General features: G+C 38.2%; 45 protein-coding genes, 1 pseudogene and 2 riboswitches (1 of these 48 running past the window's edge). Of the genes and pseudogenes, 6 read left to right on the top strand and 40 right to left on the bottom strand.

Annotation, left to right across the window (positions count from 1 at the left end; all coding sequences use genetic code 11):
- Positions 1-202: 202 nt before the first annotated feature.
- The 13 genes from atzF to RI196_RS02980 all read right to left on the bottom strand — a co-directional run bounded on the left by atzF (position 203) and on the right by RI196_RS02980 (position 19,873).
- Positions 203-1,975 carry an allophanate hydrolase gene (atzF, locus tag RI196_RS03040; RefSeq protein ID WP_144598064.1) on the bottom strand — a complete coding sequence of 591 codons (1,773 nt, stop codon included), beginning with the start codon at positions 1,973-1,975 and terminating at the stop codon, positions 203-205.
- Positions 1,972-5,610 (bottom strand): urea carboxylase, encoded by a 3,639-nt coding sequence (gene uca, locus RI196_RS03035; RefSeq protein ID WP_311066877.1) that lies wholly within the window; start codon positions 5,608-5,610, stop codon positions 1,972-1,974. The genes atzF and uca overlap by 4 nt, the downstream gene beginning before the upstream one ends.
- A gap of 43 nt (positions 5,611-5,653) precedes the next feature.
- Positions 5,654-6,304, bottom strand: a complete 651-nt coding sequence (locus RI196_RS03030) for an urea amidolyase associated protein UAAP2 (RefSeq protein WP_094245131.1) — start codon at positions 6,302-6,304, stop codon at positions 5,654-5,656.
- A gap of 100 nt (positions 6,305-6,404) precedes the next feature.
- Positions 6,405-7,118, bottom strand: coding sequence for an urea amidolyase associated protein UAAP1 (locus RI196_RS03025; RefSeq protein WP_311066876.1), 714 nt, complete (start codon positions 7,116-7,118; stop codon positions 6,405-6,407).
- A 62-nt stretch (positions 7,119-7,180) separates the two neighbouring features.
- Positions 7,181-7,303: riboswitch (guanidine-I (ykkC/yxkD leader) on the bottom strand.
- A gap of 136 nt (positions 7,304-7,439) precedes the next feature.
- Positions 7,440-9,131: a methyl-accepting chemotaxis protein gene (locus RI196_RS03020; RefSeq protein WP_144598066.1), complete on the bottom strand. Its 1,692-nt coding sequence runs from the start codon at positions 9,129-9,131 to the stop codon at positions 7,440-7,442.
- A 34-nt stretch (positions 9,132-9,165) separates the two neighbouring features.
- Positions 9,166-9,960 (bottom strand): ABC transporter ATP-binding protein, encoded by a 795-nt coding sequence (locus RI196_RS03015; protein WP_186439255.1) that lies wholly within the window; start codon positions 9,958-9,960, stop codon positions 9,166-9,168.
- Positions 9,961-10,779, bottom strand: coding sequence for an ABC transporter permease (locus RI196_RS03010; protein WP_130156694.1), 819 nt, complete (start codon positions 10,777-10,779; stop codon positions 9,961-9,963).
- Between the two features lie 13 nt (positions 10,780-10,792).
- The gene (locus RI196_RS03005; RefSeq protein WP_130156692.1) at positions 10,793-11,818 is read right to left on the bottom strand and encodes an ABC transporter substrate-binding protein; all 1,026 of its coding nucleotides are present in this window, start codon (positions 11,816-11,818) and stop codon (positions 10,793-10,795) included.
- Between the two features lie 140 nt (positions 11,819-11,958).
- Positions 11,959-12,089: riboswitch (guanidine-I (ykkC/yxkD leader) on the bottom strand.
- Between the two features lie 349 nt (positions 12,090-12,438).
- The gene (locus RI196_RS03000) at positions 12,439-14,376 is read right to left on the bottom strand and encodes a beta-glucoside-specific PTS transporter subunit IIABC (RefSeq protein ID WP_311066875.1); all 1,938 of its coding nucleotides are present in this window, start codon (positions 14,374-14,376) and stop codon (positions 12,439-12,441) included.
- 175 nt (positions 14,377-14,551) lie between these two features.
- Positions 14,552-15,964, bottom strand: coding sequence for a glycoside hydrolase family 1 protein (locus RI196_RS02995; protein WP_063389268.1), 1,413 nt, complete (start codon positions 15,962-15,964; stop codon positions 14,552-14,554).
- Positions 15,965-16,020: 56 nt separating this feature from the next.
- Positions 16,021-17,484 (bottom strand): glycoside hydrolase family 1 protein, encoded by a 1,464-nt coding sequence (locus tag RI196_RS02990; RefSeq protein WP_063389269.1) that lies wholly within the window; start codon positions 17,482-17,484, stop codon positions 16,021-16,023.
- A gap of 256 nt (positions 17,485-17,740) precedes the next feature.
- Positions 17,741-18,571, bottom strand: coding sequence for a BglG family transcription antiterminator LicT (gene licT, locus RI196_RS02985; RefSeq protein ID WP_063389270.1), 831 nt, complete (start codon positions 18,569-18,571; stop codon positions 17,741-17,743).
- A gap of 309 nt (positions 18,572-18,880) precedes the next feature.
- Positions 18,881-19,873, bottom strand: a complete 993-nt coding sequence (locus RI196_RS02980) for a Gfo/Idh/MocA family protein (protein WP_130156686.1) — start codon at positions 19,871-19,873, stop codon at positions 18,881-18,883.
- 603 nt (positions 19,874-20,476) lie between these two features.
- Between RI196_RS02980 and RI196_RS02975 the strand changes: the two genes are divergently transcribed.
- A complete protein-coding gene (locus RI196_RS02975) occupies positions 20,477-21,655 on the top strand; it encodes an MFS transporter (RefSeq protein WP_261308702.1) in 1,179 nt (392 codons plus the stop codon).
- Between the two features lie 731 nt (positions 21,656-22,386).
- Here the strand turns inward: RI196_RS02975 and RI196_RS02970 are convergent.
- The 4 genes from RI196_RS02970 to RI196_RS02955 all read right to left on the bottom strand — a co-directional run bounded on the left by RI196_RS02970 (position 22,387) and on the right by RI196_RS02955 (position 28,219).
- Positions 22,387-23,826: an NAD-dependent succinate-semialdehyde dehydrogenase gene (locus RI196_RS02970; RefSeq protein ID WP_066246827.1), complete on the bottom strand. Its 1,440-nt coding sequence runs from the start codon at positions 23,824-23,826 to the stop codon at positions 22,387-22,389.
- Positions 23,823-25,223 carry a hypothetical protein gene (locus RI196_RS02965; protein WP_063389297.1) on the bottom strand — a complete coding sequence of 467 codons (1,401 nt, stop codon included), beginning with the start codon at positions 25,221-25,223 and terminating at the stop codon, positions 23,823-23,825. The genes RI196_RS02970 and RI196_RS02965 overlap by 4 nt, the downstream gene beginning before the upstream one ends.
- 20 nt (positions 25,224-25,243) lie before the next feature.
- On the bottom strand, positions 25,244-26,389 hold the full coding sequence (locus RI196_RS02960; RefSeq protein ID WP_144598074.1) for an iron-containing alcohol dehydrogenase: 1,146 nt from the start codon (positions 26,387-26,389) through the stop codon (positions 25,244-25,246).
- A gap of 237 nt (positions 26,390-26,626) precedes the next feature.
- The gene (locus RI196_RS02955; protein ID WP_311066874.1) at positions 26,627-28,219 is read right to left on the bottom strand and encodes a sigma-54 interaction domain-containing protein; all 1,593 of its coding nucleotides are present in this window, start codon (positions 28,217-28,219) and stop codon (positions 26,627-26,629) included.
- 683 nt (positions 28,220-28,902) lie between these two features.
- Here RI196_RS02955 and RI196_RS02950 point away from each other — a divergent pair.
- Complete coding sequence (locus RI196_RS02950; protein WP_311066873.1) at positions 28,903-29,541, top strand: Bax inhibitor-1/YccA family protein; 639 nt, start codon at positions 28,903-28,905, stop codon at positions 29,539-29,541.
- 417 nt (positions 29,542-29,958) lie between these two features.
- On the top strand, positions 29,959-30,306 hold the full coding sequence (locus tag RI196_RS02945) for a coiled-coil domain-containing protein (RefSeq protein ID WP_063389277.1): 348 nt from the start codon (positions 29,959-29,961) through the stop codon (positions 30,304-30,306).
- A gap of 150 nt (positions 30,307-30,456) precedes the next feature.
- Here RI196_RS02945 and RI196_RS02940 read toward each other — a convergent pair whose 3' ends face one another.
- The 4 genes from RI196_RS02940 to RI196_RS02925 form a co-directional block, all read right to left on the bottom strand.
- Positions 30,457-31,338, bottom strand: coding sequence for a LysM peptidoglycan-binding domain-containing protein (locus tag RI196_RS02940; protein WP_311066872.1), 882 nt, complete (start codon positions 31,336-31,338; stop codon positions 30,457-30,459).
- A gap of 627 nt (positions 31,339-31,965) precedes the next feature.
- The gene (locus RI196_RS02935; protein WP_133309083.1) at positions 31,966-32,493 is read right to left on the bottom strand and encodes a TetR/AcrR family transcriptional regulator; all 528 of its coding nucleotides are present in this window, start codon (positions 32,491-32,493) and stop codon (positions 31,966-31,968) included.
- A 391-nt stretch (positions 32,494-32,884) separates the two neighbouring features.
- Positions 32,885-33,631 (bottom strand): YkgJ family cysteine cluster protein, encoded by a 747-nt coding sequence (locus tag RI196_RS02930; RefSeq protein ID WP_311066871.1) that lies wholly within the window; start codon positions 33,629-33,631, stop codon positions 32,885-32,887.
- Between the two features lie 255 nt (positions 33,632-33,886).
- Complete coding sequence (locus RI196_RS02925) at positions 33,887-34,474, bottom strand: TetR/AcrR family transcriptional regulator (RefSeq protein ID WP_311066870.1); 588 nt, start codon at positions 34,472-34,474, stop codon at positions 33,887-33,889.
- A 131-nt stretch (positions 34,475-34,605) separates the two neighbouring features.
- On the opposite strand from RI196_RS02925, the gene RI196_RS02920 reads away from it, so the two are divergent.
- Both RI196_RS02920 and RI196_RS02915 read left to right on the top strand, forming a co-directional pair.
- The gene (locus RI196_RS02920; protein ID WP_311066869.1) at positions 34,606-35,598 is read left to right on the top strand and encodes an NADPH:quinone oxidoreductase family protein; all 993 of its coding nucleotides are present in this window, start codon (positions 34,606-34,608) and stop codon (positions 35,596-35,598) included.
- A gap of 316 nt (positions 35,599-35,914) precedes the next feature.
- A pseudogene (locus tag RI196_RS02915) lies at positions 35,915-37,101 on the top strand (transposase); the annotation flags it as partial.
- A 274-nt stretch (positions 37,102-37,375) separates the two neighbouring features.
- Here the strand turns inward: RI196_RS02915 and RI196_RS02910 are convergent.
- Together RI196_RS02910 and RI196_RS02905 are read right to left on the bottom strand one after the other, a co-directional pair.
- On the bottom strand, positions 37,376-38,467 hold the full coding sequence (locus RI196_RS02910) for an NAD(P)-dependent alcohol dehydrogenase (protein ID WP_027725901.1): 1,092 nt from the start codon (positions 38,465-38,467) through the stop codon (positions 37,376-37,378).
- Positions 38,468-39,271: 804 nt separating this feature from the next.
- Positions 39,272-39,463, bottom strand: a complete 192-nt coding sequence (locus tag RI196_RS02905; RefSeq protein WP_311066868.1) for a YjfB family protein — start codon at positions 39,461-39,463, stop codon at positions 39,272-39,274.
- Positions 39,464-39,604: 141 nt separating this feature from the next.
- On the opposite strand from RI196_RS02905, the gene RI196_RS02900 reads away from it, so the two are divergent.
- Positions 39,605-39,856 carry a hypothetical protein gene (locus tag RI196_RS02900; RefSeq protein ID WP_311066867.1) on the top strand — a complete coding sequence of 84 codons (252 nt, stop codon included), beginning with the start codon at positions 39,605-39,607 and terminating at the stop codon, positions 39,854-39,856.
- Positions 39,857-40,193: 337 nt separating this feature from the next.
- Here the strand turns inward: RI196_RS02900 and RI196_RS02895 are convergent, their stop codons facing one another.
- The 17 genes from RI196_RS02895 to RI196_RS02815 all read right to left on the bottom strand — a co-directional run.
- Entirely contained in the window at positions 40,194-41,294 is a 1,101-nt protein-coding gene (locus RI196_RS02895) for a DUF2920 family protein (protein ID WP_311066866.1), read from the bottom strand.
- A 21-nt stretch (positions 41,295-41,315) separates the two neighbouring features.
- A complete protein-coding gene (gene pseC / locus RI196_RS02890; protein ID WP_311066865.1) occupies positions 41,316-42,461 on the bottom strand; it encodes a UDP-4-amino-4,6-dideoxy-N-acetyl-beta-L-altrosamine transaminase in 1,146 nt (381 codons plus the stop codon).
- 14 nt (positions 42,462-42,475) lie between these two features.
- Positions 42,476-43,462 (bottom strand): pseudaminic acid synthase, encoded by a 987-nt coding sequence (gene pseI, locus RI196_RS02885; protein ID WP_311067321.1) that lies wholly within the window; start codon positions 43,460-43,462, stop codon positions 42,476-42,478.
- Positions 43,463-43,535: 73 nt separating this feature from the next.
- Positions 43,536-44,585, bottom strand: coding sequence for a UDP-2,4-diacetamido-2,4,6-trideoxy-beta-L-altropyranose hydrolase (pseG, locus tag RI196_RS02880; protein ID WP_311066864.1), 1,050 nt, complete (start codon positions 44,583-44,585; stop codon positions 43,536-43,538).
- Between the two features lie 47 nt (positions 44,586-44,632).
- The gene (locus RI196_RS02875) at positions 44,633-45,436 is read right to left on the bottom strand and encodes a formyl transferase (protein ID WP_311066863.1); all 804 of its coding nucleotides are present in this window, start codon (positions 45,434-45,436) and stop codon (positions 44,633-44,635) included.
- Positions 45,433-46,779, bottom strand: coding sequence for a DUF4910 domain-containing protein (locus tag RI196_RS02870; protein ID WP_311066862.1), 1,347 nt, complete (start codon positions 46,777-46,779; stop codon positions 45,433-45,435). Before RI196_RS02870 ends, RI196_RS02875 begins: the two co-directional genes overlap by 4 nt.
- A 78-nt stretch (positions 46,780-46,857) precedes the next feature.
- The gene (locus RI196_RS02865; protein WP_311066861.1) at positions 46,858-47,580 is read right to left on the bottom strand and encodes a cytidylyltransferase domain-containing protein; all 723 of its coding nucleotides are present in this window, start codon (positions 47,578-47,580) and stop codon (positions 46,858-46,860) included.
- A gap of 60 nt (positions 47,581-47,640) precedes the next feature.
- A complete protein-coding gene (locus tag RI196_RS02860) occupies positions 47,641-48,303 on the bottom strand; it encodes an HAD family hydrolase (RefSeq protein ID WP_311066860.1) in 663 nt (220 codons plus the stop codon).
- A complete protein-coding gene (locus RI196_RS02855; RefSeq protein WP_311066859.1) occupies positions 48,300-49,241 on the bottom strand; it encodes an ATP-grasp domain-containing protein in 942 nt (313 codons plus the stop codon). Before RI196_RS02855 ends, RI196_RS02860 begins: the two co-directional genes overlap by 4 nt.
- 104 nt (positions 49,242-49,345) lie before the next feature.
- Positions 49,346-50,509: a glycosyltransferase gene (locus RI196_RS02850; protein ID WP_311066858.1), complete on the bottom strand. Its 1,164-nt coding sequence runs from the start codon at positions 50,507-50,509 to the stop codon at positions 49,346-49,348.
- A 65-nt stretch (positions 50,510-50,574) separates the two neighbouring features.
- Positions 50,575-51,792: a glycosyltransferase gene (locus RI196_RS02845; protein ID WP_311066857.1), complete on the bottom strand. Its 1,218-nt coding sequence runs from the start codon at positions 51,790-51,792 to the stop codon at positions 50,575-50,577.
- Between the two features lie 753 nt (positions 51,793-52,545).
- Positions 52,546-53,718, bottom strand: coding sequence for an FkbM family methyltransferase (locus RI196_RS02840; RefSeq protein ID WP_311066856.1), 1,173 nt, complete (start codon positions 53,716-53,718; stop codon positions 52,546-52,548).
- A 39-nt stretch (positions 53,719-53,757) separates the two neighbouring features.
- Positions 53,758-54,813, bottom strand: coding sequence for a glycosyltransferase family protein (locus RI196_RS02835; RefSeq protein WP_311066855.1), 1,056 nt, complete (start codon positions 54,811-54,813; stop codon positions 53,758-53,760).
- A gap of 37 nt (positions 54,814-54,850) precedes the next feature.
- A complete protein-coding gene (pseB, locus tag RI196_RS02830) occupies positions 54,851-55,825 on the bottom strand; it encodes a UDP-N-acetylglucosamine 4,6-dehydratase (inverting) (protein WP_311066854.1) in 975 nt (324 codons plus the stop codon).
- Positions 55,826-55,860: 35 nt separating this feature from the next.
- The gene (locus RI196_RS02825) at positions 55,861-57,231 is read right to left on the bottom strand and encodes a motility associated factor glycosyltransferase family protein (protein WP_311066853.1); all 1,371 of its coding nucleotides are present in this window, start codon (positions 57,229-57,231) and stop codon (positions 55,861-55,863) included.
- Positions 57,228-57,590, bottom strand: a complete 363-nt coding sequence (locus RI196_RS02820; protein WP_311066852.1) for a DUF8042 domain-containing protein — start codon at positions 57,588-57,590, stop codon at positions 57,228-57,230. The genes RI196_RS02825 and RI196_RS02820 overlap by 4 nt, the downstream gene beginning before the upstream one ends.
- A gap of 2 nt (positions 57,591-57,592) precedes the next feature.
- On the bottom strand, positions 57,593-57,671 hold the end of the coding sequence (locus RI196_RS02815) for a motility associated factor glycosyltransferase family protein (RefSeq protein WP_311066851.1). The gene runs 1,658 nt beyond the window's last position; 79 of the gene's 1,737 nt are visible here — the last part of the coding sequence; the start codon falls outside the window, past its right edge; the stop codon is at positions 57,593-57,595.

Raw genomic sequence — 57,671 nt, 5'->3', positions numbered from 1 at the left:
CCAGCAGAGGCAAAAGTCGTATTTTACAGTTTAAAAAATAAACAAAACAGAAGTATGCAGCTAACTTTCTGTCTCCTAATACACTGTACGTACACGTCGATTTTATCTAAATAGTTCAGTCACTCCATCCTGTCAATCTCTTAAAATTAGAATTTTGCGCTTGAACGTGAAAAAGCCGCCAACATGTTTGACGGCTTTTGTATTATGAATTGAGTTCTTTCAGGCAATAGGAACGCCATCCTCCAAAAGCTGTAATATCCTCCGCTTGATTGGCTATATACGCTTCACAAAGAAAGCCCGGCACTTTGTTTCCGTTGATCAGTTCTACTGTTCCTATACTTAAAGGTTCTGGAATAGATGCTGTAAAAGCACCAAATGAAGCTAATGGCATTTCCCATATCTCCAATTGAATGGAGGCGCCATTGTGGTTTGTTTTGATAAGCCCAGGTTTGGCAGGATCCGTAGGCAGCTTATACAGCCGGTAATTAGGAGCAGTTGTTGCTTCACATACGAATTTGCCGCCGAATTGATGCATTTCATTTTCGAGCGGAAACCCTCTCATATGCAAACCGCAGACGGCAACAAAAGTCGTATTTTTTTGCGGTTGAAAATTTTCTGTTAGAATCTCTCCTAAAAATTGAGAAGCAAGTCCGAATATCAATCCTTCCTGTTCTGCCAGCGAAAACATCGTCATGCCAAAAGGAACATTTGCTTCCGCATCCTCTGCCGGAATGGCGATTGCCGACAGATCCAAAAGATTACAGTGATTGGTGTATTTTCCCATTTCGTTATTTGTGCGAATCGGATCGAGCCTAACTTGTTCGCGCGTCCAAGTACCGCCACAAGTAGGCAAAACTAATACTGCATCTTTTAACAATTTTTTCACTTTATGCTTGATTGATTGGATCCTGTGCATCGCTTGAAAAGCTGATGCTGCCGTATGATCAGGAGAAGCTCCGGAAGAAAGGACTTTTTCCGTAACGGAAAACACATCTTCTGTATTTGCTTTCACAAAATCACCTAAATCCGCCCATCTTTCCGCCACCCAAGGACCTTCATAAAGAAGAGATGCCGCTTCGGAAAACAAATCATAATCGATATACTCAATCGGAAGACGCAAACGTTCCAATCTTTTCATCGTTTTCATCCATGCATTCCTATATCCTTCACGAAATGGGCCAAAAAACGAAAGCGGTTGTTTCGGCAAACAAATTTTGCTCGGACTTTTCGGCGATACGTTCGGGAAATAGCGTGACCAAGGATCTGTTTCATCCTCGCCGCGCACAATTCGATCAACTTCCAATGCATCCTGCAAATTGTGCGCAAAAACTGTCACACAATCAAGGCTTGCGCAAGCCGGAACTACTCCAGCGGTCGGCCAGGCTCCCCTGCTCGGCTTAAATCCGACTAAGCGATTTAAGGCTGCCGGCACTCGTCCGGACCCAGCAGTGTCCGTTCCGAGTGCAAACGCTGCATGGCCTCGTGCAACGGCCACCGCAGATCCAGAGCTTGATCCCCCGCTGATCAGTTCTTCTTTTAAGGCATTTTTCGTTTCTCCATAAGGACTTCTTGTACCGACAAGCCCAGTGGCAAACTGATCTAAATTTGTTTTTCCTAATGGGATTGCACCTGCTGCAATTAACCGCTCAACCACTGTTGCGCTTTTTTCTGGTATATAAGCATATTGGGGGCAAGCTGCAGTTGTCGGAACCCCGGCTAAATCAATGTTGTCTTTAATAGCAAATGGAATTCCCCATAATGGCAAGCTTTTCCGATCCAGTGAAGCAAGCCTGTCTAGATAAGGCTGAATTCTTTCCATTGCCGGAGGGGTAATCCATATATTCATATCCTCATCTTGTTTAACTCGATGAATGATTTCAACGACTACTTCTTCGGGAGTCAATTCATTGTTAAGGTACATCTCTCTCAACCGCGCAATCGTCAAAGGTTGAGGAAAATGTTTGACCGATTTCATTTGAGAACCTCCTCTCGTTCTTTCTGCTTTAAAATGCTGACAATCAATTGTCCTGATTGCACCTCGTCCCCTGGTTTCACGTAAACATTTACTATTTGTCCATCGCACGGGGCCAGCTGCGGAAACTCCATTTTCATGCTTTCTTCAATCATCAGAACATCGCCTTTCTTAACTTGCTGTCCAGGAGACACAAGAACTTTCCATACACTTCCAGGCATGGAAGAACGAACAACCTCAGCACCTGGAGGGATATTTTCCTCTTGCCCTTCTTTCATTGGTTCATGCTCTGATATATATTCCGCCAATCCTAGCTGCTTCCACCGTTCTCGCTCTGCTTGAAAAGCTTCCTGCTGCCGCATGCGGAAAGTTTCGGCACTATCTTTGATCGAATCCAAGAATTTTAAATATTCGCCAAGATCAAACGCTGTTTCTGTTATTTCCACTTCAAACCTTCCTCTAAGAAAATCTTCCCGCAATTGCAGCAACTGTTCCGCATCTACTGGGTAAAACTGAATTTGATCGAAAAACCGCAATAGCCAAGGTTTTCCTTGTTCAAAACTCTTCGTTGTCCGGAATTTATTCCACATTTGAATCGTCCGGCCGACAAATTGATAGCCTCCAGGACCTTCCATTCCATATACACATAAATACGAACCGCCAATTCCTACCGCATTTTCAGGCGTCCAAGTCCGGGCAGGGTTATATTTTGTTGTGACTAAACGGTGCCGAGGATCAATTGGAATGGCTACTGGAGCGCCAAGATAGACGTCACCTAATCCTAAAACAAGATATTTTGCATCAAATACAATTTTCTTTACATCATCAATGCTTTTTAAGCCATTTATGCGCCTGATGAATTCCAAATTACTCGGACACCACGGAGCATCGGAACGGACGTTTTTCTGGTAGCGTTCAATGGCCAATTGAGTAGCCGGATCATCCCAGGAAAGAGGCAGCCGAACAATACGTGAAGGGACTTTTATCGATTCCAGCGGCGGAAGCTCGCGATCAATTTCTAAAATTTTTTGACAAGCCTCGCGAACGGACATTTTCGATGGGTCAATGTGCACTTGCAAAGACCGAATGCCCGGCGTTAAATCAAGGAAAGGGATGTTGCCTTTTTGTTGTATCGCTTGCATTAAAGCATGTACTTGAAACCGATACAGCAGGTCTAAATCCATTGAACCGTACTCAATCAGCAAATTTTCGTCGCCGCTTGAACGAATCGTAATTGGAATGTTTCGAGATGTTTGTTCTTGAGCCAAAATTGAATCGTCGGCTGTAATTTTTGGATTAATGGCAGGAAGTTGAGAAGGTTGAAATCCGTACAAACTGCCATTTTCAATTTTTTGCATAAACATTTCTTGTTTTTTTCGAAGTTCCGCCGCTTCTTCCAATGACAACAAATGAAACTTGACGATATCGCCCGGATGCAATTGCCCAATTTTCCAAAACTCAGCTGAAGCCGTCGTAACTGGGCAGACAAATCCTCCTAAACTAGGTCCATCAGGTCCCAGTAAAATCGGCATATCGCCTGTTAGATCAAGCGATCCCACTGCATAAGCGTTATCATGAATATTTGATGGATGCAAACCTGCATCTCCGCCGTCTTCTCTTGCCCATTTCGGCGCTGGGCCCATTAACCGGACGCCTGTGCGCGAACTGTTAAAATGCACTTCCCATTCTGTTTCAGTTAATTGCTGCAAATAATCCGGCTGCAAAAATTCGCTTGTACAATGAGGGCCCGGAATGACGCCTATCGTCCATTTATTCGTCATGATCGGTCTATATTCAGCTGGAAGCCCCTTCGTTTTTTTGACAACAGCCCCCCGGTTGACCAAAAGCACATCGCCAGTGCGCAAGGCGCGTCCGCCATGGCCGCCGAATCCGCCGAGCGTAAATGTGGAGGAGCTTCCTAAAACTTCAGGCATGTCAAAACCGCCTGCTACTAATAAATAAGTCCGCATTCCCCTTTTCGCTTCACCAAATGATAATACTTGGTTCTTTTTTGCCAAAACAGGTTCATACATCGGCACGGGCTGATCGTCAAGCTTAGCCTGCATATCGGCACCTGTAATACAAAACCATATATCATCTCGAAAACGATAAGATCCCCCGAGCAATGTCATTTCAAGACCAGGGGCGCCTTCTCTGTTCCCGAGAAGTTTATTTCCAATCCGGAACGAGAGCTGGTCCATTGGACCGGAAGGCGGCACACCTACGCTCCAATATTTAATGCGTCCGGGCCAATCCTGAACAGTTGTTTGAATTCCTCCGTCCAATACTTCCAGTGCATGTTCTCTAGGTTGAAAATGGTTTAATAAACGGGTGTATACATTTCCTTTTATAAAATCCTTTTCCTTCAATAAAGCTTTCAAGTAGTGGAGATTGGTTGTAATACCGTACAATTTCGTTTCGTTTAGCGCTTGTATGAGTTTTCCGATCGCCTCTTCCCTGTTTTTTCCACGAACAATCACTTTCGCCAGCATTGGATCATAAAGAGTCGTAACCGTGATTCCGTTTCTTACCCACGTTTCCGTTCGAGCTGTTTTAGGAAATTTTGCCTCATCAATCTGTCCGGCGCTCGGCCGAAACTCATGCAAACAATCTTCCGCATAAATACGCGCTTGAATGCTATGCCCTTTCGGCTCTTTAACCAAGGAATGCAATTCATGCAGATCATCTGCTGCTTCACGTATCATCCATTCAACAAGATCGATGCCAAAGACCTCTTCTGTTACACCATGCTCCACTTGAAGTCTTGTATTCACTTCAAGAAAGTAAAAGGAGCTTGTTTCAGGATCATATAAAAACTCAACGGTGCCTGCACTCCGGTATCCAACTTCTTCCGCCAATCGGATGGCGGCTGCGAACATTCCTTTTCTGACTTCCTGGGACAAAAGAGGGGCCGGACTTTCTTCCACAACTTTTTGATTGCGGCGCTGAATAGAGCAGTCTCGTTCGCCTAAAGCTACCACTTCACCAAATCGATTTCCAAAAATTTGAACTTCTATATGGCGTGCTCTAGCGATATATTTCTCCAGGAAAACGCCTTTATTTTTAAAATTTGTTTCAGCAAGACGACGTACCGCCTCAAATGCCGAGCGCAAATGCTGTTCATTTTCGCAAACGCGCATTCCGATGCCTCCGCCTCCTGCCGTGCTTTTTAAAATAATTGGATAACCAATATGTTCAGCTTGTTTTACCGCCTCATCCAAATCGGTGATGAGGTCCGTTCCCGGCAATAAAGGAACATTGGCTTTTTTTGCAATTTCTCTGGCAGAATGCTTTAATCCGAATATCTCCATCTGTTCAGGTGAAGGTCCGATAAACGTAATTCCATTTTGTTCGCACAAGCGGGCAAAATCTGCGTTTTCACTTAAAAATCCATATCCGGGATGAATGGCATCGGCTCCTGACTCAATGGCAGCTTTTATGATTAAATTTCCATTCAAATAGCTGTCTTTGACCGGGCCTTCTCCTATTAAAATAGCTTCATCTGCTTCGTCTACATGTAAACTGTCTTGATCCGCCTTTGTATATATAGCAACCGATAGAATTCCAAGCTTGCGAAGCGTCCGTTCAATCCGGACGGCTATTGCCCCGCGATTGGCAATCAGAATTTTTTTAAACATTTTGTTCTCCCCCCTGACGCATCCGTATCCTAGTTGATTCTGTTTATTTATCCCAAATCAGCACTTGTATTTTTGTTGGATTGTAAGCATTGCAAGGATTGTTTAATTGCGGGCAGTTGCTGATCAGCACCAATGTCCGCCGAAGGGATAATAATTCCACATAACTTCCGGCATAAGAGATTCCATCAGCAAATTCTAAATGACCATCTTCTGTAACCGGAACATTCATGAAGAAGTTAATATTTGGAGCCAGATCCCTTTTTGTAAAACGCTCCCCATATTTCGACAACTGCAGCATAAACGTGTCGCGGCAATTGTGCATATGCAATTTATCATGTGCATATCGGACGGTATTGCTTTGTGCTGAGCAAGCACCGCCTAATGTATCGTGCCGCCCGCATGTATCCGCTACAATCTTCAGCAATTCATTTCCTGATTCAGAACGAAGCACCGAACCTGTTGTTAAGTAAATATTTTTCTGTCCTGTAATGGTGGCTGTTACACTGTAATGATCCTCCGGATTATCTGCATCGTAAAACAATGTATCTACTGCTTGGTTTCCTTCCAAGTCGACAATTCTTAGAACTTGCCCTGGCTTTAGTTCATGCATCCAGCCTTCACCGGCAGGGATGATTTTGTTATAGATTGCATTTTCTTCTTTTCGAGGACTTTCTACTTTTTTAATATTTTCCATGTTCCTTTCCTCCCCATATCGTATTTTTAAATCGGTATTTTCTATAATGTTGATCTTTAAAGGCATCAGCCTGGGTACTCAAACAATTTCCTGCCCAATGCTATAAAAGCGCATAATATTCCCAAGTATTTTCAAATGCCCGGCGGTTTTCAGGACGATAATTTACACAATAATCGTTCAAATCGACAGGCTCTGCCGGAAGCATTTCCATTGCCACCGGAACGGACGGATAGTTGGTTCTTGGATCAAGCGGATTTGGTGTATTAGATACAATCAGCAAAATATCCATTTCTGTTCTTAATGTTACTGTGTCATTTTTTTTGCAATGATCCAAACAATAGGTAAGGTTGCCTTTGTCGTCGGTTTTCACTTTTGAAAACAGATTGACGACAGGAGCCATGTCGCGCAGGCTGAGCCCGTTTCTTACAAGTTCCATGGCAAAGTTCTCTTCTCCGCTTCTGAGCCAGTCATTTCTTAATTCTTGATAGCTTGTTTTTCCATATTTCTCATCTGTTCCTTCCCTTGTGGTATAGCCTGAAACAGTGTCGTGCCAGCCAAGGCTGTCGCTAGTGATGCTGGCCAATACTCGGCCGTTATCGCTCATCAATACGTTTCCCTTTGTCAAGTGAAATGTGTGCTGGGCTTTTAATGTATCCGGCATGTTATACCGCTCTGAAAGATCATGTACATGATACATCATAAGCGAAAGATTGGCTCCAGCCTCCAAGGCTGTAAAACGAATAAGCTTTCCTTTTCCGATTTTTCCTGACCATTTTCCTCCAGGTACGATCGTTTTGCTGAAAATTTTAGTCATCCAAAATACCTCCCTTGAGACTTTTCTTAATGATCGTTGTAAAAAAATAAAAGCCTAGGGAAATCTCCCAGGCTTTTATCCTTCCGTGTTTATAGAAAGACATCTTTTGATGCTTTCTATACGCTCTCTCTCGGACCAGACCTGCTGCAAACTTAAGCAGCAGCGGAACCCTAGACAGCTTTTTTGTTCCTATCGATCAGGAACCTTTATGAAATTTTTATTTAAGATTAATATAGAAAGGAGTGCAGCATTGTTCAATGATTTTGTTAGATAATATAACATGAAACTTACAATGAATGCTGGAAATAGATAAAAACAATGTTAAACATTAAATTCCCCGATCATGTTTCTCAGTTTTTTTGCTACATTTGAGAGATTTTCTGCCGTTGCTGTAAATTCTTCAATTGCAGCCAGTTGTTCTTCCGTTGAGGCTGCCACATTTTGTGAATGAGCTGATGACTTTTTGGCGATGTCAGCCAATTGTCCGATAGAAACAGCAACTTGATCAGCTCCTGTTGACATTTGCTGGACAGATGAGGAAACCTCTTGTATTTGACATGTTACTTTTTCAACTGATGTTAAAATTTTATGGAAAGCACGCCCAGCATCATCAACAACCCTTTTACCCTCTTTTAGATCGCTTCTTCCTTTATCGATATTCTCCACGGCAGCAGCAGCAATGGAGAGGACATGCTGTATCATTTCATTTATTTGAATCGCAGATTGTTTTGACTCTTCCGCCAAGTTTCGAACTTCCGTTGCTACAACAGTAAAACCCTTGCCTTGTTCCCCTGCACGCGCCGCCTCAATGGCAGCATTTAGAGCCAATAAATTCGTCTGCTCCGCTATATTTGCCATGACATCTGATATTTTTTTTATCTCGTCGGTAAGCTTGCCAAGTTCCTCAATCTTAATAAACGCTTCATCAACGGATTTTTGTAAAAATTCCATCTGCTTGACTGCTTTGACAATTGATTTGTTTCCTTCTTCTGCGATTTTCGATGTGGTCAAGGCCGATTCTGCTGCGAAAGAAGATGACGATGCAATTTTTTGAACTTCATTGGCAATATTATTCACCGCATGTGAGCTTTCATCCGCCATGTCACCTTGATCACCGGCTCCGGAAGCAATGTCTTGAACTGCCATCGTGATCTGTTCTGTACTTTCCGCAAAGTTTTTAGTACCTTCAGAAAGCTCGAGTGCTGAAGCGGAAACTTCATCTGTCGTTTCCTTTATTTTTAGCATCATTTTTTGCAGGTTCTCCAGCATTCTATTAAATGCCGTCGCCAGCTTTCCAATTTCATCTTTATTCGTGATATGGATTCTAGCTGTTAAATCTCCTTTATTTCGCGCCAATTCCTCTAATTTATTTGCAATTTTCCACAATGGCCGGGTGGTTCTTTTAGAAATAAATATTGCAATTAAAATTCCTGCAAACAGTGCTGTGATAAATACCGCTGCACCCGCCATGATTTTTTTTCTTATTAATTTTTCATCTTCCTCAATTTTCTTGGTTATCCGTTCTGTCTCAATTTGTTTGAATTCTTCCAGTTTGGAACTAAAAATAGCGCGAATATCCGCATATTCTCCATGAAAAATAGCAAGTGTTTTTTGGCGGTCTTCCCCGGCCAATTCCATCATCTGCGTTTCTAATTCAACTAATTTTTGATTGTTTATATTTAGATCGTGGAAAATTTTTTTCGTCCTGGAATCATCCAGCATCGGAGTCACTTCTTTAATATGTTGATCAATTTGCTTTGCAAACTGATTGTACTTTTCCCTTTCGGCCGTATTATCCGGTTCGATAATCACCCCTCTGACCGCATCTGTTAACGCAAGGTCTTCAAATTGAATCTGGTGGGCAAGCTGCAATTTTTTCATATCGGTATTTGCTAAATTAAAATAGGATTTGGAAACGTCCTGCAAAGTAGAGTAAACAATAAGAAAGGCGAGCAGGACAATTAGCAAAACGGTTCCAAAGCTAAGGAGCAGTTTGTTTCGTATCTTCATCATCAACAGCCCTTCCGATCCTTCTGTAAGTTTTTTACTAATGCTTTAATAAAGAAATGATATGTTTTTTTACGTTCATAAATTTCTCTACATCCACAAGCTCCCCATCTTGAAATAATTGCAAATCCGCATCAATCTCTTCGAGAATTCTCCCCGGTCTTGCTTCCATGACATATATTCGCTGGGATAAGAATAAGGCTTCATCGATGTCGTGCGTTATAAACACAATGGTTGTTTTTTCCTTCTTCCAAATATCCAACAATAATTGCTGCATGGATTGCTTTGTTTGTGCATCAAGCGCTCCAAAAGGTTCATCCATTAATAACACTTCCGGATTATTGGCCAACGATCTTGCAATAGCCACACGTTGTTTCATGCCGCCGGACAATTCTTTGCCGTAGGAATCCGCAAATCTTTCCAGTCCTACCAGCTCTAAATATCGATCGGAAATTTCTTTACGCTCTTTTTGTTTCATTCCTTTTAGCTTGAGGCCAAACTCTATGTTTTCTCTTACTGTCAACCAAGGAAACAACGTATAAGACTGAAAGACCATACCTCGTTTCGCACTTGGTCCTTTCACTTCTTCACCGGATACTTGCACACTGCCTGATGTCGGCTCCTCCAAACCTGCCAAAATTCTCAAAATGGTCGACTTACCGCATCCCGACGGTCCAAGAATGGAAACAAATTCTTCATTTTTTACGTACAAAGAAACATTCTCCAGCGCTTGAAAGGAGCCATTATTCGTTTTATACACTTTCGACAAATTTTGAATGTTTATTTCAATCTTCTCTTGACGAAGATTTTTTTCAGCTTTGATAGCATTCAACATTTAATTTCCTCCTTCCGCCCATGGAAATAATTTTTTATTAATGTAGGCAAAGCATCTGTCAATAATAAGTCCCAACAGCCCGATAACAATGATTCCGACAAAGATGGACTCGGTATCCATGAAACGCTGCGCTTTCATAATCGAATATCCAAGACCGTTGTTTGCCGCCACCAGCTCTGCTACAACTAAATACGTCCAAGCCCATCCCATAATCAGCCGCATAGTTGTCATTAATTTCGGAAGCATTGCAGGGATGATAACCTTTGAGATGACTTGCCAGCGGTTTGCTCCAAGAGTATAGGAGGCATAAAGTAGGTCTTTATGAATCCGGTTTGTGTCATCTGCCACCATTAAAACGAGCTGAAAAAAGCTTCCGATAAAAATCACTAAAATTTTTGCTGTTTCCCCAATTCCTGCCCAAACCATAATAAGTGGAATAAAAGCGGCTGCCGGCATATACCTGATAAACTCAGAGACGGGCAAAATAACCGATTCTGCAAGCTTAAAAGTGCCAGCCAATATTCCGAGCGGAATCCCTAACAGACATGCCAGTAAAAACCCCATAAAAACTCTGTAGACGCTAATCCCGATTTCTCCCCAATACTCCGGACTTGAAAGTGCAGCAAAGAAAGAGCCCACAACAGCTGCGGGAGTCGGAAGAAATACTTCATCCACAAGTTTTAAATTGCTCAGCAAAATCCAAATGAGCAATAACAAGATAAAAGCAGTTGATACCCCAGTAAAATACCATTTTTTCGGAATATCCTCGCGTATTTTGAATAATGTCCATTGATGCCTTTTTCCTTTTTGAAGCTCCATCCATTAATCCTCCTTACTTTGCCCGTTCAATTTCCGCTTTTATAAATGAGGTGTCAACGAAGCTGCTAAAATCAGGAATGTCTTTAATAAACCCTAACTCTTTTAAAAATTCAGCATTTTTTTCAGCTGTGTAATAAAAAGATTGATAGTTATCTCCCTCTTTAAAAGCGTTCAAGCTTTCTTCAGGAGAAAACAGCTTGAATCCTTTCATTCCTACATCCAGCTCTTCTTTTGAAATTCCCGCCTCGTCCGCTATTAGTTGAATCGATTGATCGTAATTTTGCGAAAGATAGTCAACCGCATCAAACCATGCTGCTACGATTTTTTGCACGTCCTCTTTCCTCTCTTTCGCAACATCTCCCCTTACAACGAATAAGTCGGAAATCAAGCCCGGAAAATCAGCGGATGTCACCAACTTATGTCCTTTTCCCTTATTCACTGCCATGCTTAAAAAAGGCTCCCACAAACCGGCTGCATCCAATTTTCCAGCTATAAATGAATTTCCCGCATCTTGAACAGATAAGTTTGTAAATTTCACATCGGACTCCTTTAATCCCGCTTCATGCAATGCCGTGAGCAGAAAAAAGTGTTCAATCGTACCTATTTCCGTACCAACTTTCTTCCCTTTTAAGTCTTTAACCGAGCGAATATCATTTGAAGCAACAAGCCCATCGCCGCCAAGTGAATTGTCTGTAATAAATACCGCTTTTAAATCAATTCCTTTTTCTAAAGGGGAGATCGAATCAAGCAAAGCTTGGCTGTTTCCATCAATTTCTCCCGTATTTAATGCAGAAAGGGAATCAGCATATACTGGAAACCAAACCAATTCGACATCCACTCCATGTTTTTCGAAAAAACCCTTTTTTTCTACGAGATGCCATAAATACCAGCTCGGCAAGGCGCTGAAACCAATCTTAATCGGTTCTTTCTTGCTTTTATTGCCGTCAGAAGTTTCATTTGCAGATTTACTTCCGCAAGCAGCCAACAACAAGCAAAAAATGATAGAAAGAACAAGTAGTAGAAGCTTCTTTTTCTTCATGTCTTTCACCTCGGCTTTATATTTTTCATCTCTTTTTGAAATTAGGTATTTCAAAATAGTGCTTAAAGAAATTCTGTTATATCCCCCTCCCCAGATTTTTAAATTTTCAGCTTTAAAAAAATAAAAGCCAGAGAGAATAGATCTCCCAGGCTTTTATCCTTCCGTGTATATAGAAGTTGCAATCAAACGCAGCTTCTATACGCTCTCTCTCGGACCAGACTTACCGGCGGTGATACAGCCTGCCAGCAACGGAACCCTAGACAGCTTTGATTTCCCACTTATTTCGGGGAACGATATTCACTTTTCATCATTCCAAGATACGCTGGCAAATGTCAGCTTTTCACCTTCTTTTTCCGTTTGACAGAGAATGAGAGATCACTACAAACTCTTTAGGGGGATTTTTTATTTATTAAGAATTATAGTTTATATGACTATATCTGCAATAAATATGTAATATTTTCTAACATAATTTCTCGAAATATTCGCATATTACGGAAACTATTATTACATAAAAGAATTATATTTTTTCAAAAAAACAGCATGAAAAGCTGCAAAACGTTCAAAATCTTCTTAAAAAAAGCATCTGCCCTTAATCAGCAGATGCTTTTTTCTTGTGAAAATCATTCCGAGTCATTTATAAGCGTCAATAAAGGTTCGCCAATTTTGATTTGTTTTTCTTTCGTTTCATTTATTTCTTTGTAGTGACTAGTATTGGTTATAACAACCGGTGTCGCCAAATCAAAGCCCGCCGACTGAATTCCATTTATGTCAAATTCAATGAGCAGCTGTCCTTTCTCTACACGGGCGCCTTGAGTTGTATGAGCATTGAAAAATTTACCTTCCAATTGAACGGTATTCATGCCAATATGAATCAAAATTTCCGCACCTTGATCAGATGTTATTCCAATTGCATGTTTCGTAGGAAAAAGAGTCGTTACTGTGCCGGATACAGGCGCTACTAATTTTCCTTCCGAAGGCTCAATAGCTACGCCCGCGCCGAGGGCCCCGGATGAAAATGCTGCATCCTTGATGTCTGATAACGGCTTTACTTCGCCGTTAAACGGGCTGAAAATAATTTCTTTTTTACCTAATAATTCTTCTTCCGCGTCAGCCTCAGCTGTTGCTTGTTGGGATTGCCGATCTGCTTCTGCTGCCGATTTTTGACTGAATCCAAAAAGGAAAGTGAGGATAAAACCAAGGATAAAGGCAACGGTAATGGCAATTAAAGTGCCCCATAAACCAAACGTAATGCCTTCAGTCGGACTGATAAAGGATGGAATACCAAAAATTCCGAGACCTCCCAGCATATACATTTTTGAATCAAATACTCCTATGAGTCCTCCGCCAATTGCCGCAGCAATACAGCTGATAATAAACGGTTTTTTGAGCGGAAGCGTAACACCATAAATCGCCGGTTCTGTAACCCCGAAAACTCCGGAAATAAATGCAGGAACACTAAGCGTTTTCAATTTTTGCTGTTTCGTTTTCACCATTACGGCAAGTACAGCACCTATTTGTGCAAAAGAAGGAGCAAATGCCATCGCTAAAATAGGATCCGCTCCCATTGTGCTCATATTGTTGATGGCAATCGATACAAGCCCCCAATGAAGACCGAAAATAACAAATACTTGCCAGAACCCGCCAAGAAGCAGCCCTGCGATAATTGGCGATAAATCATTGATGGCAACTGTTAGTTGACCTAGAAGCTTTCCTGCCCAAGTTGCAATTGGCCCAATCAATAAAAATGTTAAAGGAACTATGATAATCAGTGTAAAAAAAGGAACTAAAAATGTTTTCACGACATCAGGAATAACTTTCTTAAACCAATTTTCCACCTTCGCACTAAAATAAGCAGCCAAAATAATCGGAATAACGGAAGATGAATACGTCATTAAAATGACCGGAATGCCAAGAAATGTAATATAAATAGGCGACTCAAACATCGTGCCTGAAAACAAAGTGTAAAGCGCTTTTCCGCTAGTAAGATTAGATAGTGCCGGATAAACCAATGACGCCCCGATCGCCATACCGATGAATGTGTTGCCGCCGAATTTTTTGCTGGCCGTATAACCAAGAAAGATCGGGAAGAAGTAAAATAACGAATCGCCAATTGCATATAAAATTTGATAAGTTCCTGATTTATCTGTTATCCAGCCTAGTGATGCGAAAAGAGCGGCAAAACCTTTAATCATTCCTGTTGCAGCTAGAACGCCGAGAGTTGGTGCAAAAATTCCCGAAATAATGTCAATAAAGTTGTTGAATAAATTTTTATCCTTTTTTCCCGCTTCCGTATCGACAGGCTTTGCAGCTTCAAACCCGCCAATAGCAACGACCGCCTTATATACATCAGGCACATGATTGCCGATGACAACTTGATATTGTCCGCCGCTTTTCATAACGGTGACGACTCCGTCCATGTTTTTTAACACTTCTGTGTTCGCTTTCCCTTCGTCCTTTAATTGAAAGCGCAATCTTGTAATACAGTGAACAACACTTATAACGTTTTCTTTACCGCCGACATTTTCGATAATGTCTTTAGCCAATTGCTCATATTTCATGATTGACCCTCCCAAAAATATATTTGATATATAAAAAACCTGAACCAATTTGAACGCGCACGAATAAACGCACTGTATTGTTCAAATCAGTTCAGGTTATGCCCGGATGGTAACATTCCTTCCTGATTTTTGACAGCTTCCCGAAAAAATTATGCAATTGTCGAATTTACTCTTTCTAATCTAAATTGGCTCCATTCGATGAGATGACTTGCTTATACCAATAAAAGCTTTGTTTTCGAATTCGGCGCAAATCTTTTAAATCAAACTCATCACGGTTAACGTAAATAAAACCGTAGCGTTTGCTTATACCTTGATGCGTGCTGACGAGATCAATAGCTGACCAAGGACAAAAACCGAACACTTCAACACCGTCACTAATCGCTAATTGCATTTGTTCGATATGGTTTCTTAAAAATTCAATTCGGTATGTGTCGTTTATAACATCGCCTTCTTCCAATTGATCGATGGCGCCTAATCCATTTTCAGTGACAATCAATGGCAAATGATAGCGGTCATATATTTCTCTTAATGTTGTCCGAAACCCGACTGGATCAATTTCCCAGCCAAATTCATTTTTCTTTAAATGCGGATTGGAGGCTCCTTTATAAACTCCCGGTTCCCCAACCGTAATATGCTGATCTCCTGTTTGGTTCACATCTTCTTCATTTCCTTCGCTTGCTGCTACTGTTTGCGAAGTATAATAGTTAAAAGCAATAAAATCCGGCTTGGCATTTTGTAAAATTTCCATATCGCCTTCAAGAATTGTTGGAGTATATCCCTTTTCCTCCAAGTAAGCCCAGGCAATATTGTTATAGCGCCCATATACAGCCATATCCAAATACAGCCAATTGCGGATGGCTGCGTAATTATTGGCAGCTAAAACATCTTCAGGTTTTGAGCTTGCCGGATAAATCGTCACAATATTCGGCGCCGGTCCGATTTTTGCATCCGGCAGCATTTGATGGCATAACGCCATTGCCTTCGCCTGAGCGACAAACATATGATGATTTTGTTGATACAATTCTTTTTTTGGATTTTTTAAGTTCGGATCAACGGTCCCGATCGCTTCGCCATGAAGGATCATCATATTTTGTTCATTAATCGTCAGCCAATATTTTACCCGATCGCCAAAATGCTCGAATAATGTTTTGCAATAATTTTCATATGCATCAATCGTTGCACGATTGGACCAGCCGCCTTTTTCCTGTAATGCATAAGGCAAATCAAAATGATAAATCGTCACAATCGGTTCAATTCCATGCTTTCTGATTTCATTGATAAGTTGATCGTAGAACTCTATCCCTTTTCGATTTACCTCTCCGTCGCCATTAGGATAAATGCGTGTCCAGGCAATGGAAAAACGATATGCTTTAAAGCCCATTTCAGCAAACAGAGCAATATCTTCTTTGTAACGGTGGTAATGATCGCTGGCTACTTTAAAATCAGTCGTGCCTTCGGGGTATTTGGCCATATCGATAACGGAAGGTCCCTTTCCGTCTTCATTCCATGCGCCTTCCACTTGATAGGCTGATGTGGAACCTCCCCACAAAAAATCGTTTGGAAAAGGCTTGCGCCGCTCGTGTTTCATGCTTACTACCTCCCATTTCATTTTTAAACAGAGTGATTTCGACATCGCAATCGTTTTTACAATTCTTCTCCATTCGTTTCGATTACTTTTTTATACCAATAGAAGCTGTCCTTCCGGAGGCGTTTCAATGTTCCGTTGCCGAAATCATCTTGATCGACATAAATAAAACCATACCGTTTGCTCATTTCTGAGGTAGATGCGCTTACTAAGTCAATAGGCCCCCAAGTTGTATACCCCATTAATTCAACACCGTCGCCAATCGCTTCTTTCATTTGCTCAATATGTTTGCGCAAATAGTCGATTCGGTAATCGTCATGGATGCTGCCGTCTTCCTCAACCTTGTCGTAGGCCCCTAATCCGTTTTCCACTATAAATAAAGGAACTTGATAGCGGTCATACAATTTATTTAACGTAATCCGCAAGCCGACCGGATCAATTTGCCAACCCCAATCAGATGATTCAAGATAAGGGTTTTTCACACCGCCGATTAAATTGCCTGAAACTTCTTCAGCATCATCCTTCGTGCTGGCTACAAGTGTCATATAGTAGCTGAACGAAAGGAAATCCACTGTATATTGTTTTAAAATGGCATCATCGCCTGGAAGTTTTTCAATGTGAATATTATTTTCTGCAAAATAGCGTTTCATATAACTTGGGTATGCGCCGCGAACTTGAACATCTGTGAAAAATAAGTTCAGCTGATCTTCTTTTAATGCTTTAAGTACATCGTCCGGGTTGCATGTTTCCGGATATACTTCCAATCTAGCCAGCATACAGCCGATTTTTGCATCCGGAATGATTTCGTGGCATGCTTTAACAGCTAGTGCACTTGCTACAAATTGGTGGTGTACCCCTTGGAAGGCAGCTTGTTTTACATTTTCAACCCGATCGGTTAAAATGCCGCCGCCGGTGTACGGACTGAAAGTAATCATATTGATTTCATTAAATGTCAGCCAATATTTCACCTTGTTTTTATACCGTTTAAATACGGTTTCAGCGTAGTGAACAAAGAAATCTATCACCTTGCGATTCGTCCAGCCGCCGTACTTTTGCACAAGCCCGAGCGGCATTTCGTAGTGGGAAAGTGTAACAAGCGGCTCAATATTATATTTCGCCAGTTCGTCAAACACTTTGTCATAAAAGGCTAATCCTGCTTCATTTGGTTCGGTCTCATCCCCATTCGGGAAGATACGCGGCCAAGATATGGATAAACGGAATACTTTAAACCCCATTTCTGCAAATAAGGCGATGTCTTCCTTATAGCGATGATAAAAATCGATTCCGAAACGTTTCGGGAAAATTTTATCTGATGCTGCTCCGCTTAAGATTTCCTCGATTTCTGCACTTGTCACATCTAATGAATGTCCGTTTTTACCACGTTTTTCTTTTGGTACATAAGCCACCATATCGGCAGTAGAAAGACCTTTTCCATCTGCATCAAAAGCACCTTCTAATTGGTTGGCAGCAGTTGCGCCGCCCCAGAGAAAGTTTTCCGGGAATTTCGCTTCGAAATGGCCCATTGTTCATTCACCCTCTCGTTATTATTAAAACAATTTCCAACTTTATCTTGTCGCAAAGCGCTTATACGATCAAGAAAATAAAAAAACCTAAATTGCCCGCCATAAAAATGACGAAACAATTTAGGTTTTGCCTGCATGACCAGTAACAATCCTAAATGAAATGGTTTCTATTCGATTGTTATTTACAAATTAGCATACGCTTTCATTTCCTGTCAACAGTTCATTTAAAAATTTTTACGAGAAGCTGAGATTTTGTTTAATTACGATTCACGACTCGATCAATATGAATTGTCAAATATAGTTTTTCTTCCGAAGTTATTTCATGGCCATGCACCTTTTGAATATAATCTTTTATTTTTTTCGTGCAGGCATAAGCTTCCGGATGCTTATTTTTTACGATTTCATACAATTCATCATCGTCGCTCTTCAGCAGCATGTTGTTTATGAGCCGTTGCGCGAAAAATTTCAAGTGGGTAAGGAAACGGAAATAATTTAATGAATCCTCGTCAAGCTCAATTTTAAAATGGTATTTTACAATATTCAGTATATCTTGAATAATCTTTGTCATATTGGCGACATCCGTCATTTCTTCATTCAGCTCAGCATTGACGAAATGCATCGCAATGAAACCGGCTTCATCTTCAGGCAGTTCAATCGCCAATTTGTCTTTAATCATTTTCAGTGCTTCCAAAGCGATTTGAAATTCATCTTTATATATCCGCTTGATTTCCCAAAGTAATGGATTCACAATCTTTATCCCTTGTTTTTGCCGTTCTATGGCGAAATTAATATGGTCTGTCAGCGATATATAAATAATATCATTCAGTTTTTTGCCAAGTTTATTTTTCGCGTATTGTATCATTTCCTCCGTTACTTTTACATATTCCATCGGAACCTCGTACAATAGCGATTTAAATTTACTGGCCATATCCTGATTTTCCAATTTAAAAATCTTTTCAATTCTGTCTTCATCAACCTCATCGCCAGGTCTTTTCTTAAAGGCAATCCCTCGTCCCATGATGACCAGCTCTTGATCATCTTGTATAACGCTGATCACGTTATTATTAATAACTTTTGCGATTTTCACGCGTACCCCCTGCCTTTGGTTTGATGCTATTATACTATATATTGCAAAATGCACCCAATATATTTATGAAAGAAGTCCTTAATTAAGAGAATTTACGATTTATTAGGATTTGTCAATACAAAAATTCGATTGCTAAAGCAGATTTTCGTTTTTTTAATAGTAAGAGAGTTTCAAAAAACTCCCCGCCACCATGCGTTGGGTACAGCCCGACGATAAGGGGAGGTGAATTCACTTCTGTCCAGTACGCTTTCTATTGGTCAAAATGATAAAAAATAACGGCGAGAACACATGCCCCGCCGTTTTGTCATTTTATTTGAGCGAAATCTTTTTTCCCTGTTTGATCGATTCATAGCAAGCTTCGATTACAGTCATATTTTGGATCATATTTTCGCTTGTGTAGGAAGGATTTTTTCCATGCAGCACCGCATCTGAAAAATGCTCAACTTGAAGAGCGTATTGATCCGCTACAATGCTTTCGATTCTCTGTTCATTTTCTTTTTCAACAATGATTAAGCCTTCTCCTCCTTGGCGGTCAGGTCGATAGGCTCTTGGAACGCGAATAGAACCTTTCGTTCCGACCACTTCATAAACATTTGAAAAACTCGCGTGAAAACTGCAGTCAAAAACGGCTTTGACTCCATTGTCAAGCTCCATATATCCGACAGCCGTCGTATCAACGCGATGAACAGGATCTATTTCAGCATCTACTCTCACTTCAGCCGGTTCGGCTTGAATAATATTTCGAATCGAATGAATACAATAGCAGCCAATATCATAAATACTGCCGCCGCCCATATCAGAATTTAAACGAATATTTTGCGAGGCAGGATCCAAATAAAACGAAAAGTTGGCTCTCATTAATTTCACATCGCCAATTTCACCTGATGCGATGATGTCTCGAACTCTTTGATGCTGTGGGTGAAATTGGTACATAAACGCTTCCATAAACTTCACATTGTTTTTTTCACAAACGGCTGCCGCTTCTTTCGCCTCCTCAGCTGTCAACGTTGCTGGCTTTTCACATAATACATGTTTTCCTGCTTCAGCTGCCTTCACAATCCATTCTTTGTGCAAATGGTTAGGCAGCGGTATGTATACAACATCGATATCTGGATCCTTTAGCAAGTCTTCATAACTTTTATAGGCTTTCGGAATATTTAATTCATCAGCCACCCCGATCACTTTATCGGATCGGCTTGCTATCGCCGCTACAACAGCATTTTTAGATCTTTGAATCGCAGGAATCAACTGCTTTTTAGCGATTTGTGCTGTGCTTATTATTCCCCAACGAGTTTTCTTCAATTTCTAAATCCCCTCCAGATCAATTTTGAAAAAACATAATCTTGTCAATTATTTTTGAAATTCTTTTGATTTTACATTAATATTTTTTGATTTTGAAAACGCTTTTTTATATTTTACCACATTTTCACACATCGTCCATACAACTTTTCAGCAGATTCCTCCACAAGAATTCAAACCGCTGCTGCCACTGTCACGGAACATTGTCCGCCTGCTAACTTTTTATGTTTGAAGTTGTTTGTTTGTACTTTCTATATTTTTGCCAACGACCAATTGGAACCATCGCATAAAATGTTTTCCCTTGGTTGTGTGAACACATAAGGGAATCGGTGCTCAAATTCCTTCAGCAGCAAATACGGCAAATCACTCGGTTGCCAAGGGAATGTAGGCTTTGACATTTGCAAGTTTTGAAAGAGGAATGTTGCTAGATTTAAATTTTTGTTTATGATTGAATTTTTGTGTTTTTTTCGACTAGTCGGCCCTTAAAAGTGATTTCGTACAGATTATCGTTCATTGTCATTCGCCTCTACTACATTCGTTGCATTAGACAGTTTAGCTTATTAGATGTATAGTATATTTGGAAATAATGGAAAGAGGCGAGTCCAATTGGTATACATAAAAATGAACAGTCCAGAATATGTAAAGGCCAGCATAGCTCTTTTTTTCGGCGGGTTTGTCACCTTTTCCATTTTGTATACAACACAGCCTTTACTGCCTGTTTTCTCAAAAGAATTTCATATCTCTGCCGCATCAGCCAGTTTAACCGTATCGGCTTCAACCGGAACACTTGCTTTTATGATGCTGGTAGCTGCTAGTTTGTCAGATGTTCTTGGAAAAAAGAAAATCATGATCATCTCGATGCTGCTTACTTCCATGCTCTCTATGTTTATTGCTATGAGCCCAAATTTTCCTTTGCTTGTTGTATTCCGAACACTGCTTGGAATTTCTTCAGCAGGCATCCCCTCTCTCGCTATGGCGTATGTAGCAGAAGAATTTCATCCAACTGCAATTGGCAAAGTGATGGGATTGTATATAAGCGGAACAAGCATCGGCGGAATGGCCGGCCGAATAATCACTGGCTTGTTGACAGATTTTTTTTCATGGAGGACCGCTTTATTTTCCATCGGAGCGCTAGCTCTTATTTTAAGCATCGTCTTTGCTTTTATTCTACCGACACCAAAGAATAGCGAAAAAAAGCCGTTTAATATAGAAGCTGTTATAAAGGCATATACTGTACACTTAAAAAATAAGCCGCTTTTATCTCTCATTTTTTTGGGCTTTTTATTTATGGGAAGCTTTGTGACATTATACAATTATATTGGCTATTTACTGAGCGAGCCTCCTTATTCATTCAGCCAATCATTGCTTGGCTTCCTTTTCATCGTCTACATTTTCGGAAGCTTCAGCTCTGTATTTTTAGGCAAAAAAGCTGATGAACACGGCCATTCAGCCACGCTAATTTTTGCCGTCGCTTTGACTATTTCCGGAGCCATATTGACTCTTTTTCCGCCAGTATTGGTGAAAATTATCGGCATTTCACTATTTACATATGGTTTTTTCGGCTGTCATTCCATTGCCAGCGCTTGGATTGGAGAACGGGCGGATAAGAATAAAGCTCAAGCATCTTCTTTATATCTTTTATTCTATTATTTAGGATCAAGCTTAGTTGGTACATTTGGGGGCTATTTTTGGATTCATTTCCATTGGGCGGGAGTCATCTTGTTTATCACAGCTTTATTGCTATCAAGCTTACCTTTTATTCGGTATGCTGAGAAACGTCTTTAACCGTCAGAAAGTATAATAGATTAGTGCAGAAAAAAAACGCTTAGCCTGTCGGAAGAGCTGAGCGTTTTTTCAAGAAAAAATTTATGGTGTTCGGATTATCGTGCAAATTCCCATAAAAATTAGAGATGGATCAGCATGTCATAAGCAGAAAATTGCATGGAATTCCTGTAAACTGTCTACTGTTTTACACAGCTCATTTCACGTAAAATCCCTCCAAAAATGCCACTTTTCAAAATAAAAATATGGCAACCTTCATCTTTAAAAAGTTCCAGAAAATAACATCTTTTTCTATTGACTTTTACGTTGCGTAACACCTTATAGTTGCTAACGCAGAGATGTAATAAGTGACAATGAAGGGAAAAGAAGCTGGTGCAGCAAGCAGGAGCTTTTCAAATAATCAAAAATAGCAAGGTGGAAGCAATGAAAATAGTCATCGAAAATACAATCGAACAATATGAAATTGTTCGATTTCTTTCAAATCTTGCTTGATATATAAAACTTGTAACAATTGATATGTGGAACCCTTATAAACCGTCAATTGTGATAGCTAAAATTCATATTGTTAAGTCAGCAAACAAAACCTGATAGAAAATTCGGAAGGCTGTCAGTTAGAATGGATTAGCCAATGAATGGGTTTATGAAAAAGTGTTAGATCATGATTTTCTATTGTAGCTAAAAGCATGGAAGAGGGTGTTTTTACCCTCTTTCCACACTTTTTTGGATATCCAAAATTATATTAATTGAAGAGAAACGAACTTAATTTCTAGGAATTCGTCCAGCCCGTAGTGGCTTCCTTCTCTTCCAAGGCCGCTCTCTTTCATTCCGCCAAAAGGTGCTTGGGCGACAGACGGAAGGCCGTCATTGATTCCGACAATGCCGTATTCTAGATTTTCAGAAAACCAAACAGCCTTTTTGAGAGATTGGGTGTAAACATACGCAGCCAAACCAAATGGTGTACCATTTGCACGTTGGATAACTTCTTCATCATCTGAATATGTGCTGACCGGTGCCAATGGACCAAATGTTTCTTCCTGCATGCACAACATATCATCTGTTACATCAGAGATTACAACCGGCTTCATAAAATATCCTTTGTCCATATTCACGGAAGGTCCTTCATGGAGTTTCGCGCCTTTTTCGACTGCATCTTCTAATTGATGTTGAACTTTTTTGACTGCATTTTCGTCAATAAGCGGTCCAATGTCTACCTTCTCGTCAAGGCCATTCCCTACTTGCAGTGTTAAAACAGCCTCATGAAATGCTTTTAAAAACGGCTCCTTAATTGACTCATGGACATAAATCCGGTTGGCGCATACACACGTTTGACCGGCATTTCTGAATTTTGATTGCACAACGCCCTTTACAGCTTCTTGAATATTTGCATCTTCTGTTATGATAAAAGGTGCCAAGCCTCCAAGTTCAAGCGATACTTTTTTTACGGTATCCGCTGCTTTTCTCATTAACAGCTTTCCAACTGGAGTAGACCCTGTAAAAGTAACCTTCTTAACGCGTGAATCTTCCATCCAAACATCAACGACTTCAGCTGGTTTTTCAGTCGTTATAACATTGATGACACCTGCTGGAAAACCTGCTTCATGAGCACATTCTGCTAATAAAAGTGCTGTAAGTGGTGTTTGTTCAGCCGGTTTTATGACAACTGTGCATCCGGCTGCAAGGGCAGGGGCGACTTTCCGTGTGATCATCGCCGCCGGAAAGTTCCAAGGAGTTATGGCAGCAACGACTCCAACAGGTTGTTTTTGAACGATAATTCTCTTCGAATGAACAGATGCCGGAATCGTTTCGCCATAAATCCGTTTCGCTTCTTCTGCAAACCATTTCACAAAGCTGTTTGCATATTGTATTTCGCCTTTCGCCTCGGCGAGCGGTTTTCCCTGCTCGATTGTCATCGTGGATGCCAACACTTCCAGCCGATCATTTATGAGCTTATACCATTTTTCCAGTAATTCTGCTCGTTCATAGGCTGTCGTTTTTGACCAAGTTTTAAAAGCTTCGTGAGCTGCATCGACAGCCAGCTTTGCTTCCTTGGCGGTTCCGTTCGGCACATAACCAACTGTTTCAAAAGTGGCAGGGTTTTGAACGGCAAAATTGTCATCCAACTGAACAAATTCTCCGTTAAGATACAGCCCTTTTGTCAATGGTTGTTCTTTCATACTGCTTGAATCTCCTCTCTTTCTTTTTCTTCATTCGAGTGGTGCGTAAATATGCGGTCGTTTTCTCCGCGCAGAAAATCTTTCCCATACAGCAGGATGCATAAAAGGATGCCGGCAGCAAAAGCCATTGTTGCTCCTTTTATGACGAGGATTGCACCAACAATCCCCGCAATTCCAAGATCACGCTGGCTGCGGGACTGCATGACACCGATACGAACGCTTACATAACCTTGTACCAACAATGTCAATGCTAAAGCTACCCCAAGTATCGGTTGTACTAAACTTACTATAGGCAGCAAAAATAATCCAGTATTTGTACCCCAACGGAACGATCCTGCTCCGCCGAAAAACGAATGCATCGCTTCTTTACCTTTTTTAAACCGCTCAATCACGACCACTTGCATAGCAGCCCACATCGGACCGCACATCGTAATATCAGGGCCGATCATGCTCATCAGAATGTTTCGGCCACCAAATATTAAGTGGGCGCGGTTCGGATTGTAATCAACTTTTTCATCCGTACGTATGACATCAGATTCAGAAAGGAGAGCTTTCGTTTTCAGCACATCTCCAAACACAACTAAATACGTTGCAAAAACAGCAGGGACTGCCTTCACGAAAAACGATAACGCAGGGAAGCCCAGGCCAAATACCGTATATTCCGCCCAAAGTGTGGCGAAATCTGGTTTACTGAAACCCCATTGAATGTCCGGCCATTTCGCTTCTCCAACAAGAGGCGCTACAAAAACAGCTAGCAAAATAGCAGGTAAAATCCCTAAATTCCCCAACAAAGCCCAGCCTTTGTTTTTTTGCTTTAATTTTTCGAAATGTTTAGAGAATATTAGATAAAACGCAAAGCCAATGCAAATTGTGATCGTAATCGGGAATAATTCAAACTTTCCTCCGGCTTCAAAAATCGATACGACAGCTCCAATTCCGGCACCCAGTATAATACCTGATTTAATGGCGTCAGGCACTAAACGCACCACTTTGCTGGCAAGTCCCGTTACTCCTAAAATGATGGATAAAATTCCAAGAGTCAACTGAAATGCAATGAGTGCATATATTCGGTCCTCACCTTCTGGAAATTGTTTAACAAACAAAACAATCAATGGAATCGCGGGAGTGACCCAACCTGGAATGACCGGGTCACCAAGCAGATGATGCAGTAAATATAAAAGTCCATTCAATACAACAACAGCGAGAGCCACTTCAAACGGCATCCCTAAATGATCCGCTAAAAGAGTAATAGCCCCAAGGTCTACCGCACACATGAGCAAACCCTGCACATAATCGGGCCATTCAAACCGATAATGAATAAACGGCAGCCGTATTTTAAAGGGACCTGCAGGGATATATGGCGTTTCAGCGCCGTGCGGACGATTTTTCCATTTCATGATCATGATTTTCCCTCCTATCAATAGGCAGCACGGTATATTTGTTCAATATCTTTTTTGCTTAATTTTCGAGGGTTATTGCGCAGAAGCCGCGTTTGCTTTAAAGCTTCCTCAGCCATTTCAGAAATCGCGGATTCCGGAATATTAAATTCACGCAAAGATTGTGGAATTTCCACATAGCGGCATATCCGGATCATCGCTTCAATCGCTGCATCAGCCGCTTGATCATCGTTTAGATGATCTACTTTTTCACCTAACGCTTCTGCGATATCACGGAATCTTTCTAAACAAGCTATTTTGTTCCATTTCATGACGTATGGAAGCAGCAAGGAGTTGCTTACACCGTGTGCTATATGAAAACGTCCTCCAAGAGGATAAGCGAGAGCGTGCACTGCTCCAACGCCTGCATTACCAAAAGCCAATCCCGCCATGAGACTCGCTGTAATCATCGCCTCACGTGATTCGATGTTTTCCGGGTTTGAATACGCTTTCGGTAAATGGGTGGAAATAAGTTTCATAGCACCAATTGCCAGTGCATCCGTAATCGGAGAAGCAAACTTCGAAATATATGCTTCCACAGCATGAACCAATGCATCCACTCCGCTTGCTGCTGTCACGCTAGGAGGGCACGTAATGGTCATGATCGGCGAAACAATTGCGACATCAGGTAATAAGAACGGACTGACAATCCCTTTTTTCACCTGCTCTTTCGTATCCGACAAGATTGAAATATTCGTAACTTCGGAACCTGTTCCGGCAGTTGTCGGAATGGCTATTAAAGGCAGCCCTGGTGATTCCACTAAATTAATTCCAAAGTATTCTTCAATTTTCCCCTTATTCGTCGCCATGACAGAAGCCGCTTTGGCAATATCGATAGCGCTTCCACCGCCGACAGCGATCAGCCCGTCATGATTTCCTACTTTTATCGCTTGAAGACATTGTTCGACAATTTCAATTTCCGGTTCCGGATTTACATCCGAGAATACTCCCGGCTCCATCGGCAATAAATTTTGAACCTGTTTTACTACTCCTGCTTTGATAAGTATCTTATCTGTCACGATAAGTGGATTTTTTATCCCAAGCCGCTTCACTTCTTCAGGGAGTTGATTGAGAGAATCAGTTCCTGTAATTAATTTGTTCGCCATTGAAAATGTAGATATATTCATTTTTTTCCTTCCTCTCCTTTCAAACTAGCGAGAAATGAATTGATTTTCCTGGTGTCACTCAAATATCTATGCAAATTTCGTGCCAACTCGAAAATGATTTGTGTATTTTTTATAAATTTTTTAATATCCGCGAATATTTGTAACAAAATCTTCAATGTTTTTTAGATCGTTTTTATTCATTTGCTGATGTAAATCAGGAAAAATCGATTATAAAACGAATCATTCTAGTCTTTTTGATTAGTTTTCTAATCGTATGTGAAGTTTTTTCATTTTTTGTACAATGGCACTTTGGCTAATTCCTAAAAATTTCGCTGCGGCTCTAGTCGTACCATGCTTTTTAAGTGCATCGATAATGAGGGAACGTTCAAGCTCAGCCACAGCTTCTTTTAAAGTTTTAGGCTTTGAAGCCGGGAAAATCTGTTGTATGAAAGGAGGAAGGTCGCCTACATCAATTGTGTCGTGAAAGGTAGTCACAACCAGTCTCTCAACTAAATTCGCAAGCTCCCTTATGTTCCCAGGCCATGAATAGTTTGTCAGCCACTCAATGCATTCCGGGGTCATTTTTTTATTTTCATTATATTTTTTATTAAATTCCTTCAAATACATTTCTAATAAAGGAACAATCTCTTCCTTCCGCTCCCGTAAAGGCGGGACATCAAAGGTGACAATATTCAGTCGATAATATAAATCCTCACGGAACGCCCCTTCCCTTACTAGAGATGCAAGATCTCTATGAGTTGCTGTTATGAGTCGTACATCGACTTCTCTCATTTCAGTAGATCCTACTCTCATAAACCGGTTTTCTTCTACAACCTTTAGCAGCTTAACTTGTAATTCTAACGGCAGGTCTCCAATTTCATCTAAAAATAACGTCCCGCCGTTAGCCTTTTCAAAAATGCCTATTTTCCCTTCTCTCAAGGCTCCTGTGAAAGAACCGGGTTCATAGCCAAAAAGTTCAGCTTCTACTAAATGTTCAGGAATGGCGCCGCAGTTTAATTCCATAAAAATTTTATTGCTTCGGGAGCTTCTCGAATGAATATATTTCGCAATTAAGCTTTTTCCTACGCCGGTTTCTCCCTGCAGCAAAATTTTTGCGTCAGTTTTGGCGACTTTGTTCGCAAGCTGGAAAATTGGAAAAGTAGAAGGACCGATGACAAGATTTTGAAAACCCGTTTGTTCAGGAAAAAGCGAGTTTTGCGAAATTTTTTGATACGAAAGCTTTTGACTGTCCAATTCATGCTTCAAACGAATCAGTTCTGTTATATCTCTCACACTGTTAACGACATACATCACTTCATTGGAAGAAGAAAAAACAGGTGTTGCAGATACAATAATTTTCCTCTCATTGCGAATGGTCTGTATAAGAGTGACCGGCTTTTTCGTTCGAATCGTTTCTAAAGATGCAGATTTGGAAATAATCCCTTGCTCAACTAAATGGCTCATATGCTTCCCTTTCACTTCTTCTTCTTTGATCCCCGTAATCCGTTCATAAGCTTTATTGATAAACAGCGTAATCCCTGAACCGTCTGTTATATAGACACCGTCATATAATGAGTTAAGAACGATCCGGCACAATTTGCTCTGAAAAAAAGATTGGAATTGAGAGTAAGAGATCGAATGCTGCTCAAGACTTTGTACAGGAGCATTCGTTAAAATAAAATGACGAATCGGTTTTGTTAATTCTCCTTGCTGAACGGCTCCAAATAGCGACTCAAGTGTTAAATAGCCTGCAAATTCACCGGATTCGTTAAATACTTCCACTTCATTAACGCCAATAGGAAAAATTGAAATCGCTTCCTCAACCGACATATCGGGACGAAAGCTAGTCATAAAATTCCCTCCTAATGCCACTTTGCAACTGTTTACATTGATTAGTTTTAGTATAAACGATTAGAAAAATGATTGGTTGTTTTCTGACTTAGCAAAAAGTGCAAGTACCTTCCAACTTCTAGCATAAAGGCGTTTTATGCTGTTGCGGCAACGGTTTGATTTCGAGGGCTAATCGCTGGGGCCAGCGTTTCGAAAAAGTTTCCGCAGCTTAAGTTTCTAGATAAAAAATTAAAAAACGTGCAGGTTTAATTGGTGCACGCTTTTATGCAATTCAACAGATCATGACAGGAAGGCTGAACAAAAGGCAAAAGCAGAAATCAGCCTTTTGTGCAATTACACAGATCAAAACAGTTTCTTAAAATATTAGAACCTTTCCTTGATTCGAAAAGCATCAGCAGAGACTTGCCGCTAAATCGTGTGAATGGCTCGATTCCATTTTCCAATATTGACATTTGCAAGCTCACGATGCTTTTCTACCAGAAAGGTTGAGTCCAGTAGAATAGTTGATTTCTAACTTCCCGCTTCTAAAGGATGCAAAAAAAAATGAACATTGTTTAAACAAAATCGAATTTGCAAAGACTTGAATTAAAAAAAATGAATCCTTGCATAAAGTTAATCGTAAATTATATCAAAAGAATAAAACATTAACCGTCATATCGAAGATCAAATTTGCGGGGGAAACTATGTATACACACGCTACGAATAGAAGACAAATGCCCAGTGTTTTAAAGTCGTTTGCCGTTTCTTTGGCTATCGCCATGCTAGGAATGGCAGCGGGAATATATGTGCCGCCATCACTGTTTTTGCCTCTTGCCATAATTGAACTTGGCATGATTATTTTTGCATTCTTTTTGCGCAGAAAAAAAGCTATTTCTTATACATTTCTATATAGTTTTACGTTTATTTCAGGGATTACAGCCTATCCAATGATCTCGCATTATGTTTCAACAATCGGCGCGCACGCGGTCATTATGGCACTAGCCGCCACAACCGCTGTTTTTACTGGATTAGCTGTATATGCAACTGCAACAAAACGAGATTTCTCATTTCTTGGCGGAATGTTATTTTCTGCCCTGCTCGCTTTTCTGATCATTTATGTTCTTAATCTTTTTTGGCCGTTGAACTCAGGCGGCATGCTCGCATTTTCCTTCATAGGAGTATTAATTTTCAGCGGCTACGTATTATATGACTTTAATCGAATGAAGCATTACGGTGTTCATCCAGAAGAAGTGCCGTTAATAGCCCTAAATCTATATTTAGACTTCATCAACCTGTTCATTCAAATTTTACGAATCTTTGGCATTCTTTCTTCAAAAGATTGAAGGAGAGCTAAAAAAAGAAAGCTGCTTGCAAAAATTTCGGGTATTTAAAAATTTGTAGAACCGGATCAATTTTTATGTCAGAGTCATCTAGTGCCGGTTCTTCTTTTCACTCGTTAGGAAAGCTTTTACGGTTCCTTTTTTTTCATTTTACTTTTGCTTGCTGCTCTCCTTTTTTGTCCTTGCAACAAGCCTAATATTTCAGCAGGTTTGTTCTTTTTGCCCGGCGTTTCACTGCAAGCTTCAAACGCGTTTGCCCTGTACGGCTGACGGTTACGTGCAACTGAAATTTGCTGTAATCAACTCTTTTTGACAAATACCCGATTTGAGTATTTTCCAGAATTATTCCAACTTACATTTTTACCTATAATCTTTTATAATAAAAAATATAGTGAAAAGAAAGGAGGCAGCCCTTTTAGTATGGAAGACGTTGCATTAAAAACAATTTTACAGGCGCTGAAAGAGCATTCTGAGCACATTGACTCAAGATTTGATCATCTTGAAAAAAGAATGGATGGCTTAGAGGCAAGAATGGACAAACTGGAATCTAGAATGGACAAACTGGAATCTAGAATGGATAAACTGGAATCAAGAATGGATAAACTGGAAAACGATTTGCAATCTTTTAGAAAAAACGTGGATGAACGCTTTACACGCTTAGAGAAAAAATTGGAAGGGATTCGCGCTGAATTAACAGACGCACAAGAAACCCTCGACTTCGTGTCCAGCAAAACATTGAAGCATGAAAAAAAGCTTAGACAATTATAGCTTAAGTTCTCATCTTCCAAAAATCGCTGCAATATTTTTTCCTTTCCTTTTCACCTTCAGTTTCTGCATCTTTAGCCTTTTTGACAAAACGTAATAATCAAAAAATAAAAAGGGCGCCAAAAAGAAGCTTTCGGCACCCGTATTATCTAGTTATTTAATTGTTACTTTTACTTGTTTACGTCCGAATTGGATCGCATCTTGTTCAGTAGGCATATGGATATCAATTTTTTTGCCGCGGATTGCACTGCCCGTATCAGCAGCAGTATATGTCCCGTATCCTTCTATATATACTTTGCTTCCTAACGGTATAACACTTGGATCTACAGATACAACTTTTGAGTCTTTTGTTAATACAGTTCCATTTGCTGTTTTATTTCCTACTAAAGAATATACGGTGGCTTCCATTGTAATCGTTTCGCCAGCATCTTTCGCTCCGTTATCTTCTTGAGCTTTCGTTGCAGTTTCTCTCGCTTGAACTTCTTGCTTGCTGACAGTTTGATTAGAGCTGTTTTCCTCTTTAGGTGAAGAAGACGTTGCTTCTTCTTTTTTTAAACTCTTTTCATTCGCAGCATATGTACTGGTTTTATTTGCAGATGCTGTGTTTTTATCATTCGTCGTTGTTTCTTGCTGTACGACTGGTTTGTTCACTTTCTTTTCTACTGTACGTTCCTCTTTTGCTGCTTGATCAATTATTAAAACATCACCAGCAAAAATTAAATCGGATGTTAAGTTATTCGCAGATTTTAGTGACGAAACGGTCACACCGAATTGATCGGCAATACTGCTTAACGTATCTCCAGATTTGATTGTATATTTTATTTTTTCACTTACGACTAATTCTTGATTTGGATAAATCGTTTCAGTCGTTAAGCCGTTCCATTCTTTTATATCTGCCACTGATACATTATATTCTTTAGAGATTTCCCAAAGAGAATCACCTTGTTTTACCTTATATGTTTCAGCAGAAGCTTGACCTACAAATGGAAGCGAAGTCGCTACTGCAGCTGTAAAAGCAATGATTGTTTTTTTCATGATGAAAAATCCCTCCTTTACCCTACAACGACATCATAGCAATTTTATGTAACAATAGCTTTGCAAAAAGATATTAAATAGATAACAGTTGCTTTTCAAAGAAGAAAAAAATGTAAAATTTCATACTAATATTTAGGCATTTTTCACTTCAGTTACTGTTACACCAGTGCATAATTCCTTCTCTTCTGATTGCTCAGGCAAAATATAATCCTTGCCATATTTTCGCTTAAACCTCACTTCACTGCTATTTCATCCAGTCCTCAAATAAATTTGTCGTGTTATATATGGAGGGATTTTCAGACATGAATTGATAGCTTATCATTCTTGATCTACATTGATTGGACAGTCGATCTTTATCCAAACCGATCTATATGTCATAAAATCTCGAAAACCAATCGTTATACACCATTCTAGAAAAACAAGGAGACGGTGCTCAGACCAACCGACTCAGTGCCATCATCATGGATATCTCTGGTAAAATAACGAAAGACATGAACCTCCATTTTTGCTAGGAGATTCATGTCTATTTCAAAAGGCCGATTTCCCCTTCTTTGACTTCAAAGTTAAATCCCTTTAATGCCGTTTTCGCTTGTTTTGGGTATGTGTAGGTTAATTGTTTGATCTCAATCATTCCTCCACCAATCCTTTCGCCAGCCATTTCGCTTGAAGCACTAACGCTTCGGCAAACTTCTCCCCTATCTCATCGCGGTACAAAAGCTGCAAAAAGAAGCTGCGTATGACCGCGACGATTGTACGTGGGTTTTCTTTTACCATAACTCCTTCGTCTTGCCATTTTTCAATAAGAGGCACAAGTGCATCTTCATCCTCTGTCGTATGATGGTCAGCATATTCCGGCGGTAACTTCCGCATTAAAAGTTCATATTCTTTTCGATCAATCATCAAGCGCAAAATCGGTTCTTGTTCGATCAACTTTACAGCTTGTACTAACAAATCTGCCAATCGTTCTTGCGTTAACGGCTTCTCTGTCCACTCAACTAGAAGCATTTCTCTTAATTTTCGTTCCTCCATTTGAAACACTTCATAAAACAACGCTTCTTTGGAGGGGAAAAATAAATAAAACGCTCCTTGTGAAATGCCAGCAGCTTCAGTCAAAGCCGCAACAGTTGTTTTTTGTATCCCGTATTGACGAAACATTGCTTTAGCTGCTTCTAATAATGTTTGACGTATTGTTTCCTTTTCTTCCTCACGAAATTTACGTGGGCATCGAATCACCTTCTTTATGTTTATATGAATATTTTTATTTTATATTCACAGAAAGTGTGAAAAAAATCAAGAAAAATATTTCTTCAAGAATGGGGCTGTCTAATAAGTCGTTTTTTCGGCTTATTGACGGCCCCCTTTTATGTTTTAGAAACGTTGATATATCATCGATGTTTATGATTTTTTGTTTTCAAAAGGGATTTGACTTTCTAAGACAGCTCCTTCTGTTTTTTTACCGTATTTACTAAATTCTATTTCATTTTTTCACCAAAGCATGCAGAAAATTCTCTTAAGCTGAATTTGTCTAAAATCTGACTTCTTTTTTTCAAGACTTATTGCACAGCTCTTCTTTTAACAGCTTCGGTAAATAATCGATATGAAATACATCATCTGGAAAGGTGATTCCTAAGTCTTCATCTTCATATAAAAACTCTTGAAGCACCTCATTTAATGCCGTCATATAAAATTCATGCAAAAATTCGTAGCTGAAGGTTTCCCGAGGCATTAAAGATTGCGCACACACATTCGGATGGCAATAATTTAAATACGTGCGGCACGGAGTCGGTCTGACCTCGTAAACTTTGCAAGTATTGGACGACCGATCTAAAAATGGACAGCTCACTTGTTCAGAAATGTACTTGAATTTAAATTGGGGATCTTCATGAAAATCGATGGAGCATACTTTTTCCAGTTGCTCCTTGTTCGATTCGAAATAATTCAATAAATGTTCAAAAATATCTTGCTTTTGTTCTTCTGGCAGGCTTTGAATATATTGCAAAATTAATTTGGCTTCCAAGCGCGTGGTGATAATCGGAAAATAACAACAATAAGCACAGCCTTTAAAACAGGAAGGTTGTATATTCACTTTTGTTTCAATTTCTTTAATTTGGGAATCTATTAATTTTAAGAGTGCTGTAAATGTTTCTAAAATAATTTCGGAAGCACTTTCGTTTTCTGGGTTTTCTAAAATATGATCAATCGTGTCATAAAACAGTTGCTCATCCGGAATATAATGTATATTAATTGTTTCACAGATTTTCAACATGTCTTCGTAGGTTAATCGATTATCCAAAAGACTTCGACTCCTTGCAACAATGTCTTTTCAATATCGTAAATCATCGCCTGCAAAAAATCCATCAGGTACATCTTTTAAAATTTCAGCAACCAAAATGCACCTTTAGCCGTCAAACCGCTTCCAATCAGCCGCTTTCTACAAATGATTCGATAATTTTAACATTCGTTACAGTCCCAGTTTGTCTCAAGTACTTTCAGGTGCTGAGCGCTGGAATATGTCTAGTTTCAGGAGATCATACCCAAAAGACTTTCCTTATTTTAAATATTTTAAAATTAGCTCATAGCAAGTTTTCTTATAAAACTCATGAAGGTGATCTTCATCACGCATTAACCACTGAATGAGACATCCATCGATGATCGAGCGAATCATTTTGGAAGCTGTATCGACATCAATGTCAGCCGAAAACGTTCCTTCCTTTTGACCAAGAGCAACAATGTCGCGGCCGATTTTCCAGCAGTTTTCGTAAAACTTGAGATTTATAAGCCTATATTGTGGATTTCGGCTCGCTTGTGCCATAAAATCAAGATACACTTTGTAAAATTTTTTATTCTTTTTTGGATCGATAAAAACAGAATGGATATAAGCCTCTAATTTATTTATCGCTGCTGTCTGCTTACTAACCGCTTTATACTCTTGTTGATAAATGCGATCCGTCACCCATTCCAGCAAGCTTAAAAAAACATCCTCTTTATTTTCAAAGTAATAATTCGTAACCCCTTTGCTTACACCTGCATAATCAGCAATATCCTGCAATGTTACCGTTTCGTACCCTTTATCTGAAACAGCTTGAAAAGCAGCCCTTAAAATTTGTTCTCGCCTTTCTTCTGCTTTTTTCTTCATAAAAACACCCCTCGAACTTCGGTCATAACGCTATTATACATGAATTTTTGATGATAAAAATATTTTGACCGGTCAGAATAATTTTGTTATCGTAAAAGCAAGAATATGAAAAACAATAAGGGGGATGTCGAGTGGACCACTTCAAAGCGTTAGTAGTGAACAAAACGGAGACAGATTTTTCAGTGAAAGTACAAACCATTTCCATGAATGACCTTCCAGAAGGAGATGTCGTCATAAAAGTTGCTTATTCCAGTGTCAATTATAAAGATGGATTAGCTTCCATTCCGAATGGGAAAATTGTAAAATCGTATCCGTTCGTACCAGGTATCGATCTAGCTGGCACTGTTGTTTCTTCTAAAGATCCGCGCTTTAAAGAGGGAGACGAAGTTATTGCAACAAGCTATGAAATCGGCGTGACACATTACGGCGGCTACAGCGAATACGCCCGCATTCCTGCAGATTGGATTGTCCCTCTTCCAAAAGGATTGACACTAAAAGATGCTATGGCTTTAGGAACAGCTGGATTTACGGCGGCATTGTCTGTCCATCGTTTAGAAGAAAATGGATTAACTCCTGACAAAGGAAAAGTACTCGTTACAGGAGCAACCGGCGGAGTCGGAAGCATCGCAGTTTCCATGTTGACAAAACGAAACTATCATGTTGTCGCAAGTACAGGCAAAGAAACAGAACATGAATATTTACGCGAGCTTGGCGCAAAAGAAATCCTTTCTCGCGAAGAAGTTTGTCCAGAACAGATCCGTCCGTTAGATAAACAATATTGGGCAGCAGCCGTTGACCCTGTAGGCGGGAAAACCCTTGCCGCAATCCTTAGCAGAATTCAATACAACGGCTCTGTAGCAGTCAGTGGGCTAACTGGAGGCAGCGACGTTCCAACGACTGTCTTCCCATTTATTCTACGCGGAGTCAACCTGCTTGGCATCGATTCGGTCTATTGCCAAATGGAATTGCGAAAACAAATTTGGGAGCGAATGGCCGCTGATTTAAAACCTGATAAATTACTAGAATCTATTGCGCAAGAAATCACACTCGATCAGCTTCCTGACGCATTATCGAACATTCTAAAAGGCAAACTGCGCGGCAGAACGGTTGTAAAGTTCTCATAATACTCGCAGCACTTTCTGGGTTTTGATTGAAAATAGTTCCCTTTTTGAAACGGGAAATCGGTATTTAAAAAAATTTTTTAGTGAATTGATGACAAAAAGCTCAGCATATGCCGAGCTTTTTGTCTGTCAACAGTTCTTAAAAAAAGTTTGCAACTCATTACTAGCAACTAATCCGCAGCTTTTTTTAGATGAGCATTTTGTACATTTTTCAACCCAAGAGCCATAAGGTTTTCTAAAGCATAAAAAAGGACTTCACCCCTTATTTGTAGAATTTTGAAGTGACCAAACCACAAAAATCCACAAGGAGGAAGTCACTTTGTATATTCTACAAGAAAGTCTATTTTCCTTTGAAGAATTGCAAATTTTAGAGTCAAAAGAGAAATTACCGATCTTTTTTAGTGCTCTAGATTTGCGTCCTTATGCTAAACAATTGAAAAGTTCTTCACCCCAAGGGGCTGAAGGACATTCCAAAGAAGGGATATTAAGGGCTCTTATCGCTGCCCCATTAGAAGGTATTGATACTTTTACTTCTCTTCACAATCGATTGAAAAATGACCTGCGTTTTCGTTACCAATGTGGTTTAGATATTAGCAGGCCTGCACCATCCATCTCTACTCTTAGCCGAGTATTTTCTTCACTAACCAAAACTGGACTCGTGAAAAGAATCTTTCAAGATCTCGTCCAGTTAGCTCAAGAGGAAGGAGTAATTGATGGAAAACATCAGGTATCGACAGTGCCGCCATTGATGCTTACGAAAAGAAGCAGCCTAAGAAGCGAAGTGAACAAACAGGCAACGCCAATTGGGGGGCAAAGTTTGATTCCTTCGGTAATAAAATTACTTGGTTTGGCTATAAGATGCATCTTTCCGTTGACACCAAAAGTGAATTACCAATGGCGATTGAAGTAACCCCTGCTCATATCAACGATGGGGATGTCGCACCACAATTAATTGAACAAGTAAAGAGTTGTACAAACTCTAAAATTGATTTCCTGATAATGGATGGTGGGTACGACCAGCTTAAAAACTACGAATCTGCCAAGAACATCGGGGCTCAAGCTATTATTCCACTCAATTTGCGTAATGAAAAGGAGCCTCCCGAAGGAATTGCCTCCAATGGAACCCCACGCTGTTCTATGGGGTACGAAATGACTTATTGGGGAGCCAATAAGGACCAGCTCAAATTCAGATGTCCACACGCAACCGGAAAAGTGGATTGCCCATTAGGAATGGCAGCCTGTTCATCCTCCAACTATGGAATGGTAGTAAAAATTAACGTGAATAAGGATCTTCGCCGGTACTCTAATCCACACCGCGATTCCAAACGTTGGAAAGAACTTTACAATGAGCGAACCAGTGTAGAACGGTGCAATTCAAGAATGAAAAGTTATCTTACAGCGAACTCCCTGCATGTGTGGGGAATCGATAAAGTAAAAACTCATATTTACTTGAACGCCATCGTATTACTGGTTTCAGCTCTCGCAATGGCAAAAGAGAGTAAAAGCAACAAACCGCTTAAAAAATTTTTAAAGCGAAAAATTCTGCAAGTACGCCCAAAAAAGGACAAACAGAATATTTGTAAACCAAAGATACAAAATACCCCAATTTATTTGGGTTTCTTTTAAAACTCTTTTTAATAAAAATCTAATTTTGCAAAATGCTCACATACCAAAATCCCACAGAATTCTTAAAGTATTTCTGCGGGATTATATATTAGATTTAATCTTTAAACTTCAAAGAAGTGCTTGTCGGGAAATGAAACAGCACCGTTAGAAGCAACTATTGTGCGATTTTTAAAATTGGTTTGATGGTGAACCCATTCTTGGAATCTTCAAAGGCTTTGTTAATATCGTCAAAATTGTAAAAACGGACTAATTTATCAAACGGGAACAGGCCTTTTTTATAATAATCAACCAATTCAGGGATGAACACTTGCGGCACTGCCTCTCCCTCAATCACACCCATCATCGTTTTCCCTTCTGCCATCAGATCATTGTGGACATCGAGGGTCATTTCAGGTGTAACACCTACAATGGCAACTTGTCCAAGCGGACGCAATGCTTGAAGCGATTGGCGGACAACAACAGGTACACCGGTCGTTTCAACGGCATAATGAGTGCCGCCATTCGTAATCTCTTTAATGTTTTTCACAATATCGACTTCTTTGCTATTTAATGCAGCAGTAGCTCCTAATTCTTTCGCCATCTCCAAACGATTCGCATGAATATCAATAGCGATGATATGTTTGCATCCGACGATTTTGGCTGCCATAATCGCGCTTAACCCTACAGCCCCACAGCCATAGACGGCAATGGAAGAACCGAACTCCGGCTTCAATTTATTTAAAACCGTGCCAGCCCCCGTTTGAATTCCGCAGCCCAACGGTCCTAATAGAGAGATGTCGACCTCTTGATCCACTTTCACAACGTTTCTCTCATTTGCAATCGCATATGCGGAAAAAGAAGATTGGCCGAAAAACGTTGATATTCCTTTGCTATCCTGATGAATCCGATGATTTCCGTCTTCATCCGTTCCGCCGAAATTCAAATCATTAAAATTGACGCATGTCGAAGGATGACCGGTTAAACAGTTTTCACAATGGCCGCAGGAAGCATAAGAAATGACAACATTATCTCCCGGCTCCACAGTTTTTACACCTGATCCGACTTTTTCTACAATTCCGCTGCCTTCATGTCCTAAAACAACGGGAAACGGCGTCAACCCCATATCTCTCGCAACTGCATCCGTATGACAAACTCCGGAAGCCACCACTTTAACTAATACCTCATTCGCCTTTAATTCGGATAGCTCCACATCTTCGATTTTAAAGTCTTCCCCTTTGGTATGAATCACTGCCGCTTTTGTTTTCATGAGAGTATCCCTCCTGTTCGTTTGTATGTATGCCCATCAAAAAAATTTTATGAGGATTTGCCTTTAATATTGACAAGATGCTTGTCATTTATAATCGATCTCATGAAAAATTAACTTTTACATCTCACGCGAGACCCTGCTTCGGAAAAACACTCTTGAACGTACAAAAGAGCGGCAATTCCATAATTGCAAGTGTTTTTTTATGATTTGTTTTTAGGTGCTAATTCAACAGCCTGCCTGATGGCTTCAATCTGTTGTTCGGAAAATTTGTTCATGAACTTTAAAGTCATTTTTTGCTTGTTATTCTCCTTTTTCCCTTGTAAGATTCTTTTACTCTTCCTGATATGAGCATTTCCTCTTTATACTTTCAATGAGCCTCAGGCCTTGCGCGAACCACATAAAAATATTCTCCTTCTATACATCTGGCAGAAAAAAGGGAGGCACTCGACATAAGCTCTTATCAACTTTTTATCAGCGGTAGTAAAATTTGTTCCATCTTCGGACAATGCTGCATTGCACCTTTGCACCACACCTTTATCTTTGTTGTTTCTATTATAACAAAACAGGAACAAATGTTCTGTATTTTTTAAACCTTTTTCTGTCTTTCACAATGAAAGCTGCGGAATGCCTTAAACATTTTCCTGATTGAGCCATTGAATCTTTTTTTGGATGTTGTCATGTCATTCAGACAGCTGCTGCCCGCAATCAGCGACTCGGAATTCCTTAAAAAGAAAAAACAGCCGCAACTCAGAAAGAAAATCAGGTTGCAGCTGCTTTTTCAAAGGAAGAAGATTTCAAATCTTTTTATCCTTTCAAATCAACAGTGTTTCCAAGATGCAGCTCAAGAGAGACGGCAGGCTGTGATCCCTTCAGCATTTCCGCAATGTTTTTCCCATTTTGTTCAGCGGTGTTCATGGCCAGCTTTAATACCGATAGACTTGCTTGCTGCTGAACATTTGATTGACTAAGTGCAACAGAGAGCGCAGCAACATCCATATGATCAACTCCAATTGAAAGTTTACTCCTTTTTATTATCGGCTGCTTTTACCAAATCTGAATTTTTAAGGAGAAAAAGTTTAATCTTTCAGGTTTCTTTTTATATAATATTGTTAAAAAAAGAAGGAGGCGGCAAAAAGAATGGAAGAGGTAACATTAAAAACCATCTTACAGGCTCTAAAAGAACATTCAGAGCATATCGACTCTCGGTTCGACCGGCTGGAAACGAGAATGGACGACCTCGAATCAAGAATGGGCAACTTGGAATCCAGAATGGATAGTCTTGAATCGAGAATGGACAACTTAGAATCGAGAATGAACGGTTTGGAAAAAGAAATGTATTTTTTAAGAACAGACATGGAGAAGTGCTTTAGCCAACAAGAAGAAAAGTAGAAGGCATAGCACTGACTTAACAGATGCACAAGAAACTCTCGACTCGTCTCCACCAAAACGTAAAGCATGACAAAAAACTTAGGCAATTATAGGTTTGTTTTCCCCATTGAGAGAGCAAAAGTATTATTGCCAAAAAATTCCACATACTGCAGCCACACGAAAATTCCCAGCAACTCTTCTTTCCTATCGATCTTTACAGAAATGTTTTTTAAAAAGAATCTTAGATTTTCGTATTAACCGATAAATCTTGTCAAATTTTTGACCATGAAAATTGCAGGCTGACTTTTATGACTACTTTCAAGAGAGCATTATCCCCCTTAGTTTCGCTTATGTCTTTTTAAAGTTTTTTCACAGTCATTACCGGCAATCCTTTATCAAAATCAACTCGATACTCAAATTGATGGCTATTAATAATAGTATTAGGATTACGTTTATGTTTTTCTTTTTTATCCCATTGTACTTGTTCCATTACAAATTTAAACATTTCTAAAAAATCAGCATTTAAACCATGTGTGGTTGAATGAAATATTTTATGATCAACCTTTGATTGGTCAATCAAATAAAAATTTGTTTGACCCAAACCTTTGCAAAAATTCTCTTTTTCTTTGATTGATACTAAATTATCGTCAGTACCTAAAAAAGAATAAATTTGCGCATTATTTATGAATCCTTTATATAAATTTGATAATGTTAAGATATTTTTGTCTTTGACCAATTCTTTTGCTAAATAGGAGAATTCGATGTTTAAAGTCAATTTACCATAATATTTATGAAGAAAACGGTTTGTATATAAATACTCAGGCTTCATCCAAGCAGAATTATCAATAATGAAAGTAAATTCATTTGGCGCCATACGATTACACAGATAAGCTAAATAAGCCCCGTGTGAATGTCCATATGCAATGACCTTATTGACATTATATTTTAATTGATTGTCATTTAAAATAATTTTTACAGCAAATAATGCAGTCAATAAATCCAATGCCTGCATGAAACCCATATCATTAAAATTTTCAATATTTTCATCTAACAATTCATGAAAAGGCAGTGATATTGGATATTTGGCAAAAATTGTAATAAATTCTTCAAAATTTTGAATGGATTTTAATTTCATTAAATCAATATCTTCAATAACATCTTTAAAATCTGTAAGTGAAAAATTTAATTTCACTCTCTTAGAATCCTGCATAAACTCGCTTCCAAAATAATCGCATTGTATCGTAATCAAATTATATTGATCAGCAAATTGCTGTCTCATTTTTTTATAAACATTAGATTGACTATTTGCGCCAAATCCAGGTATAAGTATTAATAATCCTGTATCTTCATTTACGCCAGTTTCAGGTTCCGAGAAGTATATATTAAGTTGTCTTCCTATGTTGTTCCCTGTATAAATGCTGGGATGAGCAGGAATTTTCAATTGGTGGTTCTTAGCCATTTTTTCACCCAATTTCTTCGTTTAATAAATATTTCTTCTCACCACTTCGATAACATCCTTTACATCCTCATCTGACATTCTTGGGAAAATCGGCAATGTTAACGCTTGTTCATACCATTGTTCCGCTTTTGGGCAAATCCCTCTTTGATATCCCAACTTCTGGTAGTACGGATGCCAATAGACAGGAATGTAGTGAACATGGACGCCAATATTTTCGGCGCGAATATTTTCAAAAATCTCCCTTCGGCTCCTTGCCAGCCTATCCAGTTTTAATTGCAGCATATATAAATGCCAGCCTGATTTCGTTCCTTCAAGCTGCTTTGGCAAGACAACACAATCCAGATCTTTAAAAGCTTCATTGTACATGTTGGCAATTTCCCGGCGACGCTTAATAAAACGATCCAACTTGTCCATTTGTGAAATCCCTAACGCGGCTTGTATATCTGTCATACGATAGTTGAAGCCTAAATCAATCATTTCATAATACCATGGACCTTCATCCCTTGATAAATTTTGATTAATGATGCCGTGGGAACGAAAACGTTTTAGTTTTTCGTAATATTCCTCGGAATTGGTGACAATGATTCCACCCTCTGCAGTCGTAACCGGTTTTACAGGATGAAAGCTAAACATGGTCATATCCGCAAGTGTGCCCACTTTTCGACCTTTATACATTGCTCCGAGGGAATGAGCACCATCCTCGATCACCACAAGCCCAAATTCATCAGCTATCTCCATAATGGCATCCATATCAGCCGGCTGGCCGGTAAAATCAACCGGGATAATTGCCTTCGTATTCGCTGTAATCTGTTTTCGTATTTCTTTAGGATCAATATTGTATGTCCGTTCATCTATATCAGAGAAGACAGGCTTTCCCCCACAATAAAGAACTGCGTTTGAAGTAGCTGCAAACGTTATCGGGGTTGTTATGACTTCATCTCCCTCGCTGATCCCGGCAGCAAAACAGGCTCCATGAAGAGCCGCTGTTCCATTCGAAAAAGCAACGGCATATTTCGCTCCAACATAATCGGCTACTTTTCGTTCAAACTCTTCAATTTTTGGTCCTTGCGTTAAAAAAGGCGATTTTAGCACAGCTACGACCGCTTCGATATCTTCATCCGTAATCCATTGTCGTCCGTAGGAAAGGAAAGATTCCCTTTTTTTCATTGTTCCACCTTCATTTACAACAATATGTCCCAACTTAATGGGGTTCCTTTTTTGACGTCTTTTTTAATTGTTTTGCCAAGAACTATATCATAATATTTTGGCGGCAATCCATGTCCAGGTCGAATCGCACGAACATTCTCTTTGGTGATGGTATCCCCTGCCTTTAAATCCTCTGTAACATAAAGAGAACGTCGATGTTCAAGCGAAGGCTTTTCCGCATTTGTAGGGCCGTAATGAACAACACCTAAGCTAAGCCAAGCTCGTTCCGTTTCTTCAACAAGCATTTTCATTTCATGGGGCTCTAGTGAAAATGCGGCATCTACTCCTCCTTCTGCACGGGAAGTGGTGAAATGTTTTTCAATTACCGTTGCACCAAGACCTACGGCTGCCACCGCTGCCCCAATGCCCATCGTATGATCAGACAAGCCGACTTCAACTCCAAACAATTCCCGCATATGAGAGATCGTTGCAAGATTTGAGTTTTCTGGTGTTGCAGGATATGTACTTGTACATTTCAATAATATTATTTGATCATTGCCTTCTGAACGAACAGCTTGAACTGCTTCATCCAATTCCGCAACAGTAGCCATTCCAGTCGAAATAATGACAGGTTTTCCTGTAGCAGCCACTTTTTTAATTAACGGTATATCTATATTTTCAAATGAAGCAATTTTATAAGCTGGCACATTTAATGTTTCTAAAAAATCAACTGCTGTTTCATCAAAAGGGGAACTGAAAGCAAGCAATCCGTGCTTTTTGCAACGTTCAAAGATCGCTTCATGCCATTCCCACGGCGTGTATGCTTCTTTATACAGGTTATATAATGATTGACCTTTCCAAATATTTGTCTCACTCTCAATAAAAAATTCGCCTGTATGAATATCTAAAGTCATTGTATCAGGGGTGTATGTTTGCAGTTTTACCGCATCAACACCAGCTTCCGCCGCAAGATCAACGATTTTTAAGGCTCTTTCTAAAGATTGATTATGATTCCCTGACATTTCCGCAATAATAAAAGGCTTTTGACTTGAACCAATCAGACGATTGCCTATTTTAATATCCTTACTCAAGATGTTATCCCTCCAAAATAGCCTGAACAACGGGATGTATAGTATTTTTGTCCCGATATCCGAACAACTCAAAAGCTTTCCTTCTCATCGATGCAAGCTGACGAGGATGGGAAATCGCTTCAATCAATATATCGGCATAATCAGATACACTTACATCTTCGTGCCAGCCAAGATTCCATATTGCTCCATACTCTGCAACGTCTGCTGTTGATTGTCTTTGGTTATCCGCAACAATCGTAACAATGGAAGGGAGTCCGAGAAAGCATCGCTCCAACATTGTTACACCACCTGCACCAAATGATAAATCAGCTTTTTTCATTAAGTCGGCAATATAATTGATTTGGCAATGAAAATTCAGATTAAAATCAAGACACATTTTTTTTATTTGTAAACGATTTGGATTGGCATTGCCGACCACAACATCTATTTCCATATCATTAAGTGGTAATCTTTGCAATGCAAACAAAACTTTCTCCGTTTCATTTGTCGGATCGCTTCCGCCAAAAAAAATCAAAAGGCGTCGAACAATACCGCTCCAACTTTTTAATGATTTTTTTGCTTTATAAAACTCAGATCGCAAAATCAAATATTTTGGCCCTAAAAAAAGTCTACAATCTGAAGGAACAAGACCTAAATAGCGGTGTTCATAATTTTTATAGTAATTTTGATCTAACAGTAAATGGCAATCGTGAGGACGGTTGGCTAAATCGTCAATCACCATCACTTTGTGAACATATTGTTGGACATGTTTCTCCCATTTTTGATCCAGCTGGTAGTGATCCACAATACACCAATCAATATGCATTTTCATTTGACGGATCACTTCAATTGTTAAATGAACATCCTTTTCTTGCGCAAAACTTGAATCATGTATAATAGGAAATACATCAAATCCTTTGTTTTTGACATATTCGCATAAATCCCCCAACCCGGCTCTCATTACAAATCCAACATAGCACCCTGTTTCACGCAGCATTTCTGCAAAAGTTAAGCACCGCATAACATGACCTGTACCTATCTTAACCGACGAATCAACACGGATTAAAATATTCATATAAATTCACCAGCAATGAATGTGTTAACACACTCTCTTTTTAATATTTAATCTTTTAGAGCGTTGACCAGTTTAGGTTCTATATGCCCTAATTTTCCATCTAAATATTGGTCAACAATATCATTATTGAAAGTCTGATAAATCAATCGTAAATGCTGTGGTGTCCAATCCGTTCCAACAAATAATTTGCCATTTGTTTTTTGGGGTACATATTGTGGTATTACTCCTTTGCGTAATCTTTTTAATATTTCTACTAGATCTTGTGCTGCTTTTATAACTGCTTTACAAGCCACATCATGAATTCCATCGCCATATTCTAGTTCGGGAACAGAATGGTGAATAATGTCCCCTCCATCAAGTTTGGAAGTTAAACGATGTATGGTCATCCCCGCCCAGTTTGGCCTTAACATATAAAAAGGCCAAAAAAGTGTTATATTTCCCCGATACCATGGAGAGAGGCCGCCGTGTATATTCCATGCAAAATCCGGCAATATATCAATAATATGATCTTCGATTTTATGTACTCCATATGTTAACACAACATCTGGTTTTTGACCTACCAGCCATTGAAGCATTTGTTCACCATTAAATTCAGATTTTTTCACTTTTAATGTCGGGATATCTTTATAAACTTTCAAATGACGGCCAAAATAAGCCAGTTCAGCCTTCTCGCGATCATGAAAATGACGGATAAAATTTTCTCGGTCAATGGGCTCTAATTCTTTCGACGGAACAGGCATAAAGGCCTCTCGTTCCTCAATCAAATGTCCATGAAGCAAATCGTTTTCTAATAATGTATTGGCAATAAAATAATGGCGTGGATGCGAACCTGACAGAAGCACTATTTTCATTCAAATAAACTCCTTTTTTCATAATATGGTCCTTTGAGTAAACCTTTTTCTTTTAATAACTTAATAGCATTCATTAAGTTATCGAGATGAATACCAGACAACTGAGCAATATCCAATAATGAATGTTCTCCATCTGAATAATTTAGCATAGTTAAAATAGCATTTAATTGTTTTCTATTATCTATTTTTTGGTTGTTCGATGCATTTCCATTCAAAGGTGTATTTATATCAGGATAAAGACCGTGTTTATCTAATTTCACTTCTCCAAACGGATTTGTATTAATATAGTAACCATCCCACTCTTGGATTTTTAAAATTTTTTCTATTTCGTTAACACCGTCTATTAATTTTTCGATCGTCATTACTTCTTTTGTATCAAGGGAATTATGGTATCCCTTATATTGTCCATAAACCATTCTTGCAAATTGTCCTACTGGCAGATTAAAACCTGGAGAACAATATTGTCTTTCATCCGAGCCATGTGTTGGTGTAAAAGGTCTGACAATCAGTTCCATTTCCCCAGTTGATATTAAGTAGTCTACTATTTTATTAATGGGAGCCTTTTTATTTCTGGAACGTTTAAAACTTAAAGGATAATTTTTTCCGCCAAGACATGTTAAAACAAATCCTGAATACACATTTTTGCGCAAATGTTCTCCGAAACGATGTAAATACGCAATCGATCCAATCGTTTCTGGCACAAAGACAAAACGATAAGTAAATTTTCTATCTCGATATTCTTTCATCCGATTATATAAAAATGCAGCAACGATTGGTCCGCTTAGTTCATTGTTGGCCATCGATGGGTGGCAAATATATGTACTTATTAATATCTCTTTGCTTGATTGCCCAGGTAAAATAGCGTGGGCATAATTCAGCTCTCCATCTTTAAGTTCGCTATCGATAAAAGCATGATAGGTTCCTTCTTTCAAACTTTTGAATTGATTATAACTCATACAAAATCCCCATCGTTCTTTATAATACGATGTCACATATGGAATCGCGTCTGGAAGATGCGGAATCGTGTGAATAAATGGTTTCAATTCTTCTAAAGACATTTTTTTATTGACAGGAACGCTGTAATTCAAAACATGAAGATTATGATTTTTCATATTAATGATTTCATTGCCATCTTCATCCTTGATCCATGCTTCTCTAATAACCCATTCTTTCGGAATTTCCCAATCAAAAACTTTCGTGCCTGTTTTAACAGAAAACATTTCCAAAGGAATAAACTTTTTTAAAATATTAATCGTTTTCCTAACCCCTTCACCAGTTATGCTCCGGGTTATGGGTAAAAGTTCGTCAAATAACTGATCCATTAATTCAAATTCATTTTTCATTCTATACGTCCTTTCATAGTGTGAGAGAAAATCCCCTTAAACCATTTTTTTACGTCAAAAAGTCCCCTTAATGTCTATTTAAACAACCGGTTTTTGTTGGATATGTTTGTTTAAATTTGCGATTTCAGGATGCTTTAATAAGAAATTAATGACATCAACACTAGAAACCAGCGGGTCTTTAAAATAATCAGCAACCGCTTTGCAAAGAGCGTAATCTTCCTCTGTATCCAGAGTAATTCTTAACTCTGGTTGCCGCCGAGTAACCGGTACTGAATAGGAAGCACGTTGAAACTCTTCTTTAAATTCATATGCATAATAGGTTACATGTTCGCGATGGCGAGGTTCATGACCATGTCGATGAATATACTGCAAAGCCTGATAAGAGATCAATTCAACAGCCAGTCCCCTTGGTAATTCCCCATCTAAATCAATAATATCGACTTTTTCTTGCTCCATTAGTTTGACAATCTCATTAGCCATTTCAAAATCAACAAATGGACAATCTGCCGTAACACGCATCACATAGTCAGGTTCATAAATTTTCGCACATTGGACGTAACGGTCCAACACATCCTCTTCCGAACCTCGAAAAAATGAAACTCCATGGCGCTTGCACCAATCTTCTACTTTGTCATCCTGAGATAAAGTAGAAGTCGCAACAATGACATCACTCACACCTTTTATTTTTTTGCAACGTTCTACAACATATGTAAGAACATCATGATCGCCCAATGGCTTTAAAATTTTCCCTGGCAAGCGGGATGAACCCATGCGGGCTTGAATAATGATAATGTTTTTCATACAACCACTTCCAAATATTTTTTGTTTTCTAATACGTTCTCAGATATTAAAATACTATTTTTATCCATTTAACACATCTTTTAATTGTATTAAAGATTCAATACGGATATCTGCTTCATATTCTTTTGGCATTTCTATAGATCGATACTGACCTGTCATTACTCGAATCGTTCTAAACCCTAGAGGCTTGATGCCTACAAAATCTTTTTTAGGGTTATCTCCAATATAAACAACATCATGCGGACTAACCTTCTCCCTCTTTACTATATGCATAAAACAATATGGAGAAGGTTTAGCATTATGAATACCATATCGATGGGTTACATAGCAGTGTTTCATTTTTTTATATAGATGAAGTGCCTCCAATTTATTGTGCTGAACGATTTTGTTTCCGTCTGTCACAATATATAGAGGATGATCTTTAAGTTGTTCAAGACATGTTATCGTTGTTTCAGGAAGCACAATATCCGGTTTATGCATTCGATAGACAGATATACATTTTCGCACCATTGTTTTAGAGTAAGCACCAAAGTGATGTAATAAATCATCAAAAATGGCTCCGCGACCATTTGTTTGTAGGCGCGTCCACATCCATTCAAACAATTCTTCTTCACTTATGTTAATTATATTACGCAAAAAAGCGGCTACTGCTCGAAAACCGCTTCTCACAAACGTCAGTTCATCATATAGTGTATCATCAAGATCGAATACAACTACTTTCATATTATCATATCCTTAGCATACCGAATTAATGTTAACTCTCGAACACTCCTATTAAACGGATAAGCATCAAGATTCTCCCCTAATGATTCAAGAAGAAACCAATAAAAACTATCCAAACCAGCTGCAACACTTAATGTAGACGCACCGCCAAAGCGAGGATTACATTCCACTATGTTAGGGATTCCCTTTTTATCGACTATGACTTGAAACATCACATGTCCATAGAGCTCAAAAGATTCAGCTACTTTCTTACCAAGCTCTTCAAGTTCAAGATTTCTTACCGTTTGTGTAATTTGAGACTCTCCTCCAACAACAAGAACACGCTTTCTTACAATTACTCCTTTGCTGTTTCCATTTTTGTCAACATAAACATCAATACTATATTCTTCCCCATCAATAAAAGGTTGATAAATTGGTGAATTCAGCAATTTTGAACGACAAACCGCCTCTTCTTTTGAAACATTAACAGCAATATTTTTAGATCCTGATCCAAAACATTCCTTTACAACAAAAGAATCTGCGCAAACGGCATCTATACTTTCAGAAGTGTAAATCATTGGGAAACCCAGCTTTTTTCCTTCTTTAAAAAATATTAATTTATTTAAAGTTTTTTCTAAAGAAGAAAGGTTAGAAACCATAATTTTGATACCGTTATTTTCAAAAAAATGTTCATTTCGAGCCAAATACAAAAGTTCATCGTTACGCGTAGGAATAATAGCAAAGATATTATGAGAATGACAGTATTCCACAATTTCATTGATTGATAACTCTTGAAGCAAGGGCATATGCCAAAAATAGTCTACAAAATATCGGCCTATACACTGCTTATTTACATCTCCCCCAAACAATTTCCCTTCTTTATGTAGACGATTCATAGCATCTATAACTAACTGAATCAATGGCACTTTTCCTGAAATACTAGTAATAAGAACATTCATAAAAAACCCTCATTATTATTTTTTTATATTTTTATGCAAACAATGAATGCAAATCAATTCACTTAACAATCATTACTAGTAAAATCTTTTACTCATTCCATCTTTTATTGTTGATTATATGAAATAAGTTTAGGGCGTAATCTTCTCCATGTAAACTTTACAGTCTCCCAAGTATAAGGAGGTTTTGCCCGAAGATTGTAATTAGCATCTAAATAATTAGGATATAACTCAATCGCTTTCAGTAAAAACATTTTTCCATCTTTTATTTTTCCATTAATTAAGTTTATTGCTCCCAAGTTATTCAATGAAGCCCCATCGTTCGGACTAATATTAATGACATTTATAAAAGAGCGCTCAGCCTCTAGAAGGTCTTTCATTTTTAAAAAATAAATTCCTTTTAAAAATGAAACCATCTCATTATCTTTATCATCTTCTAATTTTATTAAAATTCTATATCCCTCTTGCCATTTTTCTAAGCGAAAAAGAAGAGCAACATAATCACATGCATTTTGAGTATAAGATAAAGATCTTCTAAATATAGCATCTCTCATCTTTTCTAAAGAATAAGAAGATAGAACTTTTATTTCATGCTCATGCATCTTCGACAGACTAGCAGATAAATTATTAGAATGTCTTCTAATGTCAACTAAGTATTTATCGATATGTGCTATTCCACTATGTTCACTTATACGCAGCCATAAATCCCAATCTTCAGAATAACGATAATTTGTATTAAAACCACCAACTCGCTGAAACAATTCTCGACTAACTAACACGCCACTGGTAGCAATTGTATTTCTCAATAACAAAAAACCAAGTGCTTCTTCTTTTTTATATTGACGACCAAATTGTAACTCATCAACAACTACTCCATTCTCATCGATATGACGATAGTTCGGATGAACAAGAAAATATTCTTTTTCATTGCTTTTTTTATTTAAATCATCCAAATATGTTTCGAGTTCTTCCACTAACGTTGGATGGGCAATATCATCAGAATCCATAAACAAAATCCAATCACAGTTTGCTCGTTCCACTCCAATATTCCGTGCATGTGCTGAACCAAAATTTTGTTTTAACTGAATAAGTTCTATGTTTTTATTTTTCTTTATCAGTTTACTAACTACCTGTACGGTACTGTCTTGACTGCAATCATCAACAATAATTATTTTATCAAGTGGTCTTGTCTGATTTAAAAGACTATTAATCGTTTGTTCAATATATAACTCTGAGTTAAAGGATGGAATAACCGCGCAAATAGTAGTCATTATTTATCACCATTAACAATTTTAAATTAATGATTCATGTTTAATAAAATTTCACTTCAAACAGTTTATTTAGTACTCGCAAATTCTTCATTGTGCTCTTCCTTCTCAAATTTGTCTAAAAGTATTTGTTTATATAAGTTGTCTAAATTATATTTTTGATTTTCCCATGAATAGTATGATTTAGCCTTACTAAAAGATTCTTTCGCAAAAGTATGATTTTCTAACTTATCAACAATATCATTAGCGATAGATATTAAGTCTAGTTCAACCGGATAAACAATTCCTACACCAAACTTTTTCACACATTCAGAAAAGGCAAAACCATCATATGTAAAAAAAGGTATATCAGAAAAGATAGCGTCAAATAACTTGTTTGGAATAGTATATTTATAGTTTCCCAACATATTTTCTCCATAGTGATGTGGAAAATACAAGTAACCATCACAAGCATATACATATTTAATTAAATCCTTATAATCTAATCTACCCAAATATATAATCTTATCGGAAATTTTACTTTCTCTTTCCACACAATCAACTGATAAACCATCACCAATAATAACAAGTTTATAATGACTCGGCATAAGCTTTACCATTTCAATAATAGTATCTATACCTCGATCAGGCATAATATTACCAGCAAACACCAAATATTTTAGTTGTTCTTTTAATCCAAGTTCTTGACGTATCTTCTGTTTACAATCACTTATTACATCATCTGAATGTCGAGTATTATAAATTACAGTTTTGGGACAAGTAAGACAATATTCTTCTGAAAGAACATTTAAAGTTTGTTCACTAACAGTTATAATTCCATCCGCATAACGTATATAATTTCCACGGTTTTTCGTTAGTTGAACAGCAGTCTTATATTTATTTATGTCATTTCCATAATATCTCTTTTCAATATAATCTGGAAAATACTCATGAGAATCCGCAATCCATTTTGCCTTCTGCTCTCTAGCCATTAAATAGCCCATTGGCCACGTCTCCGGATCGTGACAATGAAAAATATCAAAACGTTCTTCTTTCAATAAAGCTTCTCTTAATTGAAAATGAGCAATTAAATATTTATCTATTAAAACTGAAGTGCCTAATTTATAGTCTAAAACTCTTCTAATATGAACATTTTCTATATAATCATATTCTCGGTCACCTTTTTCTTTTTGACAAAAAAGCGTTACTTCATATCCTAATTCCGCTAATGTTTTGGTTATTCTCCATATTCTGGGATCTTTTGTACTTGGATTATCTGATAAAACGGCAACTCTAAACTTTTTCATTATTAACACCCTCAAAAAATTTATTCCATAATGATGATGCCACAAAACCAGAGTAAAAGATACTTACAGTATATATATCGATAAAATTTATACCGTCTTAACTATTCCAACCCGCCACTCTTCCATCACTCAATATCCGTTCAATCTCTCGACGAAGTTTAAAACAGCTATTGGACAAACCAAGAAGTTTTCAAAAATCAGGAAGAACCCGGTCATAGGTATCTTTCCGCCTATTACCATTACAGCGGTTAATGAGAGAAATCAATAAGTTTTCTACTTGTTCAGCTACTTATTAAGCCTTTACATTGTCGCAAAGAAAAAAATAATTCTGGTGCCACTGCTATATCATTCTGAGTCGCTGTGGTCATCCCATGAGATAATATGATTCCCCACAAAAGTGGTGCAGAGATAGATCTTATCTAACTAGCAGGTGGACACCCCTACTTTGACTGTGAATCGTAACAACTGCTTCAAAAGGCCATGCTGTCGATCAGCACGAATTGGGATACCATACTTCTAAATCTTTAAGAAGCTATGCATAGGAGTAGGAAAAATTTCTGCTCCTGAAACCACTTCACCACACAAGAAAAACATAAGATAGATAAAGGATTTTCCAAAGCCCAGAAGTACGTTGAAAAATTTTTTGTTCGCTGCTCTAATTGGAAATCGTGATAGTTTCTACTTCTTGAGCTAGTTTTGACCACTGTATACAATCCCAAAGGTAATTTTAGGTGCATTATGTATTAATACATTTTAAAAAATATTCCTTTTTGTTGCAAAAACATTAGTAGACTTTTGAACACTTATTTCAGATGGAATATATTTTAATGTACCACCGTCCTCTATCAAGTATATTTTATATCCATAATCAATTAGTAATTTTTGAAGTTCTATATCAGAAAATCCTAATTTTGATAAGCCAATAGGGTTAATTTCTAACATAATATCCGGCGCATTGGAAGAAGAAAGGAGATTTTCCGCTCCTTGAAAAGCAAGCATTTCTGCTCCTTCGATATCTGATTTAATAAAATCTACTTTATCGATTTTATTTTGTTTAATATAATCATCTAAACGAATCGTTTCCACTTTTTCTTGCGCATAAACATGTTCAAACTGTTGCATAAACGATTTCATTCCACCATGCTCGTCAGAGTTAGAATACAAAGTCACATAACCATTATTATTTGAGACAGCTAGTTGGTTTGCTACCACATTCGACAATCGATTTAAATGTATATTTTCTATTAATTGTCTGAAATTTTTACGATCAGGTTCAAAAGAATGAACCATTCCATTTATCCCCACTCTTTGAGCAAGTATTAAAGTATAATAACCAACATTCGCTCCTAAATCAACAACAGTTTGACCAGCTTGAACTTTTCTTAATAAAAATTGAGTTTCGTTCTTCTCATAATACCCATAATTATAAATAGTATTTTGAATAAACTCCCTTAAATTAAGCTTCATTTTAAATTCAATATCATCAAATTTTACATTATGAACAACTGGACCTGCCGGAATATCTTCATAGTTATAATAATAACGTTGCCTTACCTTCCAATAAAATAATGGATCAAAATCATCCATATTGTATAAAACAAATGCCTTCGAACGTAAACCTAACTTTTCTAACTCATGCAAAATTTCTTCTTGAAAGGAATATGAAGAAACAATAATATACTTAATATAATCAAGCAAATTACGAGCTTCTTGGATAGAATAAACTTTTACTCCCATAATTTGTTGATGCTCTTGATAACTAGAAATAATTCCTTGAATATAATGAAAGGAAATATTTTTCTCATTAAGAAAGTTGAGCAAAGCGATAGTATGTTCTCCAGCTCCCCAAATCATCACTTTATCTCCAAAGTCTAACTGTTCAAACAAATTTAATATTCTTTTTTGTATCTTATATCTTTCTATCATAGACTTATTCCTTTCTTTCAATGATATTTTTATAAACTTTTAATATTTTTTATATATATCAATTAATCTTGGTAAAATAACATTCTTTAAATCATGATACTTCTCCACATATTTTCTACCTTGTTCACCTAGATAAACAATCTTTTCTTTGTCATTTATTAGATTCTCAATAACTTCTTCAAGATTATCCACCGTTGCAGATACGATAGGTAAATCGTTTGGATACCCTTGTTTAACAAAATCATTAATATAAGTAATAACCGGCTTTTTTAAAGCCATTGCTTCAATTGATAACATACCGTAAGTTCCATACAAAATATGATCAATGATAATATCTCCTTGTGCTAACTCTTTAAGAAAATCATTATGATTGGGATTATCTATTACAGTAAACTCAATATCATTTCTTTTTGACAATAATTTCTTCATTACATCAATAATGTAATCTGTGCCTTTAAATTTTCTGTTCGTTGGAGCATGTATAATTTTCAACTTCCTATTCAATGATTTAGTAATTGGTTTGTAATCATAATTCTCAATACAATATTTACCTAAACTTAAATCTATTGGCAAAGGTAATATTTCAACATTATCATAGAATGGTTTTACATATTCGGCTAATTCCAAATCTTGTACAATTGCTGTTGGAATCCATTTAGCACAATTTTTCACATACTTTGTCACTTCATCTTCATTTACAAAAAAATCTTTATACATTAATTTCGCATACGGATTAAATTTTTCCAAAACACTTGGTAATCTTACATCTGTTCCATTATGATGCATGAATATTTTTTTTTCTTTTGATGATAGATAGGGTAAATCCTCTTGATCGTATAAAAATGTGTGAGCAAAAAAGAAATGGAAAACCTCGTATGTGTCTTTATGCTCTTCAAACAAATTTTGACGAATTTTAATCTTTTCCGGCTTTGTAAACATATTAATATCGAAATCAATATCTGCTTTTTCGAATCGATGATTTAAAAACGAAATTGATTTAGCACTGTGTCCAATTTCATTCATAGCTTTTGCAAATGTGGTATTTAAACCACAAATAGATATCAACCCATACAATATGTTCCAAATATTACTCACTCCTCTCAAACTTAATTAAAAGTTTAATCTAGGATAATTAAATTCCCTTTACTAATGTTCGTAACTCCTCCACTGTCAACCATTCTGTATTTGTATCACTTGTATATTTAAATCCTTCCGGCAAACTTTTTCCATATTTCACATATTCTTGTGGACACCATGGAAACTCAGGGGTAATGACATAATAATTATCAAACTCAACTGTATGTCTCGCATCATCTTCGGTAATCATCGTTTCATGAAGCTTTTCGCCCGGACGGATGCCGATGATTTCAATTTCTGCATCTGGTGCGATCGCTTTTGCAAGATCCACCACTTTCATGCTAGGGATTTTCGGAACGAAAATTTCCCCGCCTTTCATTCTTGCAAGGGAATCAATGACAAACTGAACACCCTGGTCAAGTGTAATCCAGAAGCGAGTCATCCGTTCATCTGTGATTGGCAGTTTCTTGCCTTCAGCAGACATTTTTTTAAAAAATGGAACAACGCTTCCACGGCTTCCAACCACATTTCCATAGCGTACTACGGCAAACCGAGTTTCTTTTTCTCCAACATAAGAGTTGGCCGCCACAAATAGTTTATCGGATGCTAGTTTTGTAGCACCGTATAAATTAATTGGCGCAGCCGCTTTGTCCGTACTTAATGCAATAACTCGTTTTACTCCCCGGTCAATCGCTGCCTCAATCACGTTTTGCGCACCGTAAATGTTGGTTTTTACCGCTTCAAATGGGTTGTATTCACATGCGGGCACTTGTTTCATTGCCGCTGCATGGACGACATAGTCAACGCCATCAAACGCGCGATATAGACGGTCTTTGTCCCGTACGTCACCAATGAAAAAGCGGATTCTTGGATCCGTATATTCCTGTGCCATTTCATATTGTTTTAATTCATCGCGGCTAAATACAATAACCTTTTTTACATCATATTCTAGTATTTTTTTTACAAACTTTTTCCCAAATGATCCAGTTCCCCCTGTAACAAGGACTGTTTGATTCCGCAAAAACTCCATAGCATAAACTCCTTTGAAGTAAAGTTACAAGTTTTTTAATATTGATTTATTATTTGATTTATTTTTTCGCTAAAATTACATTCCGTGAGATGTTCCGATTCTGAAATAATTTCAGAAATATGAGCGAAAGGCACACCTTGAATAACAGCGCCTTTCTCAGCTGTATTTTTAAAAATAACATGTTTCGTTTCGGCAACCTTTCGTTCAAACCATCTTCTATAAATAGATAGAATTGTTGTTGTTTTTACCATTGTGCCATCATTCGCAAGAACAGACAGCAAGTTTTCATTCGATACTACTTCTACTCCTGATGTCGAATGTAAAGCATGGCTTCTGTTTTTGCTATAAGCCAAATCCTGTCCTAACAACACAATTTCAGAGAATCCCATTTTTATTAAAATATCAAAAGCTGTTGTGGCAACTGAGCCACCGGTATCAACCAATTGACAGCCGTTTTGCTTGGCATACATTTCTGCTTTCGGATATCCCTTTTGAAATGCGGCAATCTTTAACCCTTTATGATGTCTCACTGCTTGGTAGCAAGCAGTTGACAAATAGATTAGCGGTTTCGACAAATCCAATCCTTCCAATTGTCGATAAACCTCATTTTGAGGGTCTGAGATCACAACAGCATGAGGTTCAATTCCTTTCGTTTTAAGCACTTTGTATGCTGAACCTACAGCTAAAATAAAATATTTCTTTCTTAACTCTTTCAATGCATCAACAGTCTTATCCAAAGAGGGCCCAGAAGATACTAACACTGCCTTTTTTCCCTTGAACAAGTCAAATAGTTTATCAACAGTTATATCCATATAGTTCAAATTGTTCCAGAAGTTTTTTTCCATTAAAGAAGAAAATCGATGAAAAGACATCTCTTTTATTTTGATTTCTTCTAATATTTGTTTTAATGGATTGTTATTGGGCAATGCTTTGACAAATGGATTAGGAATTAACCATTTAACTTTATATTCTAACAATTCATTTAAAAGATTATTTAATTTTGATATATCCTCCAAAAAATAAATATTTACATTAGGATGAGAAAGAATATCAGTTAAATCTAATGTCTCTAGTGCTGCTTTAAAACACGTTAAATAAGGCTCTATTACAAACACACGTTTATTTGGCTCATTTTCCAACAAAACTTTCACATGATATCCTAGTCCAAATCCAAACAAACAATAAACATTTACATTTGGATCTAATTGCGATTTTATAAATGTTTCGGCATCTCTCATTGGATTGTATTGGCTATATAAATATTGACCATTTAATATTAAAGTTGGGAGACCATTGATTTTGGATTCTTGAATACTAATTTCAATTTTATCATTTGCAGATTTTAATAATTGTTTTTTCAATTGTCCATTTTTAATTGAATTCATATTTTTTTTAAATAGACTCAATGCGGATCTTCCTCTATCATGCGAAATCTCTTTTTCTTTGCTTCCTCAAAAAAGGGTTGTATTTCATATTCAAACATATCCGCCACGATGACATAGTCTTGACGCTCGATTCCATCATTGATTTCATGCAAAAATGGATTAATATTACTAAAATTAATATCAATAGTGTATTTGTGATTCTCCATTAACTCAACTACTTTTGTCAACCAACCCATTCCTTCACTGAATTGAACAATAAGCTCAATGGCCTCACCAATCTTATCTTCACGTAAATAATCTGCAATCGTTTGGGATCCTGCTGCAACTCTTTCAATATATTGATAAAAGCTTTCTTGCGTTTCATGAATGATATTTTCCATTTTCATCCCTCAATATCAAATGATTTCAATTTATTTTCAATTTTATTTTTTAAATGTTGGAAGAACGATCTCGAGTCGGAA

Origin of the sequence: Aeribacillus composti, assembly GCF_031760945.1 — a bacterium.
GTDB lineage: Bacteria > Bacillota > Bacilli > Bacillales > Aeribacillaceae > Aeribacillus > Aeribacillus composti.
Note: the sequence above shows the minus strand (reverse complement) of the source record. Positions and strands in the feature narration are given on the sequence as shown.

What these genes read in the sequence shown, in the direction of transcription:
- atzF (WP_144598064.1), bottom strand. Translation starts at nt 1,975, where the DNA reads ATGAAATCGGTCAAACATTTTCCTCAACCTTTGACGATTGCGCGGTTG.
- uca (WP_311066877.1), bottom strand. Translation starts at nt 5,610, where the DNA reads ATGTTTAAAAAAATTCTGATTGCCAATCGCGGGGCAATAGCCGTCCGG.
- RI196_RS03030 (WP_094245131.1), bottom strand. Translation starts at nt 6,304, where the DNA reads ATGGAAAATATTAAAAAAGTAGAAAGTCCTCGAAAAGAAGAAAATGCA.
- RI196_RS03025 (WP_311066876.1), bottom strand. Translation starts at nt 7,118, where the DNA reads ATGACTAAAATTTTCAGCAAAACGATCGTACCTGGAGGAAAATGGTCA.
- RI196_RS03020 (WP_144598066.1), bottom strand. Translation starts at nt 9,131, where the DNA reads ATGATGAAGATACGAAACAAACTGCTCCTTAGCTTTGGAACCGTTTTG.
- RI196_RS03015 (WP_186439255.1), bottom strand. Translation starts at nt 9,960, where the DNA reads ATGTTGAATGCTATCAAAGCTGAAAAAAATCTTCGTCAAGAGAAGATT.
- RI196_RS03010 (WP_130156694.1), bottom strand. Translation starts at nt 10,779, where the DNA reads ATGGAGCTTCAAAAAGGAAAAAGGCATCAATGGACATTATTCAAAATA.
- RI196_RS03005 (WP_130156692.1), bottom strand. Translation starts at nt 11,818, where the DNA reads ATGAAGAAAAAGAAGCTTCTACTACTTGTTCTTTCTATCATTTTTTGC.
- RI196_RS03000 (WP_311066875.1), bottom strand. Translation starts at nt 14,376, where the DNA reads ATGAAATATGAGCAATTGGCTAAAGACATTATCGAAAATGTCGGCGGT.
- RI196_RS02995 (WP_063389268.1), bottom strand. Translation starts at nt 15,964, where the DNA reads ATGAAACACGAGCGGCGCAAGCCTTTTCCAAACGATTTTTTGTGGGGA.
- RI196_RS02990 (WP_063389269.1), bottom strand. Translation starts at nt 17,484, where the DNA reads ATGGGCCATTTCGAAGCGAAATTCCCGGAAAACTTTCTCTGGGGCGGC.
- RI196_RS02970 (WP_066246827.1), bottom strand. Translation starts at nt 23,826, where the DNA reads ATGAAAGAACAACCATTGACAAAAGGGCTGTATCTTAACGGAGAATTT.
- RI196_RS02965 (WP_063389297.1), bottom strand. Translation starts at nt 25,223, where the DNA reads ATGAAATGGAAAAATCGTCCGCACGGCGCTGAAACGCCATATATCCCT.
- RI196_RS02960 (WP_144598074.1), bottom strand. Translation starts at nt 26,389, where the DNA reads ATGAATATATCTACATTTTCAATGGCGAACAAATTAATTACAGGAACT.
- RI196_RS02955 (WP_311066874.1), bottom strand. Translation starts at nt 28,219, where the DNA reads ATGACTAGCTTTCGTCCCGATATGTCGGTTGAGGAAGCGATTTCAATT.
- RI196_RS02950 (WP_311066873.1), top strand. Translation starts at nt 28,903, where the DNA reads ATGTATACACACGCTACGAATAGAAGACAAATGCCCAGTGTTTTAAAG.
- RI196_RS02945 (WP_063389277.1), top strand. Translation starts at nt 29,959, where the DNA reads ATGGAAGACGTTGCATTAAAAACAATTTTACAGGCGCTGAAAGAGCAT.
- RI196_RS02940 (WP_311066872.1), bottom strand. Translation starts at nt 31,338, where the DNA reads ATGAAAAAAACAATCATTGCTTTTACAGCTGCAGTAGCGACTTCGCTT.
- RI196_RS02935 (WP_133309083.1), bottom strand. Translation starts at nt 32,493, where the DNA reads ATGTTTCGTCAATACGGGATACAAAAAACAACTGTTGCGGCTTTGACT.
- RI196_RS02925 (WP_311066870.1), bottom strand. Translation starts at nt 34,474, where the DNA reads ATGAAGAAAAAAGCAGAAGAAAGGCGAGAACAAATTTTAAGGGCTGCT.
- RI196_RS02910 (WP_027725901.1), bottom strand. Translation starts at nt 38,467, where the DNA reads ATGAAAACAAAAGCGGCAGTGATTCATACCAAAGGGGAAGACTTTAAA.
- RI196_RS02905 (WP_311066868.1), bottom strand. Translation starts at nt 39,463, where the DNA reads ATGGATGTTGCTGCGCTCTCTGTTGCACTTAGTCAATCAAATGTTCAG.
- RI196_RS02900 (WP_311066867.1), top strand. Translation starts at nt 39,605, where the DNA reads ATGGAAGAGGTAACATTAAAAACCATCTTACAGGCTCTAAAAGAACAT.
- RI196_RS02895 (WP_311066866.1), bottom strand. Translation starts at nt 41,294, where the DNA reads ATGGCTAAGAACCACCAATTGAAAATTCCTGCTCATCCCAGCATTTAT.
- pseC (WP_311066865.1), bottom strand. Translation starts at nt 42,461, where the DNA reads ATGAAAAAAAGGGAATCTTTCCTTTCCTACGGACGACAATGGATTACG.
- pseI (WP_311067321.1), bottom strand. Translation starts at nt 43,462, where the DNA reads ATGTCAGGGAATCATAATCAATCTTTAGAAAGAGCCTTAAAAATCGTT.
- pseG (WP_311066864.1), bottom strand. Translation starts at nt 44,585, where the DNA reads ATGAATATTTTAATCCGTGTTGATTCGTCGGTTAAGATAGGTACAGGT.
- RI196_RS02875 (WP_311066863.1), bottom strand. Translation starts at nt 45,436, where the DNA reads ATGAAAATAGTGCTTCTGTCAGGTTCGCATCCACGCCATTATTTTATT.
- RI196_RS02870 (WP_311066862.1), bottom strand. Translation starts at nt 46,779, where the DNA reads ATGAAAAATGAATTTGAATTAATGGATCAGTTATTTGACGAACTTTTA.
- RI196_RS02865 (WP_311066861.1), bottom strand. Translation starts at nt 47,580, where the DNA reads ATGAAAAACATTATCATTATTCAAGCCCGCATGGGTTCATCCCGCTTG.
- RI196_RS02860 (WP_311066860.1), bottom strand. Translation starts at nt 48,303, where the DNA reads ATGAAAGTAGTTGTATTCGATCTTGATGATACACTATATGATGAACTG.
- RI196_RS02855 (WP_311066859.1), bottom strand. Translation starts at nt 49,241, where the DNA reads ATGAATGTTCTTATTACTAGTATTTCAGGAAAAGTGCCATTGATTCAG.
- RI196_RS02850 (WP_311066858.1), bottom strand. Translation starts at nt 50,509, where the DNA reads ATGACTACTATTTGCGCGGTTATTCCATCCTTTAACTCAGAGTTATAT.
- RI196_RS02845 (WP_311066857.1), bottom strand. Translation starts at nt 51,792, where the DNA reads ATGAAAAAGTTTAGAGTTGCCGTTTTATCAGATAATCCAAGTACAAAA.
- RI196_RS02840 (WP_311066856.1), bottom strand. Translation starts at nt 53,718, where the DNA reads ATGATAGAAAGATATAAGATACAAAAAAGAATATTAAATTTGTTTGAA.
- pseB (WP_311066854.1), bottom strand. Translation starts at nt 55,825, where the DNA reads ATGGAGTTTTTGCGGAATCAAACAGTCCTTGTTACAGGGGGAACTGGA.
- RI196_RS02820 (WP_311066852.1), bottom strand. Translation starts at nt 57,590, where the DNA reads ATGGAAAATATCATTCATGAAACGCAAGAAAGCTTTTATCAATATATT.